Genomic DNA, 57,671 nt, shown 5'->3' with positions numbered 1-57,671 from the left:
TGTCACTGAGTTCTTTCACATTTTCATCATCTGAAAAATCAAACATTAAGCTGCGAAGAATTGTTGAATGGTTTTGGTGAACATCTGCTGCCAATGAATATATATAAGGAAGCAGCTGATATCTTAGATTTATAAACTTAAGTATTGTTTCATAATAAATATCTCCTGGTTTACCAAATCTCCATGGTTCCCTCGGTGTATCAGTTCCATGTGAGCGGAACATAGGTAAAAACGTACCAAATTGAAGCCATCTTACATAAAGCTCCCTATATCCCAAATCATCAACACCATCATTATAATCCCCGTCCCAAAACCATAGCTTGCTGGTATTTTCGCTGCAATTACAACCTCTGTTTTCCCATTTGTCCTTAACTGTAAAAAACGCCCCAATATCCAAAGTCCAATAGGGCATACCGCTCATTGAAAATTTAATTCCTTCTGTAATCTGCTTTTTTAAGACAGACCATTTTGCGCTAATATCTCCTGACCATGAAATTGTGCCATATCTTTGCCCTGATATGTAGGATGAGCGTGTAAGATTTACAACACGACTTTCATTTCTAACTTTACGCCAGTTTTCGTAAATACCTTTTGAATGTAAAAGACCATATGAATTAAGACGTGTCCAATCCATACACTTCTTAGACTGGTCTACAATCAATTTATATCGCAGTTCTTCCGGCCTTTTTTCCTCTCCATTCCAATCCACATCGGAAAATGGTTCAGCATTATCGCACCACCATGCATCTATCCCTGCTGAAAACCATTCTTCCTCACATTGTTTCCAGTAAGCAGTTCTCGCCTCTTCACTATATGCATCATATGTAGTTGTATTTGGCAATAAAAGCCCTTTTTCCTTGAACTCACGGAGATTACTTCCACCCTCTGCCATATTAGGCCAAATAGAAACCATAAGTTTTACATGATTTTCATGAAGTTTACTTACAAGACTATTAATATCCGGATATCTCTCTTTATCTGCATGTTTATCTCCCCATAAGCCCTCTTCCCAAGTAAGCCAATCCTGTACAATGCAATCTATTGGAATTCCAGAGTTTCTAAATTGTATTACGGTATTTAAAATATCTTCAGAGGATTTATATCGTTCTTTAGATTGAATATAGCCATAAGCCCATCTTGGCAGCATTGGTGTTCTTCCTGTCAAGCTTCTTAACCATTTTATAATTTCATCAAAATTATCCCCAGTAATTATATAGTAAGAAAGTTCATTGGTAGTATCAATTGTGAATGTTATTTCACCTTTTTTACTATCAAAAATCACAGCACTTTCAGTATCTATTAGTATTCCATAATTGCGGGATGACAACATAAATGGAATGGATATTTTCATATTTGCTTGAAATAAGTACTCCTTCTTTCCATTATAATTGTAAACTCCAGCTTCATGCTGACCCAAACCATAGATTCCCTCTTCTTCAGTTATTGAAAAAACAAGTTTTCCCTCATATGCAGTTCCTGAATACTTATGTATGAAATTTTCTATATAGGCTACTTCACCATTTGCTGTGTGTTTGCTCTTTATGACTGGTTCGCCGTCTGCATGATATGTAAAAACATCTTTTTCAGTCAAGCTATGTCCTATTTCCTTTAAAATTACTTCTCCTTGTTTGTTTTTAAATAAAATGCAGTCATCTAATGATAAATACTTATCTGTGTTCAAATTCCTCTCTGGTATGAAATCCTCCGCAATAAGAATACTATTCCTAGGTTTTTCTTTGCTTTTGGTATATACAACTCTTATTATGTTTTCAGTCAATGGCATTATATTAACAAATAAAGAAGATTTATTTTGAGTATCCATCTTTTCCACTCCCGTATTAGGCTGTTATGTATATAATTAACACTCTGTGCTAGTTAAGATTATTAACTTTTAATATAAAAAATTGTTATGCTTATACGGGTACTTCCATAATAACTTCAATCAATAGATTACACAAAGTGGTTGATTGAAGCAGTACGGTTCACAACAAGTATTTCATACCGTAACAGTCGCTAGACCATTCTAGTATCCCATGCCGCTTCATGGTGACATCCTGTCACTTTGCCGTCAAAAATACTTGTTTTTCACCTATAAATTTCAGCAATCACTTTTACTTGTGTCACATTGATTGAGGTTGTACTGGCGTGCCCGTAATCGCCATAACATATTATCCATAAGTTGAGAGCCAAATTAAACTAACACATCAGGTTAATTAATTTGCAAAAATTAATTCTCATTTAATCATTTTCAAATGTACAGCAACTGCTTCGAACTCTTCCTTCATTTTTACAAAAAGCTTTCCGTTAGTTAGTAAAACATCATTTTCGTTTGCACAGTAGATATAGTTAATTTCATAGTTGCTGCCAACAGGTATTTCCAGCATATCGGTGAATTCACCGTTGAAGGTATAAATTAAAGCAATTGCTTCCCTTTCATCCTCAGACTTTCTTAAAATACCCATCCATCCCTTAGGATTTCTGTAACTTTTAAGCTTTGAACCGAAGAAGTAAGTTGTGCCATTTAATATAATATTTGAAATGGAATTGTAAAAACTAATTCCCCTTTCAATTAACTTCCATTGTTCTTCATCTAAATCATAAACATCACCTGATAGGCACATTACCCCAAGGAAAGTATTAATAATAGAATAAACTATTCTTCTTTTACTGTCTTTTTTACGAAGGACAGCCCATATCTGTGATTGGCATGGATTTATAACCCTATGGAGATTAGCAGCTATAATTGGTATTTCATCACACTCATGTGCATCAGAAAAAGAAGCCATTTCACATAATTTCATCATAGATGGCTCAAGCCTATGACCTCCCGAAGAACAGTTTTCTATGATTATGTCAGGAATTTCCCTTCTTATCCGCCTGAAGAATTCCTGTGAAGCAAGAATCCTTTGTCTAAGCCCCTCTCCCAGTGACTCATATCCATCGCAACCTATACCAATTGTTTCATTGTAGTCAACCTTTAAATACTTGAAGCCGTATTTCTTAAGCATTGATATGACTTTTTCACTTAGGTAATCAATAACCCAAGGATCAGTCATATCCCAAAATCTCCTGAGCCCTGAAGTTATTACATTTCCATTTCTAGTTAGAAGGTGTTTTTCGTTTTTATATGATTTTGACAGATAGCCGCAGTTTTCAAATTCAAACCAAATTCCGGGAATCATCCCTGCCTCTCGAATTATCCTCACAGTCTCTTCCAGACCATAGGGAAAAACTTCTGAACTTACTATCCAATCCCCGTGTGTACCATCCCAACCATATTTTTCGTCTGCGAACCACCCTGAGTCTATAACAAAATAATCCACTCCTTTTCCTTTTATAATATCAACAATCTTTTTAATATTATCATGGGAAGGATTTCCCCAAGTAGTACAGAATTCATTAAATAAAACCGGCAGCCTGTAAAATTTATTTAGTTTATTAATATTGTTTTTTTGAATTGAAAGCAATCTTTGTGATACATTGTCTATATTTCCAATACCCACAGTTATATATGCGGTCGGTGTCTCAAATTCAGTCTCAGGTTCCACTACCTTCATCCAATGTCCAAAATCATAGTCTGCAAGTCCACCTGATATACATAGGGAATCATCTTTTCTATACAGTTCCATCTGCCATGATGAAGCACAGGCTAACTGCGCCGCCCATACTACTCCTGTAACGGTATCTTCCACTGCTAAAAATGGGAAGAATTTTCTTACAGGCATAGAACCAATCTGGCCAAACTTTTCTGTTCTTACACCGTGACCTGACCAAGATGGCTCAAGCTGCAAATCCTCAACAGATTCCGTTATAACTCTGCCTTCATTACTCCAGCAACTCCTAATCCTATGTATATTCATGCTTTCCGATGCTTCTCCTTCTATAAAAGGAGTCAACCCGCCAATAGAAAAACTTGAAAGCATCTCCAAACAAATATTTTTATCTGATTTATTGGCAAATACCGTCTTTACCTCAAAGGCATTAAGCCCATTGTGATAGGTAAGTATATGCTTTACAACATAACCACTTTTACTTTTTAGTATTGTTGTTATAACTTGTGATTCTTTTATGTTTTCAACTTTTTGAGATTGGTATTGAAGTGAGTTGGCCTGTTGACCGTTTCTCATAGTGTGTCCATTTGCAAACCCTCCTGAGAAGTCATCTCCTCTGATAAAAATTTGCACAAGCGGATCAATATTATACTTCTTTGAGGTAGTTATTTTATCTTTCAGACTAGCTGGTATAGTCTCAAAGCCTACATTCCCATCTTCATTTACTAAATATCTTACTATCATATCTGATAAAACGTATTCTGATAAAACTTTATGCATATTATGTCCATGTCCCACATTCTTAAGTAAAATCTCATGACTGTATTGACATGGACTGGGCACCTCCTTTTGTTTTATTTTTTATTTCTTTCAGCCTTATGTCCATGTCCCACATTTCTAAGTAAAATCACATGACTGTATTGACATGGACTGGGCACCTCCTTTTGTTTTATTTATTACTACTCTCAGCCTTATCTTAAACTCTATTTCAAAATTGCTCCTGCTGTAAGAGCATTTTCTATTTGCTCATTCCCAAATAAATACACTAAAACTGTAGGTATACTTGTTATAACCATAGCAGCACCAATCTGCCCCCAATGCGATACACCTATACTTACAAAGAAATTTAACAAACCTACTGGCAATGGTCTGATATTATCGTTAGCAGCCAAAATAAATGCTAAAAAGAACTCATTATATGTATTCATAAATATAAGCGCAAATTGTGTAGCAATTGCAGGCTTAATTGTAGGAAGTATTACCTTAAAAAATGTTTGATATATATTGCAGCCATCAATGCACGCTGCTTCTTCAAGTTCCTTAGGTAAAGTTCTGAAAAATGCATAAAGCATTAAAATACATGAGGATAATGCAAAAGCTGAATACGGAAGTATCAATCCCAAATGAGTATCCTTAAGTCCCATATTTTTAACCATTATAAGAAGGGGGATAATTACAACCTGAACTGGTATAATCAATCCCAGTGAAACATATGTCAAAGCAGTATTTTTAAATCTCCAGTTCATTCTGCTTACACAGTATGCAAACATACTTCCTAAAAGGATTGTAATAATAATAGTACCAATAGAATATATCACACTGTTTGATAAGTATCTAAGGAAGTTAAACTTTTCCAATGCATCACCATAGTTGCTAAAAACCCATTCCTTCGGAAGTCCAAATGGATTGTCATATACCTCACTTTTTGATTTGAAGGATAGATTCACCATCCAATATAGAGGAAAAAGAAAGGTTAATCCTATAATAACTAGTGTTATCTTAATTATACTGTTAATAACTTTTTGCTTCATGTTAATTCATCACCCCCATTAAAATTCTATTTTTTCTCTTGCAACAAATTTGTTAATTATTAATGTCAATATAAGACATTCAATTACAAATAAAATAGCAATTGCACATCCCTGTCCGTAATCAGATGCTGAAAAAGCTGTATAATACAATTGATAAATAACAGTTCTTGAAGCATCGCCAGGCCCTCCTGCTGTCATTATTCTTACATGTGCAAACTGGGACATACATCCAAGTACTGATAATACTAATAAATACTTAGTAACATCCTGCAAAAGAGGTATTGTTATTTTTATACTAGTTTTTAGGAAGGATGCTCCGTCTATAGTAGCTGCTTCATAATAAGTTTTGGGTATAGACTTTATACCTGTATAGAAAAGCAATGCATTCAGCCCTATGTACTGCCACAGGAAGGCTATAGCAATTGCAACTACAACTGTTCTTTTATCAGATAGCCATTCTAATGCAAGATTGTCTAATCCTATTGAGCGTAACAAACTATTAATTACTCCCCATTGTGGTTCATATATAGCTATCCACATCTGACCTATTACAGTAACTGAAAGCACTGCGGGAAATACACTGCTTAGTTTAAAAAATCTTCTTATTCCTTCAACTTGCCTATCCATTAATAAAGCAAGGAGTAATGAAATAGGAAGCCCTACAAACGTTGAAATTGCTACTATTATTAATGTATTAGCATTTGATTTCCAGAAGGTGGCTGATGTAAGAACACTTCGATAATTGTCAAATCCTACATATCCCATGTTTTTGAAACCATCATTATTTTGAAAACTAATAATTAATTCCGGGATAATTGGATACACAACAAAAGCTGTAAATAGAAGCAAAGTTGGAAAAGCAAAAATAAAAATTGCAAGTTTACTATTGTAGTTTTTATTCATATCATCACCCTAATTAATAAAGGAGCTGTTGCTAAACAAGAAATAACAACATTTTCTGTAACTATGCATTATTGCAAGAAATAGTACTATGTATCAATATATATCTAATTGCGAAGTTCGGTTAAAAATTTATGCTAAAAATAATAGGTGAAGAACAAGTATCGTAACCGACACAGCGAGAGTCGGTAGCTGTGAGTATTGACCCGAGAGAGGACGACTTGGTCATACAGTCGGCGGAAGTTCTTGTCCTTCACCATAATTTCAGCGTCAATTTTGTGAGCAAGCTATAAATATATATTACGGAAGTACTATTTAAGCAGTTAACTGTTGATATATGTTTTGCAACAACCCCATTATATTTATTTTTAGTTCAAGTACTATATAAATTACATTTTATTTATAATGATAAATTGCATTCTAAAATACATTACTCGAACTTCTCAGTTAAATATACATCCTAAAGTTTATTAGAATCAGGTGTGGCAGCATTTTCAAATGAAAAGTAAATAATATAATAAGATAAGTTAATTTTTAACCCAGCAATCCATTGGTAAACTTGAGCTTAACTATACTTTTCATCCGAAAGCTGTGCAGACAAACCATTGATAATGCTGCCACACCATTAGTTCATTATGTAGGAAGCTTGAATTATTTATCAAAATTTTTAGCCCATATAGGATTTATTGCCTTAATAAAATCATCAGGTGAATAATCGCCAGTTAAAAGATTACTGTCAAGAGTAGTTATTTCTGCAGACATCCTTGTATTGTACACAGCAGACCATAATGAAGGTATTTTTAGTTTCGCATTATTAAACTGTTCTAAATTCCTCTTTGCTAAGTCAGACATTCCTTCAATTTTTATACCTGTATCAAGAGCTGTCATAGACTTGTTTTCAGTGTTGTAGAATAGAGCGTCTTGAGTTGCACAGAACATTGCAAACTGAGCTGCTATTTCAGGGTTTTCTGTTTTTGAGGATACTAAATACCCGCTTAATGGTGCACCCCAGTACTGAATTGCTGCATTTGCATCAACACCTTCTTTTGCTGTCGGCCAAACCATAAAGTCAGTATCAGGACTAGCTTTTTCAAGATTTGGAAGTTCCCATGTGAACATTGCAAGCATAGCAGCTTTATTTGAGGTATACATTTCAACAGCTGGGCCATAATCTATGTTTGTAATACCCGGTGCAAATGCACCAACTTTTACAAGCTGCTGAATTCTTCCCAAAGCATTTTTAACAACAGGATTGCTGAAATCGGTTTTATTATTAGCAAGATCAACTGCAACCTGTGGGTCTTCAGCCATTATCATAGTCTGAATCAAGTGAAGATTAGGAGTCCATCCACCCTTACCAACGATAGAAATAGGGATAATTCCTTTTGATTTCAATGTTTCACAAACCTTTAACAATTCATCAAAGGTGGTAGGTACCTGGATGTTATACTTTGCAAATATATCCTTGTGGTACCATAATCTTGGAGTAAAGTATTGGTCTGCACCAGGCTGTACACAGTATATTTTTCCATCTGCATCCGGTGCTATTACTTCTTTCATAGTAAACTTCTTATCAAAGCCTGTTTTTTCAACATACGTAGCCAAATCCAATGCATTTCCTGCTGAGATAACTACAGACGAAAGATTCTGTTCTGAGAACCATACATCTGGCATGTCTCCTGAAGCGTTATAAGTTTTTAACTTATTGGCGTAATCATCTCCGCCTCCGCCTAAATCATATTCAATTTCTACATTTGGCATTTCTGTTACTATATTTTTCTTAATATAGTCTTCTCTGATTTTATTTCTGTTTTCATCTGCACTTAAAGAAAGGAATTTAAGCTTAATCTTTTCACCTGATTGAACAGATGTTTGTGAATTTGAAGCTTCTGATGATGTTGAACTATCTGATGCTGTATTGCCACCTCCACAAGCAGCTATTGAAACAATCATTGCTGCTGAGATAACAAATAACGCAACTTTTTTCAATTTAATCATATTATTGCCTCCTATAACATTTTAATGATTTACATATCTCTTTCTCTTCCGAAAGATTTTGAATTATATTCAAATGATATAATTTTCTCCCACCCTATTTAAGAGAAAATTATAGGGCAATAAGGAAATTTATCTGTTTATATCTAAATTATCAAAAAATAATATTAGTTCACATTTATTAACAAATATTTATCCCGGTGAATTATAGGTGTTTAAGCTTATCAAAGGAAAAGTTAAATAGCTTCATAAAATAAGTTGGTTCACTGAACAACAATCCATTTATAAACCTTAGAATGGCTGGGCTTTTCATGCGGAAGTAAAGTTAAAATAATTGCATAATAAACACCTATTCTTTTTATATAGAAATTTTGAGTTGATAATTTTTTCGCTTTAATTTCTTTTTTGACTTACATTTTCAATATATTTACTTGGAGTAAGCCCATAAAATTTCTTAAAACACTTACCAAAATAGTTGGCATCTGCATATCCAACCTTTTTTGCTACGCTAAAAACTAGCTGTTCTCCATTATCAATGAGTTCTTTAGCCTTTTTAATTCTGAATTCAGTAATATATTCATTTATAGTAATACCTGTATCCCTTTTGAATACAAAGCAAAGATGTCCATAATTCACAAAAAGGCTTTTCGCCACTATATTTATATCAAGTTCATCATTTTGATAATTGTCACTAATATATTTCTTAACTTTTTCAATCAACTGCGATGCCCTTTTATTTTTGTTTTTATTGATGTATTCAACTGCATCTGAAAATATCTCCTTAATCCAGCCTTCCATTTCATCTATAGATTGCTTTAGCTGTATTTCTTCAAAGATATTCATTTGACTATTGTGATAAATTTCCTTGAAGCTAATACCCATTTCTGCGAATATCTCCATGCATACTGACACAATTTCCACACAGACTACATATAGTATTTCACAGTGAATGTTCTTGCCGCGAACATCTCTAAAAATATTGGTTAGAATCATTTTAATTTCTTCACCATTTCCAGTACGCATACCCAATAAGAGTTGGCTTCTGTGTTCAGCAGTAAATAAATGGTGTTTTATATCTAAATCATCTACTGAGCTATATAATATTACTTTGTTACTGCCTATGGTAAGCTTATTCTTTAATGCAATAATAGCTTCTTTAAATGAACTGGCAACATCAAATATATCGCTCTTTCTATTTCCAATTCCTATTGATATAGTGAATTTCAAATATTTGTGGACTGATATTTTGACCCTCTCAAGAGTATTCTCGAACAAAAAATCTGCTTCATTTCCTTTTAAGCAAACTATTATACATAACCGGTCATCTCTGTCATAGCACATTTCAAATTCAAAATACTCCTGTAGTATCTCACTTGCAATGTTTTTAACAGAAAATAGCCACAGCTGCTTATCTTCATCAGTCCATTTCAGATTCTCATCATAGTCAACTTCTATTAATGCTACTTGATAATATCCAGTAGGTATATTCATTTTGAGATATTTTATTTTGCTGGCTACTTCCTCCGACTTTATTACTGAGTTTCCTTGTATTAAGTCATTTAAAAATTTTTCTTTTAATAATGGAATATTTTCTTTGACTTGTTCCTTTAACTTTTCTAACTCAATTTTTAAATTAGCTTCCTTTTGTATATCCATCTTCATTTCACATAAACAATTAGCTAGTTCTTCTTCATTTACTGGCTTTAGCAAATAGTTGTATACTCCTAACGAAACTGCTTGCTTAGCATAACTAAATTCACTGTGTCCAGTTAAAATCAGTATTTTAGTTTCAATCCCACTTTCTTTTAAATTCTTGGCAAACTCAAGCCCATCCATTATTGGCATATTTATGTCTACAATTGTTATATCCGGTTTTAATTCCTCTATTTTTTTTATTGCTTCCTTTCCATTTTTAGCCTCACCACATATTTCAAACCCCAATTTTTCCCATGGCAATGAGATTTTTAAAGCTTCTCTGAAATAAAACTCATCATCTACAATCATAACCTTGTACATATTTATTAACCCCTTTGTACCAATTTGCATTTAAAGTAATGAAGCAAAACCCACCATCCCTTGGTTTACTCAAAATATACAAAAAGCTTATCTTTTTGTATATGTGAAAAGTATAATGAATGCACTATTTTCATAATTTGCATTTATCAAACTATGAATATCTACTTACAGCGCACAACTCTATCGGTGATTTAAAAATAGCTTCCCTTATATTAAATACGAAATAGTATTACAATTTTGTTGCCGGTAGTTTGACAGTGACTTTGGTATATTCTCCAACTATACTTTCTATCTTTAAACCGTATTCTTCTCCATACAGTAGCTTTAATCTGGTGTCAACACTGCTAACTCCAAAATCTGTCAGCTTATTCTGAACTGCTGAACTGTGAAGTATGCTGTCAATTTTATCTGGACTTATTCCTATTCCGTTATCAAAAACTTCAATAAAAACACATTCTTCATTTTTATAGCCTTTAATTATCAATGTGCCTTTATCCTCTTTTTGCTTCAAGCCATGGTAAATGGAATTTTCCACAAGAGGCTGTAATGTCAACTTTGGAATTTGATATTTTAATATCTCCTCATCAAAATACAGTTCATAATCCATATATTCTATATACCTTAACTTTTGTATAGACAAATAATTCTTGATAAGAAGCATTTCGTCTTCTATGGTTATAATGTCATTTCCTTTACTTAATGAAATTCTATAAAATCCAGCAAGGTATTTTGCTGACATTATGGCATTTTCTTTTAAATCTAGTTTTATAAATGAAATAATAGTTTCAATGGTGTTATAGAGAAAATGCGGCTTAATCTGTGATTGAAGAAGTCTGAATTCGTTTTCGCGCTTTATCCTTTGTTCATTATAAATTTGTTCTAATAGTTTGTTGATTCTATCCATAAGGCTGTTAAAGCCATCCCCAAGCATACCAATCTCGTCATTAGCATTAAAATCTGCCCTCAGGCCTAAATTTCCTTGTTTTATTTCCTTCATAATTCTAACTAAATTTAATATAGGCTTTGATATTGTGTAAGATAATAGATAAGATGCTATAAATGCAAAAACTAGACATGCAACGCCAATAATAATTATCAGTCTTGTTATACCTTTATTTTCACTGGTTATTTCATTCATAGGAATAGTACTGATAATCTTCCAATTAAGCTTATCGAATTTATGTAAAGTAACTAACGTCTGTATACCATCAATATTGACTATTAAACTTTCATCATTTTGAATATTATCAAGTTTATATTTACCCAAATATTTCTCTTCATCAAATTTTTGATACAAGTCATCTTTATCTTGAGTTGATATTATGTTGTTTTCACTATCGAGTATAAAAAACTTATCATTTTCATTTATTATGTTATTTAAATATATTGATGCAACTTCTGTCTCTTTAAGATAAAGTATTGCTATTCCTAATCTAGCCCCTGTATTTTTTCCTATAATAGATTTTGCAATTGCAAAAACATTCTCCTCTTCACCATAACGATACTTTAGTTTGAATAAGCTGGTCCAAACAGGGCTTTTTATTTCAACTACTTTATCTATCAAAGCGTTATCAAACTGGGAATAAACACTTAAATTATCTGCATAACCTATGTCAAAAAGTATATTTTTCGATGACATAATACTAGCAGCCGACATCTTGGTATTAGGCTGTACTATATTACTAATTACTTCCTTTAATGTTTTTTCAACATCTATATTCTGAATTGAATTTAAATCATTGTTTCTCACTAATTCAAGTTGATTTTGCAATCTGTTCTCAGTAGATAGTATTCTTGCATAGTCCTCACAATTTCTGGTCAAGTTCATAAGACTCTTATCAATAAGTGTTAACTCACGTCCTGCATTTTTTTGAGCTTTTTCGATTATTGCCTTATTTGATATACTGATAGTGAGCAAAGTAAATATACTTAGTGAAATTCCTAAAATAACAATATAGAAAATAAAAATCTTATTCTTAATTGATATTTCTTTAAATAATTTAGTTATGTGATTAAAGTGTATTTTTCCCATTTCATCAATCCTTATAATTGAATTTTAAATACTCAAATTCCTGCTTAAACCCACATATTAACCCATTCCAGGTTAAAAGTAATTGCCATGCCTAAAATTATAACAATTACTTTTAACCGCCTATATTTAGTATAATACTATTTTCTAATAAATGAGTATCAAGCTGGAGTAGTGCGCTGTATTAATGGTACTCAATCTCTCATTTTTATTTGGGAAGTATCACTTTATAATTACTGCTCTATTACAACACCTTTTTTTAAAATGATATTTGCATACAACGCAGTTTCACTAGTGGCAATTACTGCATACGCATTTCTCGCTCTTTCATAGAAAGTAAATCTTTCAATATTTTCTACTTTGTTGTTTCTTGATTCGTGTTTATTAATTATGTTCTTGTAGATGTCCCATATTGGAGTTTCTACAGTATCCCCCTTCACCACCTGCATCAATGCTACAGGGCTTTCAACATATGAATCCAGCGGAAAAAATTTAAGTATTGCATCTAAAACCTCTGGTACACCATGTCCATCGAGTCTGATTACTTTTTTCCCAAAGGTGCTTGATGGAAAATTGCCATCTGCTATTACTAGTTCATCACCATGCCCCATCTCCATAAGTGTTTTTAGTAGTTCAGGAGTTAAAATAGACGGAATCCCTCTTAACATAAAGCCTCCAATTAGCAATTAGCGTTATCATTATTTTGTTATCTCTCCATTTATATCCCACAAATCAGTCCAATCCTTTGCTCCATCCCAAAGGAATACTTGACCTTTAATTAATCTGCAGTTTTTATCAACGCCTTCAATCTTCTTCATTTCTTCTTCAGTTAACGGGTCCTCCACTACACATCGGATATTACTAGCATATTCGTTTCTATATATTGAGAATGGAATTGGAGTTTGGCCCCTCTGTACAGCCCATTTTATACAAATAACTGCTGGATGAACATTATGAGCTTTAGCTATCTCAACAATTACAGGTTCCTGAATATCCACATAGTCCTCAGAAGTCTTATCACGATCAGGTCTAGTAGGCGACCCTATTGGACAGAAACCAATGGGCTGAATACCATGGTCTATAACAAATTTAAATTGCTCAGGCTGTTGGAAGCATGGATGAAGTTCCATTTCAATTGCCGCAGGCATAATTGTGCAGTACTTGAACAATTCCTTTAATTTAGGAATAGTCATATTTGATGTTCCTATGTGCTTAACATAGCCAGCCTTCTGTAATCTCTCCATCTGATACCATGTTTCCATATACTGCTCAATTGAAAATGGTCTTGCATCTTTATTATGGTAATCAGGAGCAGCTCCCTTTGGATGGAAGTTTCTAAAAGGCCAGTGTACAAAATATAAATCTATGTAATCAAGTTTTAAGTCCTTCAAGGATTTTGCACAAGAAAGCAATACATCCCCTTTTCCATGCATATCATTCCAAACCTTTGAAGTAATAAAGAGTTCTTCTCTCCTTATACCAGACTTCATAATATCTTCAAAAACCTCTCCAATTAAATGCTCATTTCCATATACAGATGCACAGTCAAACATTCTGAAACCCACCTCTGCTGCGCCTTTTACAGCAGCAGCAATATCTTCAGCTGAAAATCTATCCGAGCCAAAAGTACCCATACCAATACAAGGCATCTTGTCTCCTCCACGCAAGGTTCTCTGTGGTACTAAATTGGGATTAATAATATCATTACTCATAAGATACGTCTCCTTTTTTATTTAAAATAATTTATTTAATTTCTAGCTTAAACTTCGTACATAATCTAAGGTCGCAGAAAATGCAAAGAAGAGGTTATGCACAGTTAGACCTGAAGCAAAGTCTGTACCAACATAACGCATTTAAAAAAAATCACATGTGATGTTTGGTTTGCAGTGTAGTGAATGTTATATAAAAATAGGTGTGTAAGGTAAATATTTGAACAGCATTAGCAAGCTTTACTAAATGGCAGTAAATGTGACTAATAAATGTGATTCTGCAATTTTAATGCACTTAGTATACAACTGACTTGAAGCTATCATCTTGCTTAGTAGCATACAAATAGTCATCAATGCAGTTTACAACTCTGTCCTTTAAAAGACTTACAGGGTCATTATGTAATTTACCGCTTCTAACTTTACTATATTGAATAGGCATGTATTCGCTTAATAATGATAGTGGAATTGTAACTGTTCCAAGGTTCTGCAACAATCTTCTAATTGAATTCTGTACATTTGTATCTGGTAAATAGTATCTGCATCTATCAGAAAAGCTATATTTTCTGGCAAATCTAATCTTTACTCCATTTCCATGATAATGCTTATTCCAATTATCAGGATTTTGAAGCATAGCCTCATCAAATATACTAATAAGATTTGAAAGATGAATATCAGGATTATATCGGAATATTTCTTCTTCTATCATACAAAGTGAAAACAGACCTTCTCTCAGAGCAAAAGTCAATGCTGGACCCACCTTAAGTATAGCTATTCCATCCTGAACCATTTCTCTTAGCTTAGTTCTCGTTTGATAGTCGGTGGAATGACCTTCAAAAACAAGATTAGGATAACTTTTAAGTGCCTGGCTCAATTCCTTTGCTGCTTCTCGGTCATATTCGTGAATAGTTTCATCACCAAATTCAACACCGGGTTGAACTACAACAGCAATTACATTATCCCATGCCTTTTGAAGCCCTAGCTTATAAAATGCTTGCTTAAAGGTCTCAACTGTGGCTTCAAAATCACAAACCTTCGTAACCTGAATTCCCTCTTCCTCTTCCTGAATTCCTCCTGGAACAGGGACTTCACTTCCTACAACATATACTGGCTGCAATGCAGCTTTATCATTTTTTAAAAGTTCAGCATAAGCCTCTTCGGCAACCTTGCACAGCAAAGCTCCTCTTTCGGCAATAATACCAGTATCTAATTTCTCATTTATATTATCATCTGCAAGATGCATACTTGTATCAATATGTATTTTCGTAAATCCGGCCATGACGTATTGTTTTATTAATTCACATGATTTTTCCATTGCATCTTTGGATTTCTCATTTTTCCATGTAAGTGGTCCAAGGTGGTCTCCGCCAAGTATTATTTTTTCTTCTGGAAATTTAATTTTCTTAGCAATACCATATACAAACTCTTTAAAATCCAGCGGTTTCATATTAGTATAGCCGCCAAACTGATTTACTTGATTTGCAGTTGCTTCTATCAACACATAGTTATCTAGTTCTAATGCTCTCTCCATAACTGCCTCAATAACGAACTCATTTGCACTGCAGGCAGAGTATATTCCCACAGGTACGCCCAGCTTATGCAATGCAACTAACTCCTTTAATGGATGTAAATCTGCCAATCTTACAACCCCCTCTTTATTGAAGTGAACCTTTGAATTGAATAATGCTAATTAGTTGATTTTTATTAAACAGCTCAACTTTACCAACTGATATGTTGGTGTTTCAACTTAACAATGGAAAGTTGAGTAATTACGGTGTTTGTGTATCGGAGGACACACAAGAGTTGTTTAAACTTAACAATGGAAAGTTGAGTAAATTAAAAAGCTTTAGTCATTAACTATCAGTACTTTACCCTTAACAGTTTTAGGTACCTTAAACATATAAAAAGCATCCTTTATGTTTCTAAGGGGAACCTTTTTGAATATAAAACTGCTGTCAAACTTTAACGCTCCAGTTGAGAAATAATGTGCAGTTAGAGTCCATTCTTTGCCGGGAAAGGGTGCACTATATGACATCCATGAACCAGTAAGCTTAAATTCCTTTCTATTCATATTTTCAAAAAGCTTTGGTGTAAATATTAAATCTTTAGTGGGTGTTCCAATGAAACATATGGATGATTTATTTCCCGCTATTTCAAAAGCTAGCTTCATTGTTATATCAACACCAGAAGTTTCATATACAAACCCAAATCCTTTTTTATTGGTGAGTTCATCTACCTGTTGTCGAAAATCCTTATCCAGAGTATTAATAGTCTCATCAGCGCCCAATCTTCTAGCAAGAGATAATCTATCCTCATCAATATCAAACACAAATACTCTTTTTGCACCGAATATTTTTGCCCACTGTGCAGTAAACATACCCACTGTTCCACCGCCAAGAATTGCAACATCCTCTCCAGCACGATAATCAGCACAAAGCAAACCATGAAGTGCTACTGTAGCTGGCTCAAAAAATGCTCCCTGTTCAAAAGAAACGCTGTCATCAAATTTGACAACATTTCTTTCAGGTAACTTTACATACTCTGCAAAACTACCCTGCTCTCTTGAGCCAATAAAGCTGTAGTACTTACATAATGAATAATTACCCTTCTGACAGTCATCACATTTAAGACATGGAACCAATGGAACTCCTGCTACTCTATCACCTACCTTAACCGAGGTTACTCCCTCACCTATTTCCGCCACTTCCCCTGAAAATTCATGACCTAATACTATTGGATAAAAATGTGCTCCATCTCCAAGAACTCTTGGAATATCCGAACCACAAATACCAGTAGCCTTTACCTTTACCAAAACTTCTCCCTTTGATGCTACAGGTATAGGCATATCTTCATAACGAATATCATCTTTTGCATGTAATACTCCTGCTTTCATTGTTGCCTCCTTATAATTACTTTCATTTGCTCGTATTATCTTGCTTAATCATCATTATTGAATTCTCGCTATGACATATATTTTAATGTTTTAAGCTATATCAGAATTCTCAATTTATGTGTTTGTAATGTGATATATATTTGAGTATTTATAGCCATATCAGAATTCCTAATTTCTGTTTATACTGTGACAAACATTTTAGTATTTAAAGCTGATTGTCTATATGTACAATTCCTAATTATAAGTTTATACTTTTTGCATTGTGTCCTTTAGTTTTTCATATAGTTCAATATAAATATCATAATTGTTTTTATACCTTGTATGAGCTTGCATATCCGGCTGGTGTGTACGTGTAATTTCAATAGTATCCTCTACTGCCTGCTCAAAACTCTTATACAATCCTGTACCCACACCTGCTAAAATCGCGGCTCCTAGTGTGGTAGCTGTGTCTGAAGTTGGAACCTTGATAGTTTTACCTGTTATATCTGCTTTAATTTGTGTCCAAATTCTGCTATTAGCAGCGCCTCCTATTGCAACTAGTTCATTTATTCCTACACCAATTTTCTCTGCTGTCTTGATATTATGCTGTAATGCAAATGCACAGCCTTCCATAACAGCTCTGATCATATGAGCTCTTGTTTTTTCATAGCCCAGACCGAAAAATACTCCTTTAGCATTTTTGTCCCACAAAGGAGACCTTTCTCCAGCCATATATGGTAAAAATATTAACCCATCAGAGCCTACAGGTATTTTTTCAGCTTCTTCATCCATAATTTTAAAGGGACTTACACCTTTTTCCCTAGCTTCAAATTCCTCAAATGCTCCAAACTCCTGTTTGAACCACTTTATAGCTCCACCACCGCCAACAGTACCTCCTTGCAAAAGCCAAAGGTTGGGTACAACATGGAAACTTAAAATAAGCTTGGGATGGCCAATTGATGAATCTAAACAAATACTCATTCCGCCAGCTTGCCCGCCTTGCTCCTGCGTTTGACCAACTTTTAGAACTCCAGCACCAAGTGTTCCACAGCTTGCATCCAATCCACCAGCAACAACCGGAATACCCTTTATTAGTCCTGTTTGATCTGCAGCCTCACTAGTTACCTCTCCTATTATGTGGTGGCATTGATAAATATCAGGAAGTTTTTCTCTATCAAATCCTAGTTCTTCACAAAAGCTATCTTCCCATTTACCTTCCTTCATGTTAAAGGAATGTACACCATATCCCTGTGATAAATCCTGGGATGTATGTCTTGTCAGTTTATAAACTATAAAACTGTTACTTTGCAAAAACTTATATGTTGAATTGTATACATCGGGCATGTTTTTCTTAAACCACAGTATTTTAGGTGTTGAATATGTAGGCTCAAAGGAATTACCGCAAAGTCTAAAAATTCTGTCATTTCCAACTCTATTTACAGTTTCTTTACATATATCAGAAGCTCTTGTATCCATCCATATTGGTGTATTGCTAAGCACATCACCCTTTGCATTTATAGGAATGGCAGACCAACTCTGTCCATCAACACCTATTCCTGCTATTTGCTTTGCATTTATCTTAGAAGAAACAATAGTCTCCTTTATTGCTAAGCAAACACATTCCCACCACTCATTCGGGTTTTGTTCTACAAATCCTAAATGGGGATAGTATACCTTGTACTCCCTTGCAGCTTGTGATATTACTTTCCCCTGAAGGTCAAACATTGCTACTTTACAGGCAGATGTACCAATATCAATTCCTAATAAAAACTTTTCCATATCGTTTACCTCATTACGTTTTACTATTATTTTTAGCATTTTAGTCTAAACGTTTAACTTTGTTCTAAAATATTTGAGAAGTAAAACACTTCACTTCTCGTATAGTTTTTGATACCTATAATCAGTATGAAATTTTTCCATTGCAGATTAATTTCATCACAGTACAGATGTTACATCAAGCATATCATCTGTAGTGCATTGAGGATATAAATAAATAACTCACCCATCTTAAAACCAAAGCAGTACCCTCATACTTATGGAAGTACTGGAACTTTTTCATGCCTCATATCAATATATAAATTTAAATATAAATTTCTCCATTGCAAATTAATTTCATCACTTTTGCGATATTACATCAAGTATTTCACCGAGGCAAAATATATTTCAAGTCCTGAAAACTAAAGCAACACCCGCCACTTTGTTGTAGAAGAATGTAACTCTTTCTTACCTCGTTTTAATATCTAATTTAAATATATAAAATTAAATTTCTCCTTTGCAGATTAATTTCATCACTTTTGCGATATTACATCAAGTATTTCACCGAGGCTATAGAATCCTCACCACCTGAAAATAAAGACTATATCCATTCATTTAAAGAAGCATAGGACTTTCCCTTTCCTTGATATAACAAAATTATCACAACAATTAAATATCATACTACTTATCTATTTTTTTAATAGAATCCTTTAAAACCAACTCTGTTTTAAGCCGTATCATTGAAGGAAAATTCGAATTATCACCTTTTAGTCGCTTTAAAATGATATTTGCCGCTACTTCACCAATTTGCTTAACTGGCTGAATAACTATAGATAATGCAGGCTTTACCACCTTTGCAAGCTGCAAATTATCAAAGCCAATAAAAGATATATCATCAGGTACTTTTATGTCACTTTCGTTGATAGCCATTATGGCACCAAGAGTCATTTCATAGTTTGTAACTAGAACAGCAGTTGGAGGTTCCTTCATGTTTATCAACTCTAGTAATAACCGATAGCCACTCTCTACCTGATAGTCACCTTTCTTAATCAGCTCGTTATCAATAGCCATAGCATAATCTTCATGTACCCTTTCATAACCCTTCAAGCGTTCTTGAGCAGTATATATATCACTAGGTCCACAGATAATTCCAATTCTTTTATGGCCATGTATTATCAATTGCTCTACTGCATTGTAAGAAGCATTTAGATTATCTACTACAACTGTATCACACTCTACACCCTTCAGAGCTCTATCTATAAGTACAACTGGTATTTTCTTGTTAACAACTGATTTAATAGCCTCTAAATTACATCCCATTGGCATAGTTATAATACCATCGACCATTTTTCTTACTAAAAAATCAAGCTTTTGCTTTTCAAGCATTTCATCTTCTTTATAGTCACAAATTATCGTACTATAACCATTCTTTATTAAAATATTTTCTATATTTGAAACTATACTTGTAAAAAATATATTCTCAAGACTAGGAATCAATAACCCAATAGTCATTGTTTTATTTGTTTTTAGTCCTCTTGCAATCTCGTTAACTTCAAATCCCAGTTCTTTAATTGCTTTATCAATAGCAGCACGATTTTCCTCCAGGACATTACCGCCATTTATATATTTTGATATTGTCGCTATAGAAAGTCCTGATTTCTTAGCAACATCCTTCATTGTAGCAGAAATATAATCACCTTCATTCGTGAAACGTTTAACTGTATTTATAGTATCAAATCAATGTTTAAAAGTCAATAGATATTCGTATGCTAAATCAAAATCTCTAGTTAATTATAAAAATACTCATTAAAGGTTAATAATTAGCTTTTAACCCTTAATGAGTATTATCTTTTTCCCTACTCTGAATTTTTATATATTTATAAATCACTTCAATATAACTCACAAACTCTCAGAATTTGTGCAGGTATTAGTTTACTGGAAGTTCTTCAATTATTCCTAAAAGGAATTTTTTCATATTAGCAATGTCAATAGCGTCTATAGTGCCATCCTTGTTCAAATCTCCGGTTATTTGCCAGTCCTTGCTTTGCATAGCACTCTCATCTCCAAGGAGATATTTTTTCATTACTGCAAAATCAATTGCATCCACTTCACCATCGCCATTAACATCTCCATATATGTATATACCTTGCTTACTGTCAAATAATGCTTTCACTTCATCAGCATTTAAAGCCTTATTGAAAATTTTAAAATCATCAACAATACCATTCAGATATGGATCATGGTCAAACTGAGATTTTCCTATATAGTTTTGGGTTGTGCTTCCTATACTTGTAGGATTCAATGTCATTTTATCGTTCCTAGCAACTTCTACACCATCCACGTATAGAATACCTGTATTCCCTGAAAGTGTAACGGTTATATGCTTCCAGACACCTGTCTCTATTTCAGGTGCATTTATTTGTTCCTCATTATTATAGCTGTTTATACTAATTGCAAATTTTAGTTTATTTTGGTCGCTTTGAGGCGTTAAGAACATATATGAATTTGTATCTATTCCAAAATCCCATATCCTAGACCATTGAGTTAAACTATTCAATTTTACCCATGTAGAAATTGTAACTTCGTTTACATTGCTCAATATTCCAGTTGGAATGCTTACGTAGCCATTTTTTCCATCTAAAGAAACAGCATTTCCGTTTTGTCCCTCTGCCCACACTGCTCCTCCATTTAGTTTTGCAGTATAATTTAATCCGGAAGAGTCATTAACAGTTGTTCCGCTTGTTTCATCAAAATTATAATGTGCTATTAATGGAAGTGTACCTGCTGGATTTACTTTTATTGTAACTGTATCTGAGGATGACAATACTCCATCACTTGCTGTAAGCTTAAACACATAAGTACCTTCCACTGATACTGTAACATTAGTTTTTAGCGCTTTTGCATTCTCAAATGTAGCCGTGCCTGGTCCGCTTTCCAAACTCCATGTTGTAGTTAAACTAGAACCACCTGGCAACCCATCGTCGCTAGCCTTTCCGCTGAGTTTTATGCTGGAAGGTAACGTAAATGCACAATTGGCCCCTGCATCAACAACAGGTGCAGTATTTACAGCAGCTGTTCCGCTATCCAAAGTAAATGTCAAAGTTGTTCCTACAGGACCAATATTAGAAATTTTTAATCCTGAGGATGTTCCATTCCACCACTTTGAATTAGGTGTAGTTGTATCATCAAAAGCAGTCTTATATCCGGCACGGAATAAATCACCTGCCCTGCCCAAGTTTATATTTTTTTCTAATTGGAAAAGACCATCTGCCTGTTCTACCGATACTTGATAATGTCTTGAAGCTGTCATTTGGTTATAGTCGTTTATTCCTTTCTCGTCTATATGCCAAATTAGCAGACCTTCATCAGGCATATTGCTGTATCTTCCTGCCTTCTTGATATTTTCTATAAGAAAATATTCATTTGCATTACTGCCACTCCATTTATATACTGTATGTGTCGCCAAAGGATCTGACTCTGCATTAATAGTAGAACCTTTAGGATAACTATTCAAACTTACAGTACTATTCCATCCACTAATAATATTCCTGCAAAATGGGTCAGGAGGCGCAGGATTTTTGTAATTTACAGAACCGCTCATAAGTGAATAGTTTCCACACCCAGCCGAATCACCATCATAATCATATAAATCAGGATAGTCGCAAACTAAATGTCCATTTTCATGACAAATTGTATAAATTGACAAATCCCTTCCTATCTCTGACATTTGATACATTTGAACCTTTACTCCATCAGCATTGAACACATATGGAAGCCAGCCCTGATGCGGCCATATTCCTTTACCCCAATTCTGTGCAATATCACCTGCATATAAGAAATTTACAGCAAGTACATACTTTTGTGAATTAGTTGTTAATGTTGCAAAGTTAAAACCTGTAGAATCCAGCCATGACAAAGCTTCATATGCAAGTTCAAGAGCTCTGCTATAGTCTGCACCTGAATCGTAATAGGATTTAGGTTTCTTTGCCATATAAAAGCCTGTTATAGTATTTGTATAATTTAGCTTTCCACCAGAAACATCATAAAAGTAGTCTCTAATGGAGCCATTATTTCCATATCCAGTGTATCCAACCTTATTGAACATGTTATCAATATCTGTCTTAGAAATGCTGCTTGATACATCTGGGAAATTAATCAATATTGTAAGTCCGATAACATTTCCTTGCAGAGGAGCCGCTTGAAAAGAAGCTGACGATAAATTAGGACTGCTTCTTTGTGTTATATTGTTCTTTATATCTTCCTTTGGGAAAAGCTCGTTCCTTACTTTATTTCTTTTTTCAGCAATTAATTCAGGTTTTATTTCCAAATGTTTTTGGCGTCTGCCTTCATTTGAGTCTTGAATAGCTTCACTTTTTACTTCTTTAGGAGCACTTTGTTGGATTGCATTGTTTACTCCCCTATAGATTTCCCCTGACGAAACAAGTTCGGTTTGATCGCTATTTAAGTCTGCATAGCAAATCCATCCTGTTTCAGGATCACGACAAAGGGTATAGCCATCTGGACTTTCAACATGTTGATAGTATTCATCACCTGTTACCTTAACTTCAACTACAGAATTATCAGGCTGTTTAAATTCAATAATCCTATCAACGTAAGGTGCAGCATATACCCCTGAACCTAAAAACGAAATAATACAAGTAAAAATGGTTGACACTAAAGCCTTTTTAACTATTCCTTTCAAAATAACCCCCCCTTAAATATGCACTTTCCATAAAAGTAATAACTTATCCATATTATAGTAATGCGAAATGAATTTTTTTTTAGGGTTGGTTTATATGCATTGATACATAGTAATAGAGAGGGTTTTAGGGGTAGTCACTGCTAGTGCTACTACAAAACAAATTACTTTCGTCTAAATAAATTAACCTATCATGATTATTTATTAGTAAATAATTGGTTATGTACCTCAATTGTTTACATTAATTATGCTAATAATAAATAAATTTTAATGAGTCTTCGCAGCTGTTCTAGTTTTAAAAACAATCATTAAAAATCCGTACTTTTCGGGTTATATTATCTTAGTCAATGAGTGATAGAATGGCAGAAATCTTGAACCTGCTACTATTTCATGGTAGGATTTGGTTATGAAAAAGCCTATTTTATATGAAAGGAGGTATTATTTTTAGTAACAAATTGTAAATCCATATTTAAAATCAAATTTATTTTAAAGTATGGGGACCTGCATAAATTTTTTTAAAAATGAATCTATTTTAATTTCGGAGGTGCTATTATGAAGTCAATAAAAAAGCTGCTCGCAATGTTAATGGTAGTTACATTAATTAGCAGCCTATTTGCAATTCCAACCTTTGCCGCTAGTTCGGTTATAACAGAGTCTCATTTCAGTACAGTATTAAATCGTAACATGAATTACAATGTTTATCTTCCCCCTTCCTATTCCACAGATACCACAAAAAAATACCCTGTAATGTATCTTCTTCATGGTATGGGAGGAGCATATAGCAATTGGAAGGATATGGGCATGCAATCCATCGTAGACAGAGCTGGTGGAAAAGAAATGGTAATTATTATGCCTGATGGATTGAACGATTCATTCTACGTTGATACATACAAAGCCGGCATAAAATGGGATACATATTTTGAACAAGAGTTTATACCATATGTTGAAGCAAAGTTTAGAATAGACACTGCAAATGGTAAAAACCGTGCCATCGCAGGACTTTCAATGGGTGGCTTTGGAGCGGCATATCACGGATTTAAATACCCTGATAAGTTCAGCTCAGCTTATTCCATGAGTGGAGCTCTAGGAGTTACTGGAAATTTAATCTCTGTCGTAAATAAAAACAAATATCCTGCTTTTGCTATGGAATGTGGAACAGAGGATTCATTGGTTTGGCAAATGAATGTAAATTTCCATAATCAATTACAGCAAGCAGGAGTACCTCATGAATATATCACTAGACCAGGCTCTCACAGTGTAGAGTTCTGGAATGCGTGCTTGCCAAAGGCAGTAGTATTTGCAAGCAAATATTTTGTAGATGTAAGCACTGGCCCAAAGAAAGGAGATGCTAATAAAGACGGTAATGTAGATGCATTGGATTTTGCAGCGTTAAAAACTGCTCTTTTAAGGCAATCTTTCTCTGAAATAGATATCACTGCAGCTGACATGAATAATGACAATTCCATTGACGCTTTAGATTTGGCACTATTAAAAGCAGAACTGTTGAAATAAGTGGACTGAATTAATATGATTCAGATATAATTCAGTAACAAACTTACTACTATCTACCCTGAAAACCAAAGCAGTAATCAGGTAGTGATTGTCGGAAACCTTTGTTTTATGACTCACATTGGTTAGGGTTATTAAAGGATTAGGCTATTGGAGATTCTCCAGTAGCCTTTTTTGTGCTCAAATACTCCACACTTTGTATATGAAATTTATGAAATTGAAGCAATTGTCTCGCATCATTACTCTATTTTTTGCTAATTCTTATGTTTTATTCTACAAGTACACAACAATAAAATGTTCCACAATTAATATTTCCTCTAAATAATTGGTAAAGTGAAAGACTCATCATCGTGATTCTTTCCCTTTTGGTTAATATATTTAATCCTGACTAAACTTATTTTGCAATTGCCTGCATAACCCCAAATAGCCCTCTTATTACTAGTGCTATTTTTTTATGTTAAAGGTATATTGGCATTTGAACTCTATTTTAGCTATTTGCAGGATAATTTGTATTGTTAAGTATCTCCATTACTATTATACATAAGTCGTAATCATCAATTACACCATTTCCATCTTGGTCAGCATCATATTTTGATGTATCTGTGGAGGAAGCCACATCACCATAGTACCAAGCATCAATTCCTAAATCAAGTAGGGTATATTCTCCCGAACGGTTAACATCTATTGTTGCTGGTTCTATAATTATAAGCTTTTCACCGCAATATTCTTCTTTTACATCTTCTTCTAGTGTTGCATTGTCTGCGATACGCCCTGTTAATATATCAATCTTTGCTTCACCCTTAGCAATAGTCTTGAATTTTAGCTTTAGCAGCACTTTATCTCCATTTGCGGCATTTTCTTTTCCAAGGCTTGCTGTTATGAATCTTTTAATTCCAGCTTCTATATCTGCTTCCTTATATATCTTTATACCATCAGCGCCCTCAGCACTAATGAACTGTAGCTTTGTAGTATCAAAATATATTTTTAAATCTTCTGCACATATCTTGTCCGCATTATGTATTACAATGTTGGCTGTTATTTCCTCTCCTAGTTTTGCTTTATCGACAGATGTAACCTCAAGAGTTACAGCAGGATTTTTTGGAGTTGCTGATACTTCGTTTGAGTTTTCACTTTCGCCACCATCATTTATAGCAGACACAACATAGTAATATGTTATTCCGTTTGTTACATTGTTATCAATGTATATAGCTGCTGAAGTTGTTGCTATCGTTGTATAATCCCCGTCAGGAGTAGTAGCTCGTTTTACATTGTAGCTTGTAGCTCCTTCAACATTATTCCATGATAAAGTTACTTTAGAATCTCTACTATTAGCAATTAAACTTGTTGGTGCTTCGGGTTTAGCTACTTGTGGAATGGCAGAAGCTTCGTTTGAGTTTTTACTCTCTCCCACTGAATTTACTGCAGAGACTACATAATAGTAGCAGTTACCATTTGTTACATTATTATCTACGTAGGATGTCGAAGTAACAGTCGCAAGTGTTGTGTATAGTCCACCTGCAGTCATAGAGCGCTTAACGACATAACTTGTTGCATTGTCAACAGTATCCCATGCTAAACATATTTTTAATTTATCGTCTGTAGCTCTAAGATTGGTTGGTGCATTACAAGAAATATCCTTATCATATACCTTAATATTATCTAAGTCCCCAAGAAAAAAATGTTCATCAGCAGAATAGTGACAACCTATTTCCAAATTGTTATCTACAGTACTTGATAAGCGTTTATTTCTTGCTTCACCCATTAATATTCCATCTATATATAGTTTCATTCCATTTTCATCGGTAGTACCATCATAGGTATAAACTATATAGTGCCATTTATCATCACAAATAGAAATAGGAGAAATAATCCTACCACTAGATTCAACTACCATTAAGCGTCCATATGCATCACCACTACCAGGTATCAAAATACCTGTTCCATTTGGGCGTGTACTATTACCGTCTAAGGTATGCATTATCCAAACATTACCTTTGCTTGGTAGTGAAGGAACTTTTATACTAAAGCAGATGGTTTTCTCACCTGTAGGAATAATAGGACTTGTAAACTTTATTACATCACTTTTTCCATTAAAACTTCTATATGTTTGACCATTTTCAGTTATTATGTTATTTCTCGAACAAGTACCATTTATTCCTCCGCTAACCGCCGTATCCAAAACCGTTGTTCCACTGTCATTATCAAAATTATACTCGTGAATAGGTGTGAAAGTTGTAGCTTCTTCTGCAAAAACAGTTGCTTGTGTACAAGAAAAGATGCTAAAAATAAGAAGAGTTAAAACTAGAAACTTGAAAAAACTTGTTTTCATTACAAAACCTCCAATAACTTAATTTAATTTGATTTAAACGTCATTATTATACAATTTTGTATAAAGAAACTACAGTCTGATATTTAAAAGAATAGTGAAGTACAATAAAAGGTTAAGTAATTAAAATAAAATATAATCTAATAAATTTATTTTATACTGTAATCATCCACTATTTGTGCTTAAATTATGACAATTCCTGTTTGATTTAAATAAACTATCGGAAACTTACTTTTTTATTAAAGTAAAATATATACAATTATCAAACTATTTTCTCGAATATGTTGAATAGCATTGTCTTACAAAAAATATTTATGAAATTATTCTATTAAAACAAATTCATCTTCGTATTTCTGAAAATATTTCTCAAGCAAATCTGATATTGTTGGTTTACAACTATAATATTTAGAATCTATATCACAATATTTGCCCTCAAGGGCTTCTGCTATATAATCGTCTATACCCTCAATTGGGGATATTCCTAAAGAACAGAGAACATTTATTGCTTCTGATAATATTGAAATTTGTTGTAATGCTCCTAGTTCTACAAGGGAAAGTTCTGTTTCTTTTAGTAATGAAGTTCCTCTATTCACAAAATACTGTAAATGTCCTCCGTTTTGAACCTCAGAATCATACCAAAAACAAAGATATGCAACCCTTTGAATTTCAGTTAAATCCTTATAATCTTCCATAGCGAGTAAATCAATGAATTGATTCCACTTTTCAAATGGGTTATCTTCTAGTATTTTCTTTAAAATTATACGCCTTTTCATAATATACAACCAACTTTCATTTACATTATATTCATACATTGATTTACAATTTATTATTGAGGTTCAAAGAAAATCTTAATAATATAAACGTTACTGTATAGGTTATAAGGTTTGATATTAGCATAGGAGCAAAAATATATCTTAACCCTAAGGCAGCTCCTTTTAAAAGATTTCCTTCATGTGGTATTTTGTACAAATAATCTTCAATCGTCGGAATAGTAATAAAAGCTACCAAAAAGACTATAAATGTTAAAATAGCCCCTAATCCCAATCCTCGAACAAAATGTTTAAATGTTAATGTAGATAGTAATGCAGTTGCTACTCCTATTGACAATAGATATATACAGATAAAAAAAGCATCGTCATTTAGCAGTTCACTCTTACTCAAAAGTACATAAGCTACTATTAATATCAGACTTACAATTTTTATATTCTTAAGCTTTGACATAAACACTCCCCTTTACTGTTATGAACTCTGTCTTAAGTTCATTTTAAGTTGCTAGTTTAATATCATCGCTTATTTGCCTTGAATGAAACTATTATAGCAGCTATAGAAAGTGAAAGCACCGGAATATGTATTATGCCAACCCACCAATTAGTTTTGCTATTTATCACTAAATGTAACACAACTTGTATAAACCCAATTGTCGCCCCCGTTATTCCAGTAACCCTTAGTGCGGCTGTATTTATATTGGGATATATAAAAAACAGTACAGCTATAATCATCGGTGTCATTGTACAAAACATACTGTTGCCCCCATTTGTCAGAAAATAAGCTGGATTGAAATCAGGCATTAGAGTTTTTGAATCTATAGGATTCCAAAAAGCAAATAGAGCAAGTAAAAAAGCACCTACTGTCCATATGTTCAGTTTTTTTGCCTTGCTAAAATCATTTTTACAAACAAAAACTTCCCATATCCATATTCCTGATAGTATGGGAAGTACTATATATGAGCATGTGATGATTCCGAGACCATTTTGTTCAGTATATGATGTGTTTTGTGTAATGCCAAAAAAAGCCATCATTATCGCTATATATATTGAAAACACACGGGTGAATTTACTTTTTAGCACAAATGCCAGAATTACAACTGCTATAGCTACTAAATTCATTATTATAGAATATTTAGCAAAAAAGCCCGTAAAGTTATTAGAGCTTATTTCTCCAATTGTTAAGTACCATTTGAAAAAATCACTTATAGGATAGCCATTTCTTTGCAAGTATGGAGGGCAAAAGAAAAACACTATAGGGATAAGTGCTAAAAACCACCATTTAGCTGTTATTGTCTCAATAAAACAATCTTTTTTATTAATCTTCATATTTGGTACCCCACAATGTATATTTTTGTAGTAATTATATTACAGAATATGGTATTAATCAACAAATGAAGATGTAAAAAGATGATTAATTTAGTAAAAGCTAACGTTTATTTTTTACTTTATCGTTTACCTATAATTTCTCTCCCTCTCTCTTATTTGAGATGGCAAAATCTTTATTAGTTTCAGCGTGCCACTTTGTTCTCGCTAAATCCCTGCATAAAACAAAAAGTTCCACAAAGTTTTAAACTCTGTGAAACTCTTTATTTCGTGGTGCGGATGAAGAGACTTGAACTCCCACGGTCGCCCACTGGAACCTAAATCCAGCGCGTCTGCCAATTCCGCCACATCCGCTAAAATAAAGCGTTTCACCAATTATTAATACTTTTTTATACTTTTCACGCACTGGACTCATATGATTTTTGAATATAAATTTTAAAGAATCCAGTGGGTTAATTCTAACACCATTTTTGAACTATTTCAATTATTTTTTATATTTAGTACGAGTCACTACGTCTATTACCTTTTCTATTTCATATACATTTTCCTTCAAAAGTTCTACAAGTATTTTTGCCTTATTTACACGTATTCTGTTTGCTCCATCCCAATATTCTTTTTTATGTCCTTATACTCCATCATTAGTAGAATTACTTCTCGATACATAAACATTCACATAATTCGCATTAAAATTAATAGTTACATTATTTTTTAATTCCACAAAAAAGTTGGTGAGGGAACCATTAACACGATAAATGTCTTTTATAGAAAAATAGATATGCCCATTAAATTTTATTTTATTATAAAAAAGAAATTTGTTAACTGTAAATAATGAAATAGTATAGTGGTCTGAATCTATATTAAATACTCGTGTGTAGATATTACTTAAACCATATCTATGATTGTCTTTATTAAAATACTCGTTATAGCAAGCTTTTTTAACTTTATAAGCATATCCCCGTAAATAGTAAATTAACATATTTTGTGCATACTCATCATAATATTCATTATTGTAATACTTATCCACAAAGACATCCTTATCTTTTTTGTACATAGATACTAAATAGTTTTGTATTTCTCTTTCAATTTCATGTAATCCTGGCAAAGCATGAAAATATGTAATTTGCTTTTCAGGGGATACTTTCATTTCTTGAAGTACCGATGTAATTCTATCATTGTCAAGAAGGCAATAAATATCTTTATACTCAAAAAAATACTCTCCGCCATATCTCATAAAATCACCACCTAATACACATTATTGCTATTCTCTTTCTGCCATTTTAATTGGCAAATCCTATAGGTTCGAATGCAATGTACTTAATTGTTTATAACTTACTGCTCTTGAATATTTATATATTCTTTATAAAGAACAGCATCTAAACTAATTGATTCTCATCAAAGTTCTCACATTCGAGAATATATTCAGTAAGAATCTCCTTTTTTAGCAAGTCCATTTAAAATGGAAGTTACAAATTCATTCTACAACTAACAATTATGTACCTCACAAAGTTCCCATTTGTTTCTATCACAAAAATTAATTTGATAGAGCTACATCTTTTGAATGAAGTATATCAGCATAGAAATATTGTAGCATATTTGGTTATAAATAGTAAAACTCAAAAAACATTTAGGTTGTTCTACTACATTGCCCTATCATAAAGTTCTAGATAACTTTGGCATAATTCTCGCTGTCGTCTACATTGTGGCTTGGGGAACCACGCCCATGTGCTTGGTTCGTATGCCAAAATACAAGACATTTGCTAATTGTAAAATACCGCCCACCCTTATTGATGCTAAAAAGCAGGGTTTTATCCCTGCTCAAATAGATTTATATATTTATACAGTGTTGCTCTGCCAATTCCCAGATACTTTGCAAATCCTGTTGCTGTCATATCTCCATACTTGCCATCCTTAAACCTTTTATACTCTTTAATAAAGTTATCTGGTAATTCTACTTGTGGTCTGCCTAATTTAGTTCCCTTGGCTCTTGCTGCATCTAATCCTTGGTTTATTCTTGCTACTGTTTTTTCCCTCTCCTGTTGGCTCATATGTGCTTTTAAAGTTATTACTATATCAACAACCATATTATATATGCTACTATCCTGAGCCTTATTATATTCATTCATATATGGAATATCTAAGGCTATTACTCTTATCCCTTTAATTTTTAAATCTTTTAATTCAGCAATTACATCATCTGCATCTCTGCCTAGTCTATCCAAATCCGTAATTATTAAAATATCATCTTTTCTTAATGTCTTATTTTTTAAGTCTCGATATACTTCTCTGTTCTCTGCTCTTACTGTTCCGCTTATTCGTTCCTCTACAATGTTATCAAAAGTAAATCTATTATCATTTGCATATTGTTCTAGTGTTATTTTCTGCCTATCAGTGGTCTGCTTTTCTTTCTGTGTACTAATTCTCATATATCCATATATCATAGTATCAATTCCTTTCATTTGCTTATGATACTATGATAACTGTCCACGAAATCATATCCAAATATCACAGACAGTTATATAGGAAATTTATGCCCATTTATTAGCAATTATCTGCTATTTTCTTGTAAAACCAAACGTCTATGAAAACAATATGGTTTGTATACAAATAAAAGTATAACAATTCAATAAATCTTTGGTTATTTATAGATACGGGTATATCACAGAATTTTTACTGTTCTATATCAACTATGTACCTATAGTGCATCTACTCCGACACAATGAGTTATATACGAACGAATATCTATAAAAGTAAAATATAATTATGTTTATATATAGATAGTTGGCTTGATAAAACATCATATAATTCAAGCGTTTTTGAAAATGATGAACAAGTAATGTTAAATAGCTTTGAGTGTAGCGAAAAACAACAGTACATAAAGATTTCGTTTAGCAGGAGCAGGAGAAATAACCCTGCTTGTCTTTTTTTAGGTATATATAAATCCAATAAAAATAACTTCCTGAAATTGAACGGCGTAGCAGTTGCATTTACACAGAATGGAAAAACACGATACAAAAGTAATTATTTAAACAGAGATAAAATTAATGGGACAGTCTTCAACCGCCCCACAATTATACAAATTGACCTAATTATTTGATACGCTTTACTTTAACTTTGGAATTGGCTCACCTTCTGTTTTTTCTACAACACTTTCAAATAAAGTATCTTCTGAATTAACAGCATTTAATTTAATCGAATCTGACTTAATAGTCTTCTTTTCAGCTTTTTTGAATGAGCTTAAAGTGTTTGTTCCATCACTTTCTTTATACGCCAAAACAATCTCTTTTGCATTTTTGTTAAGTAAAATTTTCGGTTTCGTTGAGCCTACTGGCACTTTAAAATAATTATTTCTTAAAATTTTTTTCATTTCGACAACTAATTCTTTGTCTGTAAATCCTTCTAACTGACCATTTATAAATTGGTTTAGTTTATCAATATCCAATTCTATATATTCATCTTCATTTATACTGTGGGTTTTCTTAATGTCCTGCCAGACTGTGTTAAGCCTTTCATCTACTTTTTTGTGATTCTCAGCTCTAACACTCTCAGATGTTGAATCTTTGGATTCTACGTTTTCATTAGCAACAGTTGAAGCATAAATTACACCAGAAAGGCACAAAGATACTACCAGTATAATACTTAATACTAAATTTTTTTTCATTTTCATAATTTATATTCCACCTTTCATAATTAATAAGTTACATTTGATATTACATTTAAATCACCATAATCAGTATCATATGATGAATGATATGACATATTCTCAAATGTTGTAAAATAGGCTTTATTCCATGTTTGTGAATTATAACTTATAAGATTGGTATTAGTTGATGATTTATCTTCTTCATGAAGTACAATACCATCTACATAAATTGCTGTTTCTAAAAAAATGTAATCAACATTTTTTGTTGTGGACGAAGATGATGATGCAGTCCATGTTGAAGAACCTATATTCAAATTAGATGCCCCAGTTAATCTATAATTACTGTTACTAACAGAATTAGTGAGGGCGAATACCATATTAGCACTTAAAGTAACAATAATTAGTGCTATTAAAATAGTAGTTGTTTGTTTTTTTCTCAATTTCAATTTCTCCGTTTTCAAGTTACTAATACAAATACACTTAACATTAGTTATGTAGTTCATTTAACAGGCGCACGAATAGATTTCAACCTTTATCCCTCCCTCTTAATCATACGTTTTCTGATTAATAATTATTAGATACATTAATTAAATATATATCAACCCATTTAACATATACTAACAATTTTAACATAATATGATTTAGCATTCTATCTTTTTATAGTGTCGTTATTTGTATATATTTGAGTATATATGTCGACTATGGTAACGCAAGAGATTTCCCACTAATATTTTTTACAACATTGTATAAGTCTCGATTCAAGGTACTGCAAAAAGGTTAATATGAAAAGTTAGTGGAGTAGTCTTTAGACTACTGATTATGATTAATTTATTTGATAATTATATGCCCTTTAATAATTGTTTATAAGGACTAAGGAAAAAGAATAAACAGAATAGCACTAGACAAAGCAATTATATAAAATATAGAGATATAAGTGGCAAATTGATAAATGTTAATTATAAATATCTTGCAAAAACTTCCTACAATGATATAATCTTTGTAGGGAAAATTAAATAAAGTTGCCGTGATTTCTAAGTGCTCGAACACTTAGAAACTCATGCAGGTGCGTTACCACCCACACGTATGGACATTGTCCACCACAGCAACCAGTTATAATTATACTTGGTTTATTTTGTTTTTGCAAATACAAGTGCGTGTAGGGTTAATACCTTATGTGTACTTTTTAATTTTCCCTCCATTTTAACTTTTGGAGGGAACTATATATGAGCTGTAGCAGTAAATTTGAAAGTTTTATTTTATCAAGTATGGATAATAGGATTAAAGAATTGAGTAACGAATATAGTAATTCGGCTGAATATTTAGAGTTCTATTATCTGTACAATGATATTTTCAATCAGATAAGAGAAGCGTTACCCTCTGAATCCTCTGATTTAATTGACAGGCTTGACAGTTTACATGGAAGTTACTTAGTAGGTCATCAAAAATTTTTCTATGAACAGGGATTTTCGGATTGCCGTATGCTTTTTAATTTACTGCACAAATAGTTTGGTAAAACTATTAATAGAATATGAATACCTTTCGTATAATGCATCGACCAAATGCTTTAATATCATGGATTAGAGGCATACCTAAACAATTTATCTATTTTAGCACCCTCTACAAAGCAGTAATAGCAATAGTTTCACATTATGCAAAAAGTTGAATGTATGTTCGTTGGATAACATTGATATGTGTATAGATGTGATAATTTATAATTATAAAGAGTTTAACATCAATTAGTCCTGCTTACATCAAAACCCTTAACTTACAATTTAAATAGATAGGGCAAAAACCGCCCTACTATTTAAATCGAAGTTTTGCGTTACTTTGCTTTTTATTTTCATTTCGCTACGCTACATGAAAAATAAAAATTCAAAGATAACGCAATATAATTTATTTACTTTTTTGATTAATTGATTTACATAATTTTTATAAGAAATCCTAAATTAAAAATATTGATAAAACGCAAAAACATATTGACATATGTTTTTAACTAGCGTATAATATATAACCACAAATTTGTCAATTTATTAATATACTAGATTTATTGACATATTTGTGGTATTCTTTATAATCTGTATATAATCCAATACCGATAGCTTTTCTTTATCTTATTAATAGTTTTACTAGAATTTTTACTATCAATAGTAAATGGAATATCTAACAAAAGAAACAATTGTTTAATTTTATTCATTGTTAGTCCTCTATCTTTATGACCACCATTTAAATTAGTAATCATAGCATTTAGTTCTGGTGTAATTAATAAACTAATTAGTTCTTCTTGTTGTTCCTCTAATAGTTTTATTTTATTATCTGCTAACTCTCCTAAGTATTTTCTTAGGTCTTCAGCTTTTTTATTAATGCTTTTAGCATCAGGAACATCTAAAAGCCAATTATCACTATCATATTGTAAATCCAATAAATTTAGTTGTTCAAAAATATATGCAAACTTACTATTTTGGAATCTCTGTATCATATATTTACAATACTCAATTTGCTTGACTAGATTATTGTAACCAATTTCATTAACACACCATCCACCTTCAGGAGACTGATAAAATAAATACTCTGGTAACTTTCTATGGTCATTATTATATTTTATTTTAAACTTAACAGGGTCTAGCCTGTATAACTCTACTTTTTCCATTTGCTTATTAAGACTTTTATCTAATAATGTTTTAAAAGTCTTTTTACCTCTGCTATGTATGTAGAGATTAACATTCTGAGCATCATTTATATTTATTCTCTTTCTGCCTAGCATTTGGATGAAATCAATTTTATTTAATGTGATTATAACTATATTGGTTAACAATTCATCTTTAACATTAACCCCGTTATCCAGTGCTTTGGTGGCTATTACACATTTACAAGAAAACTTTTGTGTTAAAATAATCTCTTGTAAAATTTCTTCATCCATTTCTCTTCCATTGTTTTGGCTACATATAAATTTACAGTCATCTATTTTTTTTTGAATTTCTTTTGCCTTATCAATAGAGTTAATATATATCATCCACTTATTTCCACTATCATCATTATTGATTGTATTAATTAGATTTTCATAGTCATTGAAATAGTAAGCATTAACATATGAATAATCTCTACCAGTAGAATAATCAAAAAAATTGGAATTATTATTTTTGGCATATACTTTTTTAATATCACCAGAGACAGTATCCATGTTAGCTGATAAATATATCATTATGCTCTGATTAATAACCCTAGGAAAATAGTTATTATAAAAGTATTGTATCTTGCCAACAAATGATGAATCGTGATTTATGTACTGAACTTCATCCATGACAATGTAATCATAATAAGAATCAATCAATTCACTCTGAGCATCAGCACTATATATTTCTCTAATTTTGTAATTCTGTATTTTATGATAAGTCATAATAGTACATTTTCCTATTTGTTCTAATTTATTTAATGCTTCCATATCATAACCAGATAAATCTATTCCCTGAGCTTCTGCAATGTCTAATTTTACTTGCCTCTTCATATTTATACGATTGCATATATATAACATTGTTTTCTTATTTTCTATACAATAGCTTAATAATGTATGTTCCACAAAATATGATTTTCCCGTTCCAGTTTGACAATCAATAAATATTCCTGTTCCTGACTTCCATTTTTTAAATTCGTCTCCAATAACATCAGATACCCATTCTAATTTTAGTTGCATAAATGTTCTCTCCTGTTTAATATGTTGTATTATTCTATATCTTATACCATTATAATACAACTTGTGCGATTTCTTAAGAATGATATATCAACTCAAAAATGCATCTCGATACAATCACTCTGTAATTGAACATCATTGACAATATCAGAGTATTAAGAAAGACAAACAAAAAACGCCCTCCGTTGTGTGAAAGCGTTTTGTTCTCAGATTAAATATGAGTTGTTTACAATGAACTTATAATTTTTGAAATTAATTTAACATTCAACATACTCCAACCTACACATTAGTATTCTTAAAGTTTAATACCACCCATATTTTTTCCAAGCTCTTCCTTACGTGAATCTTCTCCATACTCAATTTTGTAAAGCAAATCGGCAATCATTTCTTTTAGTTGACCAATATTTGTTGAAAGATAGCCATCCATTTGCGCATTTGTTAAGTCATAAATCCTACCATCTTCTAATTGCTGAAGTTTATTATTAATATTCTGTATCTCAATTGAATACCTTTTCGAAATATCTAACTTTTTTTCTTCTGCCATATAATCAACCTCCACATTAGTAATATTTACCTTAATTATATCCTTATTACTCATTAATTACAAGAAAATGTAAAACTATATTCACAAATTATCTTGGTTTAAGGAGGATAACAGGTTTTACTTCTATTGGTCAAAATCTTTTATAATTTAATTGATATAGACACTTTAAGCCATTCATTTAAAGTTTAGGTATAAGTTATAGGGTAGATTATTTGAACTGTTTAAAGTACCTTTTTCGATTAAATTTACAAAGAAAAAGAACCCTGTCACCAAGGCTCTTGATTGAATATATTTACTTCTTTATCTTGCCTACCCTCTTCTTATTGTCTATTAGCCTATTTAATGGACTTGCTAAATTATGAGCTTCTTGTAAATCTCGTCCTGACAAATTAACATATTTTTTACTCATGTTCATATCTGTATGTCCAAGTGATGCTTGGAGTCCAAAAGCGTTGCCACCGCTTCTCAAATATAATAATGCAAATGAATGTCTGAGGTCATATGGGCTTACCTTAAACCCAAGTTGTTTACTGTATAGTTCTAATCTATCACCCCATGAACTTGTATTCATTTTTGTACCTTCATTACTACAAAAAACTGGTACATTATCTTTCCAACTTGAATGACGTACTTCAATTAAATGATTAATTGCATTTACTGTAGATTGTAGCAACGGTAATGTCCTTGCTATTCTTGTTTTGGCTTCTGTTGCTGGAATAGTTACTATAAGTCTTTTTAAATCAAAATCTGATATAGTTAATGAAAGTGCTTCTTTAGGTCTTATACCGCAATCAAGTGTAAAAATAATCAACGATTTGTCCCTTACCCCTGTAAAAGATGTTTGGTCTGGAAGTTTTATTAATTTGGCTAGAATTTCTTCAGGTACATCTACTATTCTCTCCTGTGCTTTTCTCTTTTTTAAACCCTCTAGCGGATTAACATCAAGATATCCCTCATTTACTGACCATTCAAAAAATGTCTTTAAATATGCTCGTCTTATATTATAAGTTGCTGGTTTAATATCATCAGACATATACTGCAATACACAATTTTTTAATGTATTATCAGTCCATGAAGTAGGATACCTGTTAAAAAAGTAATAGACATGTCTTTCATAGTCACTTAATGTTGTTTCACTTCTGCCCTCTGCTCTCTTTAAAAGTAGGAATTCATTTAGTGCATCTTCAAATGATTTTTTACTTTTTGATTGGCTGATTTTTGTTACTCGTTTACCTATAATTTCTCTCCCTCTCTCTTATTTGAGATGGCAAAATCTTTATTAGTTTCAGCGTGCCACTTTGTTCTCGCTAAATCCCTGCATAAAACAAAAAGTTCCACAAAGTTTTAAACTCTGTGAAACTCTTTATTTCGTGGTGCGGATGAAGAGACTTGAACTCCCACGGTCGCCCACTGGAACCTAAATCCAGCGCGTCTGCCAATTCCGCCACATCCGCACGAGCAAGATTAATTATAAATACATATATATGTTTTGTCAACACCAAATTAATAAAAATTTTAAATTTAAATAAATATTTCTCTCATTTACTATCCTTATCTCAGTTTTTTGCAACATTGCAAATTAAACTTTTCTTATATTATTAACAAAGTTAACAAGTTCAACTTCCCTGCTCAAAATCAGAAGTGAGCCTTCTATTATTTCGTTAATTCAACCGTTGATTTGATAAAATACTCGTTTTCCTTAGCTAAATCTATCTCCACAAAATTTAATTTTTTACTGCCATCTGCATTAAAAACTAATCTTACAATTGGTCTTGTTGGTAAATATTTATTAGTATCAACAACTATCCCTTTTTCACCATTATTAAGGATTACACCAGTACCAACAGGAAATGGCGGTATTATCTTTGTAAAGCAGCGTAATACTTCTGAATCAAGAGATGAAGCCGCTATCACAGTCAAGTAATCTATGGCTTGAATTGTACTTATTTTTTTTCTGTATATTCTATCTGAAGTTAAGGCATCAAATATGTCAGCAACCGCAACAATCCTCGAATAAAGGTGTATTTCATTTTGCTTCAGTCCTTTATTATATCCATTTCCATCAAATCGTTCATGATGGCATAATGCAACCATAGCGGATTTATCACTAATTTGGGGCATTGTTTTCAAAATGTTGTATCCAAATATAGAATGCTGTTTTATAACTTCATACTCTTCGTCTGTAAGAGCAGAATTTTTTTGAAGAATTTCTGGTGGTATTAAGACCTTTCCAATGTCATGTAAAAGTGCGCCAATTCCTAATTCTATCAATTCGTCATAGTTTAATTTTAACTCAATGCCTGTAGCAATTGACAATACACATACATTAACACTATGTAAAAAGGTATAATTATCACAAGACTTTATATCCATTAAATTAATAATAATATCATCTAAAGACAAAATTTCATTTACTATTTTATTAACAACTTCAAATACTTTATCTGAATTAAGCTTATCACCAAAATAATAAGCATCCATCGTGCTCTTTACAATTTCAATAGCTTCTAATCTAGTTTGTTCTTCGATTATATCTCTTACAACAATATCTTTTGATATGTCATCTTCAATATATATCTCTGTAATACCTAAACCAATTAGTCTATTAATATAAGAAGCTGTAAGCCGAGCACCAGCCTCAAGTAAAATTTTTGAATCATTATATATGATTGCTTTTCCAACAACCATTCCAGCCTTGCAATTTAAAATATTAATTTTTCTCATTATTTCCTCTTAAATTTATTATGCCGTTTTATACATTCGGTGTGCTACTATACATAATTATTTTACAGAATAAGCTTCTTAGTATAATACATGAGCATAATAAATAATATATCGATTAAATAAATACATTTTCATCATAATTATACTTATTATCCTAAACACTAGCAACATAATTTTACTATTTTCAAACTTTTTTAATATTTTACAAATGTATTTTTTTTATGTATACTTTTAACTATAAATTATTTTAAAATATTAACCATATATATTCTTACCATATTTTATTATTTTTATAGGAGCAATTTTATATATGATAATTCCTATTGTTGTGACCTTAGCAATCTTGCTGCTTGTATATATGCGAATAGAAGCATCTTTACTGAATAAAAGTTTTATTAATTTCAGTTCAGCCCGCAAGGGACTCAAAATTGCTCATATTTCAGATTTGCACGTAAGAAAGCTATATATCTCATCAAAAAGAATTAAAGCTTCTTTAGCCCAAATTAGCCCTGATATAATAATTATGAGCGGGGATTACATTGAGAGCAAAAAAGATATTCCAAAGTTTATTTCCCTATTAAAGGAAATTAATAGTGTCTGTCAGGTTTACCTATCCCTTGGAAATCATGACCATAAGGCTTTTAATCATGACATGACAAAGATAACTTCTTTTATTGATACGATACAAGAAACTGGTACAATAGTTCTGCTTAATTCCAGTATTAGCCTAGAAAAAAATAGTACTATATACAACCTTATTGGAATTGATGACCTGCGACATGGCAAACCAGATATAGAAAAAGCCTTCAAATCAATTGCTCCTTCTTTTGGCAGCAATTGTATAAATATAGCTTTCTCCCATAATCCTGATATGCTTTTTAATCTTCCGAAAGATAAAGTAGATTACTTTCTATGCGGGCATTTTCATGGCGGCCAAATATGGATGCCCTTTGGTTTAGAATTCAAAATAATGAGGAATGAAAAACTCTGTAAAATGGGATATAAAAGAGGAGCACACAAAATTAACGGAATAAATATATATATAAACCGTGGATTAGGAAACGTTGTGTTCCCATTTAGATTCCTTTCAAAGCCTGAAATTGCAGTAATACAACTGCCATAAGAATAACTTTTACTATTTTGAAAGCATAGCTTATACTAACTAGCAAATTAATTCAATAAATTAGTATAACCATTCTTATATAACTAAATTTTCTTAGCAATCCACTAATAATCGCAACTCGCAAATATATCAAGTAAAGGCATATCAAAATTATTGCAAAGAAAATCACAATATTTTTTGCTATACCTTTACCTGTTGTGTAAACATCATTAGAATCAGTGCTATTTCATTGAGGCAAAAGATATCCTCATTGCCTTAAGTCCATGGCAGCACCTGCCCCACACTTATAGAATTTGAGACATCTATTTGCCTCACAACAATACATAGAATAAATACAAAATTTTTCGATGCAGAAAAATATGCACCTTCAAAAAACTACTTGTGACCTTTTGGCTCGAAAATGCACCTAGTTGGTACATACTTTGTTTCGAACTATTACATTGAGCGCCATTTCATTGAGGCAAAAAATATCCTAAACTTCTTAAATTCAAAGCAGTGCCTGCCACTCACTTATAGAAATAATAGAAATCTTCTTGCCTCAATATAGTGAATTCAACCAACTGAATTTTAAAGTAATGGCTTTATAACATCTAATACATTACTCTTTAATGTATCCAGTCTTGCTTGTGACAATTCCAATGTTTTGTCAGATACACCATAGTATATCTTAATCTTAGGTTCAGTTCCTGATGGTCTTACGCAGAACCAAGAACCATCTTCCATTTCGTAATAAAGAACATCAGAAACAGGTAAATTAATTTTTTCAGTAGTTCCATCTGCTATAATATATCTTTCGGACTTTTCATAATCTCTGATAGCCTTTACATTTAATGCACCAAACTTCTTATATTTTGCTTCGCGCATAGTTGCCATTGCTGCTTTGATTTTCATTAAGCCATCTTTACCCTCAAGAGTAAATGAGTTAACTCCTTCAAGTGAATATCCATATTTCTCAAATAAGTTTATTAAAGCCTCATATAGAGTTATTCCCTTAGCCTTGTAATATGCAGCCATTTCAGCTATTAACATTGAAGCTACAACCGCATCCTTGTCTCGAACATCTGTACCTGCTAAGTAGCCATAGCTTTCCTCAAAGCCAAACAAATATTTCTGATTGCCTTGCTCATCTCTCAGCTTTATTTGCTCGCCAATAAATTTGAAGCCTGTAAGAACTTCCACAAGTTCTACATTATAATACTTTGCAATAGCCCTTGTAAGTTCTGTTGTAACAATAGTTTTAACAACAAAACCATTGCTAGGCAGCTTACCTGTTTCTTTCATGGCAGATAACATATACTCTAACAATAAGCAGCCTGTCTGATTGCCTGTTAATGTAGCATATTCTCCATCATTCTTTCTTACTACCACACCAACTCTGTCACTATCAGGGTCAGTACCCACTATTAAATCAACATTGTTCTCTGAAGCAAGCTTGATAGCTAGTTCAAAAGCAGACCTTTCTTCGGGATTAGGTGATTTAACTGTTGAGAATTCAGAGTCAGGAAGTTCCTGTTCCTTAACAACTAACACGTTTTTAAAACCATTTTCAGAAAGAATTCTTCTAACTGGTTTATTTCCAGATCCATGTAACGGTGTGTAAACTATTTTGAAGCTGTCGCCTACTTTTTCTGCTGCATCACTATTAATACAAAGAGTTTTAAGCATAGCAATATATGCATCATCTACTTTGCTTCCTATAATCTCCAGCAGACCCTTTTCTATTGCTTCTTCCTTTGAAATTATGTTAACCATTGTTATATCAGCAATTGAATTGATTTCTGATATTACTGCATTTGAGCCATCTATTGATAATTGCCCTCCATCCTCGCCATATACCTTATAGCCATTATATTGCTTTGGATTATGACTTGCAGTAACAACAACACCAGCTGCTGCTTTTAAGTATCTTACAGCAAAGGATAACTGAGGAGTAGGTCTTAATTCATCAAATAAATAAGCTTTAATTCCATTTGCACAGAAAACCTTGGCTGCTTCTAAAGAAAACTCAGGAGACATAAATCTTGAGTCATACGCTATAACAATACCTTTGTCTTGTTTTCCAAGCTTGTTAATATAGTTTGCAAGACCTTGTGACGCAACTCTTACAGTGTATATATTCATTCTGTTTGTACCAGCACCTATAATCCCTCTTAGACCGCCAGTTCCAAACTCTAAGCTTTTGTAGAATCTATCTTCTACTTCTTTAGGATCGTTTTTTATTGATAAAAGTTCATCTTTCGTGTCCTGATCAAAATAATCATTTTCTAACCAAAAATTTAGTTTTGCAAAACTATCCATAATTCTTTAGCACCCTCCTAAAATATCTTTTACATAAATTAACATTTTCCCCGAGCCTCTGCTCATCAACAGACCACCACAATGTGAACATTATTTTAACCACAAAACTACTGTGGTGGGTACTCAAAAATAAAACAATTTTTACCGCTTAGAATATACTATAGATTTCTAGTATATCATAAAACTTTACAATTTCAATTATTCAATCTACATAATATAATATATTATTTAATATTTAAAAATATATATTATTAACACCTGTGCTATAATCTACAGACCCATTGCTTTATTCAGTGCAGATTTAAAGTATTTTGTCAGTATCTTGACCACATTGCCCACTAGTATTGCTGAGATGATTGTTCCGATACCAATGCTACCGAAAGCATGCAAGACAATCAGGCAGGTACCCAGAGATATTATAACCATTGTGACATCACCAATGACCTTCAGAGTGGCAAACCTTAAACTCGTGACTTGTGTAATTGCTATCAAAACTCCTTCTGTCGGAAGAGGTATTAATTCGGATGAGACATATAGGAATACTCCAATTGCAACGATGACCGTACTTATAAGTGCCAAAATGAGTTTTATGACAAAGCTTGAAGGATCGGGAATTTGTTGAACCAGCTTGACACAGAATGTCATGAATAACCCGAATACTATACTGACCGGAATTTGAAAAAGGTTTATTGCTTTATATTTCTTTCGCAAAATGGGGATTTCAAGCAATGCTGCAACAATGGAAAAGATTGTTGTCGTAAGTCCTAGTTCCATGCCAGATACAACTGTTATAGTATATGGAACAGAACTGATTGGGGATACTCCAAGCACTGATTTAACAGATACTGCCACCCCTAGAGTCATTATTAGCATTCCACCAAAATAGCATAACAATCGTATACTCATTTTGCCTTTGGTCTTCATTATTTTTCACCTTAATTCCACAAATTTTATTGTTCACTTAACCAACCATTTGTACATGTTGCCACATCAGATAACAGTTACTACTAATAGCTAAAACAAACCTATTTTTGATAGTATAGTTGCAGCTATAACAGTAACTAAACCTGCGAGCCCAATAGCTAATCCACTCATAGCACCTTCAGTTTCACCCATTTCAACTGCCTTGGTTGTACCCAAGGCATGTGCTGAAGTCCCAATAGCTAACCCCTTTGCAGTTTTGTCAGTTATTCTGCATACCTTTAAAACCCACTGTGCAAACACAGCTCCCACAATGCCTGTAATTATAATGGCTGCAACTGTCACAGAGGGTATTCCTTCTAGCTGATTTGAGAGTTCTATCCCTAAGGGTGTAGTTATGGACTTTGGAATAAGGGAAGCTAATAATTCCTTTGGCATTTGGAATACCTTTGCAAGCCCCCAAACACTAAAGATAGCCGTAATGCTGCCCACAAAAACCCCGCATAAAATAGCAATATAATCCTTTTTAAGAGAATTAATATTCTTGTATAAAGGCACAGCCAATATAACAGTGGCTGGTGTTAAAAACATAGATATAAAATCCCCGCCGCTTTTATAATCCTCAAGAGGAATATCCAGTACAATCAATGTACAAATTACCAATGCTATAGCTATCATAAGAGGATTTAGGAAAGCTATCTTGGTTTTTTTATTAATAAAAATGCCTATTTCATAAGCAAGTATAGATATAAGCAATGCAAAAATTGGTGTAGCAAATATCTCCTTCATAAACATGCCTCACCCAGTCTTTTTATAAAAATAACAAGGAACTAAGGATTCCTTGAAAGTACTGGAATTAGCTACCACTCCTTTTCTATTGTTTTATTTGCCTTCTAAAATAAAAGTTCAGCAAACTTAGCTTATACCAAAAAACACCATCAGTAAGTGATTGGTACTAGCACAATTCACGCTAAGTTTTTTGCTGTATCACACATTCAACATCGATGGTTCATATTGTGCTATGAACTGTTTCAAAACAAGAAATATATAATCAACAGTAAAATGCTAAATAGAGTACTCCCGTGCAATATATATCTATTGCTCGCTCGCGTACTATTTCATGTAATAAGACATCAGTATAAAGAAAATATTTTTTGCAACAGCCCATTCATCAAAAAATTTAGAACTTGCTGACTAGCTCTAATCATACATGAATACTGTTTTCATGACTTAATAATACAAAAATTATGCATCCTGCACATAAGCTTTTCTATTTAGCCAACTCATGAAATTATTTGTTAATTTTTCCTTTAATAGCCTGCACAGTCCACCCTGTTATAACCATTACAAGAAATGTAGTGGCAAAGCAAATAACTAATATGGGCAGCAAATTTTCCTTTATGATACCAGCGTATGCTATTAATCCTACCCCAGCAGGAATGAAAAAGAATGCTAAATGATCTAATAGGAATTTGCTAATCTCCTCTATCATTTCCAGCTTTATTAGTCCAAATAGCAAGCAAATAAAAAGCAATATCATACCAATGATACTGCCTGGAAGCGGTATATGCACCACTCTATTCAAAACTTCTCCAACCACACATATAATCAGTATAATCAAAAACTGTCTAAGAAATTTCATTCCATTTTCTCCTTAAGTTCAGCAATCTTATCCCTCAAAGCTGCTGCCTTCTCAAATTGTAAATCTCTCGCAGCCTGTTTCATTTCCTTTTGAAGCTTTGCTATTAGTTCTTCTATCTGTTCTGCAGACATAATTTCATTATTATCATCAACAGTATAATTCCCTTGCTCCTCTGCAGCCTTTGTTGCTTCAATAAGGTCACGTACAGACTTTTTAACAGTAGTAGGAACAATTCCATACTTTTTGTTATAATCCATCTGAATCTGACGTCTTCTATTAGTTTCGCTTATTGCTCTTTGCATTGAACCAGTTATACTGTCGGCATACATAATAACCTTACCCTCAGAATTTCTGGCAGCCCTTCCTATTGTTTGAATTAGTGAGGTTTCAGAACGCAAAAAGCCCTCCTTGTCAGCATCTAATATTGCAACAAGCGTAACTTCTGGTAAATCTAAGCCCTCTCTTAATAAATTAATACCTACTAAAACATCAAACTCCCCAAGACGTAAGTCTCTAATTATCTCCATTCTTTCAAATGTAGCAACATCTGAATGCATATACTTTACTCTTATATCAAGCCCCTTCATGTACTCAGTTAAATCCTCAGCCATTTTTTTGGTAAGAGTTGTAACAAGAACTCGTTGATTTTTCTCTACTCTTAAGTTAATTTCACCAATCAAATCGTCAATCTGTCCTTTAACTGGTCTAACAATAACCTCGGGATCTATTAGTCCCGTTGGTCTTATAATCTGCTCAACTATTTGTGTAGAATGTTCTTTTTCGTAAGTAGCCGGAGTTGCACTTACATATATAACTTGATTTATCTTTTGTTCCCACTCAGAAAATTTAAGTGGTCTGTTATCAAATGCAGATGGCAATCTAAAACCATAATTGACTAGAGATTCTTTTCTGGAACGGTCACCATTATACATTGCCCCAACCTGCGGAACTGTAACATGGGATTCATCAATAAAAAGCAAATAATCATCAGGAAAGTAATCCATCAGCGTAAACGGAGGACTTCCAGGTTCTCTTCCGCTAATATGTCTTGAATAATTCTCTATTCCTTGACAAAAGCCCAATTCAGACATCATCTCTAAATCATATCTTGTTCTTTGTTCAATTCTTTGCGCCTCAAGGAGTTTTCCCTCCATTTTAAACTGCTCAATTCTCTCTTCTAATTCCTTTTCTATTGTAACAATAGCTCTATCCATTTTTGGCTTGGTGGTTGCATAGTGAGATGCAGGAAAAATAGCAATATGATTCCTTGTTCCAATAATTTCACCAGTTAAATAATCCACCTCTGTTATTCTCTCTATTTCATCACCAAAAAACTCCACTCTAAGCACCATTTCAGAACTATTAGCTGGAAAAATCTCTAAAACATCTCCTCTTGCCCTAAAACGTCCTCTTCTAAAATCAATCTCATTTCTTTCATACTGTATGTCAATAAGCTTTCTTAAAACTTCATCCCTGTCCTTTTGCATACCAACTCTAAGAGATATCATCAAATCTGTGTAATCTTCCGGATCACCCAAGCCATATATGCAAGAAACACTGGCAACGATAATAACATCCCTTCGTTCAAATAATGCAGCAGTTGCAGAGTGACGCAATTTATCTATCTCTTCATTAACAGATGAATCCTTTTCAATATACGTGTCAGTGGCTGCAATATAAGCCTCTGGTTGATAGTAGTCATAATAGCTTACAAAGTACTCCACTACATTGTTAGGAAAAAATTCTCTAAATTCACTGCAAAGCTGTGCAGCAAGAGTCTTGTTATGAGCCATAATCAAAGTAGGCTTTTGAACCTTCTCAATGACCTTTGCCATAGTATAGGTTTTTCCTGAACCAGTTACTCCAAGCAGTGTTTGGTGCTTTATACCATCAAGTATCCCCTTGCTAAGCCTTTCAATTGCTTGCGGCTGATCGCCCTTTGGACTATAATCAGAAATAACTTCAAATTTATTCATAAAAACCTCGTTCTACTTTTACAATTTTATTTTACATTTTATTTAAAAAAACATATGCTCAAGGAATATTTTAATGCCTATAGCAATTAATATTATTCCACCAACAACTCCCGCTCTTTTACCCAATAAACTTCCAAACCTTTTGGCAATTAAAACAGCAGTACAGCAAATAATAAATGTAATAGCACCTATAATGCTTATTGAGTAAAAAATATTTACATTGAGTGCAGATAAGCTGACGCCAACGGCCAATGCATCTATACTTGTGGCAATTGCCTGTACCACTAAAAGCTTTAATGTCATTGTTATTAAGTCACAATTCAGTTTATCATCAGAAGTTATTGCTTCGTACAGCATTTTTCCTCCAATAATTGATAACAGTATCAAAGCTATCCAATGATCAAATTGATTAATTACATCTGAAAATGCACTTGCCGCAAAATATCCTGCTAATGGCATAATTGCTTGAAACAATGCAAACATCACTGCCATCTGCAAAATATTTTTAATTGATATTTTTTTTATACATAATGAATTGGATATAGACACCGCTGCCGCATCCATCGAAAGTCCAACTGCTAATAGTATTAGTTCTAAGGTTCCCATATTTTAATTATCCCTCTAATCAAGCACTCTATGCCTGTTTTTTATATATTAGCAAACTCAAACTACTCAAATCCTGTTTACATACTAACGATTTCAAACTATTCGAATTTGGAAGTTAAATATTCTGCGTAATTCCTAGATATATCACTTTAGTAACAATATCAAATGAAAAACAAAATAACTTCATCAAAACAAGTTAGTTTTATGACTTACAAGTTATTTGTAATGTTTAGTATCATTGTAATCTTAAGTATGTCATCATGATTTTTTGATTAAACCATCACTAAAAAATTTATAATATTATAATTAAATGTAAAAATTATAAAAATATTACACAAAAACGGGAACTACTTCACCAAATTGAAATGAGTTCCCACTGTTAAAACACCAAGAATCAATAAATTTCCGGTTGCAGAAAAACTTTATTATATTAGCGGTGCTTCATAGAGGCAAACATATTCTAACAGCCATAAAGCCAAGCAGTACCTGCCACTTTTAGAAACGTATGCCTCTTTTAGGCCTCGTTATATTGCTTGAATTCAATAAAAGATTTCTATTCCAGAAAAATTTGTTACATTGGCAGTGCTTCATAAAGTCAAAAATAATTTAGCAGCCTTAATGCCAAATGTTACCTGCCACTTATAGAAATAAAATCCTCTTTTTTGCCTCTATATAAAGCCCAAGTTATCTACTACTTCCTCTATAACCACTTTTATCCTCTAGGTACAAGCCCTACTTTCCTATAAACCTTTGAAAGAGTTTTTCTTGCAATATAGGCTGCTTTATCAGCATTTTCTTTCAATATTGCGTTTAAGTAATCTTTATTAGCAGAGTATTCATTATATTTTTGTTGAACTGGCTTTAATGTTTCTACAACAGATTGACCAACAACTTCCTTTAAATCACCATATGATTTTCCTTCAAATTCCTTTTCAATTTCACTAATGCTTTTATTTGTTGTTGCTGAATAAATACTTATTAAATTACTTATTCCAGGCTTCTTTTCTACATCATATCTTATTTCACGCTCTGAATCTGTAACCGCCCTCTTAAACTTACGCATAATTGCATCTTCAGAATCCAGCAAAAATACATACGCATTTTCATTCTCATCGGACTTTGACATCTTCTTTTCCGGCTCCTGCAAACTCATTATTTTAGCACCTATCTTAGGAATATATGCTTCTGGAACAACAAAAGTATCACCATAAATACCATTAAACCTTTCAGCAATATCTCTTGTTATTTCAAGATGCTGCTTTTGATCCTGTCCGATTGGTACAAGGTCTGTCTGATATAAAAGAATATCAGCAGCCATAAGTACTGGATATGTGTACAAGCCTGCATTTATATTATCACTATGTTTCTGTGACTTGTCTTTAAATTGAGTCATTCTGTTTAATTCACCAATATATGTGTAGCAATTTAAAATCCACGCCAACTCTGCATGTGCACTAACATGTGACTGAATAAACAAAGTACTCTTTTTAGGGTCTAGTCCACAAGCCATATAAAGTGCTAAAAGATTCAAGCTTCTTTGCCTTAACTCTGCAGGCTTCTGTCTTACAGTAAGTGTATGTAGATCAACTACACAATATAAGCACTCAAATTCATCCTGCATTGGAATCCAATTTTTTATTGCTCCCAAATAATTACCTATAGTAAGATTTCCTGATGGCTGAACACCACTAAAAATCCTCTTTTTCTGTTCTGCTTGCTCCATAAAAACACATCCTTAACCTGAAATTTAGCATAAATATATACTATATAATTACTCTTAACAAATTAATTTGTTAAAAATTCTCATATCAATGATTTTAACATTAATTTATTAGTCTTAACAAGGTATTTTCAATAATTAACGGTTTTTTTCTTTATTCTTATATGAAATAAAAACAATAAAAAATCCAAGCCCACCTATAAGATAATAAATCCCTACTCTTGTTTCACCTGCTGAATATTTTAACATTCCAAAGCAAATCAATACAATAGTAAAAAACGCACTGCCAAAACTCATCATTCTATTAGCATTCATAAAGACAATACCTCAAGTTTAGTTTGTACTCAATTTAAACCTCGCAGTTAGTAACACTGATTAGAGAATTAATCAAGCATTGTAAAAGTTACCATTCATTACGTTGGTCTTCATTTTTTATATCGAAAAGTTCTCTTAATCTTTTATTTTTCTCAATTAACAACATCAAAGGATATCCAAGCAAATAGCAGGCAACAATTTGTCCCCCGCCTACAGAAAGCATTGTCACAAACAGTGGCAATTCATAAAGTATGCTAAGCATAGCCCCAACAATAACTGCATTAATAATTACTGGAGGCAGCGGTGCCAACAGCTTTCTCTTTGGCTTATTATAAGATATTTTATACGTAACATATGCTGCAATCAAAGTTGCTAAGCTGCCAATAACTATGTCCCATATCCCATTTCCTCCAATTATATTTGCTACTACACAACCCACAAACAGACCCGGAATTGCTAAAGGAGTAAAATACGGCAATACAGTAAGTGCTTCAGCAAATCGAATCTGATAAGGTAAAAAGCTAGTAATATAAAATACCAATGTGAGTACTAAATATACTGCGGATATCATAGCTGAAATAGTAAGTAATCTTATTTTTCTATTATTCATAATTTGTTGTTTCATGCCTTTATTAATCACAAGCCCCATAACGCTTCGGCATGAACTATGCCCCCTTTGCTTTTTTGATTTTTAGACATAAGCTGTGACTAAAATCCATAAACAAAAACAAGTTATTATTGGCTGCAACCTAAATGCTTCCCTTATGTATGAGCCAAAAAGGACTTAAATTGGCATGTAACAAATCATTGCTAACAAATGTTAACAAAAAATACTGCCCTGCAAAATGCAGGCAGCCCGCCGTAGTTTTGTTTTAAACGCCTAGATTAAAATAAAATTATTCCAATAAACTTTTCCAATAGATTTTTCTATTAGATTTATTTCCATTGGATTTATTTCCATTGGATTTATTCCATTGGATTTTTCTATTGGATTATTCCATTATAGAAAAATTTATTATTTAATCGGCGTTTATCAAGGTAAAGGATATTCTCACTGTCTTAAAATTAAAACAGTACCCGTCAATTATTGAAGTGATCGATATTTTCTTGCCTCGTTTTAACGCCTAGAATAAAATAAACCCATTTTAGAAAATTTTATTACTTCAGCAGCGTTTATCGAAGCAATAGATATTCTCACCTTTTTAATAACAAAACGGTCCCACAGTGTGAGATATTTTTCTTTCCTCGATAAGACAGGATGGTCACGAACTGTCTAATTATTTTTTGTCAATTATATCATTAATATTTATATAATACAAATAATTATTATAGCATAAACACATCATATCATAGTAATTTACTTAAATTTCAGATATAATTAAAATATGTGAGTAAATTTTTTTACAAAAATAAACATTTATATTTTTATTTTACGGCGCATGCAGGTTAAAATTTGAAGAAATTACACATCATTATAAAGGAGGTGCCCAGTCCATGTCAGTTCTTGATTGTTTTATAAACTTTTATACATGGACGTATATATGAAGATTTTAAATTACGACGTTGCTATTATTGGTTGTGGTATCTCAGGAATATTTGCAGGCTACGAGTTAACAAAGCTAAACCCTCAGCTAAAGGTGTTGATGATCGAGCAAGGAAATACTATATTTGACAGAAATTGTCCTATTGTTGCTAATAAAATAAAAGATTGCGTTAGATGTAAAAGCTGTGACATAATGCGTGGGTTTGGTGGCGCAGGTGCTTTTTCTGATGGCAAATTTAATTTTACAACAGCGTTTGGCGGCTGGTTAAATGATTATCTGGATGATGCCGACGTTATGAAGTTAATCAATTATGTTGATAGTGTCAATGTTGAATTTGGAGCAACTAAAGAAAAGTATTCCACATACACTGATGCAGCTAAAATAATTGAAAAAAAAGCCATTGAAAATGATCTTCATTTATTGCAAGCTGCTGTAAAACATCTTGGAACAGAAAATAATGTAGAGATACTTAAAGGCATGTACAATCATCTTACAAAGCTATTAGAAATCAAGTGCAATACTCAAGTTATAAACATCATGCCTTCACAAGACGGTTATCAATTAGACTTGTATAACGGTGAAAGTATTAATTGTAATTATTTGATTGCTGCACCAGGCAGATCTGGTGCTGAATGGTTCTCTAAGCAATGCAAACAGCTGAAGCTAAATTTGATAAACAATCAGGTTGATATCGGTGTACGTGTTGAGCTTCCTGCAAAAGTATTTGAACATATAACAGATGTAGTTTATGAATCAAAACTAATTTATAGGACAAAGCAATATGGTGATTTGGTGCGTACTTTTTGCATGAATCCTTATGGACATGTTGTATCTGAAAATGTTGACGATATAATCACTGTTAATGGGCACAGCTATACTGACCCTCAGCTTCGAAGTGAAAACACAAACTTTGCCCTGTTAGTAAGCAATAGATTCACCCAACCATTTAATGAACCCTATCAGTATGGCAAGAGGATTGCGTCCCTATCTAACATGCTTGGGGGTGGTGTTCTTGTTCAGAGATTTGGTGACTTGATAAAAGGAAACAGAACAAATGCCCACCGACTTAGCCAGAGCTTTACGCATCCTACATTGAATGCTACTCCAGGAGATTTAAGTCTTGTATTAACTAAAAGGCATCTTGACAATATAATAGAAATGATATACGCATTGGATAAAATAGCACCAGGCACTGCAAACTACGATACTCTTTTATATGGTGTTGAAGTTAAGTTTTATAGTTCAAGACTTGAATTAACTAATGAACTTGAAACACAACTACCTAATATGTTTGCCATCGGTGATGGTGCTGGAGTTACGAGAGGTCTTTCTCAGGCAAGTGCAAGTGGTGTGCATGTTGCAAGAACTATAGCTAATAGAATTAGTAAAAAACCTTTACCAAAATTGAAAAACAGATATTAAATAGTATAATATATATAATTGCCAGGCTCGGTTATAAATTAATGCTAGAAATAGTAGGTTAAGAACTAGTATTTTAGCCGACACAGCAGAAGTAAAGTAGCTGTGATTATAGACCCGAGACAGGATTCCCTTGTCATATGGTCATCGGAAGTGCTTGCTGCACCGAAGCTAATTCAACGTCAATTTCGTGAGTGAACTATAGATATATATTATTAGGGCGTGCTATTTAATGAATTTAACTGTTCTGTACAACATAATATAGCACCTTGTAACAATGTAGACCCAAGCTTTTTCGGCTTTGTATATAATTGTTATAAGGTGCTATTTATTTTTAGCTATATTAAATTTTGGTTAGCCATTCACAAAGCAATATTTATCATAGCATGCTTTGATATGCTCATACACTTATGTATCAAAGGTGTTGCTGCTTCTCGAAATAACCATTATTGTTCTGTATAACTGGTATTTGTATTAATAATGATTTGCTTCTTAACACCATCCCATACTAAGCTAAAATCCAGTGCATTCGCAAGATCCTTGAGTTTAAAATAATTATTTCCATTTATATTGTAAGCTTCTAGATAAATTTCTTCCCCATCAAGATACATTCTAGACCTATTAGTAACGCCCTTTGCATCACCCTTTGTAGTAGGTGGTACAAGTTCCTTACCATCAGAAGTGTAAGTCTTTCCAGGTAAAAGGTCTATTGTCTTTTTAACACTGTCCCAGTATACTTCAAATTCCTTTTTTGAACCTGAAAATGCCTTAGCTAAATCACGTAGCTTGAAATAATTATACCCGTCAATATTATATGAATAAAAAGCAATTTGCTTTCCATTTATAATAACCGTTGGAGTAGCAGGCTTTGCTATAACTTCTCTAACCTCAATAGGTAATAGCGTTGATTCACTTGTTGAAGATGAACTCTCTTTATTTTCAAGTTCATTTACATCTACATATTCATATTCATCTAAAAGATCATCTTTAAATTCATCTAAAAAATCAGGTACATCTTCGAATTCACCTTCAAAGATAACCCAAAGCGGGAAATCATATATTACTTCAGAATTTTTATCAAGGAAAGAAAAGCCTAAATATAAAGGTTCTCTTCCTAATATTTCAAAATACTCGTACAAGTAAGGATTGTATGTAACCCTGCCGTCTTCCAGCTCAGCCTCGAAATCGCCCATCTGGTTAAATGTAGACGTTAACACACTTGAAGTAATGGTGACAGCCTTAGGATCAGTTGTAACAATCTCAAAAAAATCATATGTACCTCTACTATTTGGCTCTGGTTTTTCAACAACAATAGCATATACTGTCCCACCATCTACAGTTATGTCTCTGCCTTCAATAAACCCTGGCACGTATATTTTATACGCTGGATCTAGCCAAAAACTTCCTCATAGTTTGCACTTACAGGAACTACACTAAGACTAGTAATCAAAAAAGTAATTACTAGCATTCTTAACATTGCTCTAAAATTCATAATTTTCCTCCTTATTCTATTATGAAGGTATTCTAACACAGCAGGCTATTTGTTGCAATATGTAGAATTTTATTTTATTTTATCATTTTATGAGTTTTTCTAGTTCTTTAATATAATTGAATTTATTATTTATTTTATCAATTTATCTGTACTAATCCATTTTTAGAATTCTTCATGTACTGCTTAAGGTTTACATATAATTTTTTTAAAATAAAAACACCTTGATACACATAGGAATCAGCTGTACAAGCTCTGTCTCCTATTTAACAAGGTGTTTTTGCATTAAACTTGGATCTTGAATTTTAAACCTTTTCTGGTTCAGGATATTCTACTCCAAAGGTTTCTACTGTAACCTTTTTCATAACCTGTGCTTCTATTGGTTTGTCGTTATAATCTCTCTTTACGCTAACAATTCTGTCGGCCTCTTCAATTCCTTCAATTACTTTTCCAAAGGCTGCGTACTGTCCATCTAGATGAGGAGCTTTTGCAACCATTATAAAGAATTGTGAACCAGCAGAGTTTGGCGCCATAGTTCTTGCCATAGATAAAACGCCCTTATCATGCTTTAAATCGTTTTTGAAACCATTTGCAGTAAATTCACCCTTGATACTGTAGCCTGGTCCGCCCATACCTGATCCTTGTGGATCTCCTCCTTGAATCATGAAACCAGGTATAACTCTGTGAAAAATAACTCCATCATAAAAACCTTTGTTTATAAGTGAAATAAAATTATTCACAGTATTTGGTGCTACATCTGGATAAAGTTCTGCTTTCATTATGTTTCCATTTTCCATTTCAATTGTTACAATAGGATTTTTGCTCATAACTCTGTCTCCTTTTTAATTATATCAATTATAGCTTTACAGCAATAATATTTAACCTAAATACAATACATTAAAAATACTTAGCCCATCTCAACATGAGACATATCACCTTCAAGTATGACCTTGAAATGGTCTTCGCAAGCTTCAACAATGCTTAAACCTGTTCCATAAATAAACGGTTGATTCCATAGCTGTTCTACGGGAAGGGACTTAAATATAATTAAAGTCTACATTATTCAAACTCCTTCCGAGTGCTATAGCACCATCTATACCCTTTTGTGTCAGGTCTGAATCCTTTTGTCCCTGAATTCTCTTTCAACATTCCATTGTGTCTGTCCATGCCGGACAATATATAATCTTAACACATCATTCTCCATTCATACAATTTTATTCTAAATCTAAACTCAATTGGGAATCTCCCTTATCCTCTTCTTTCAAGTAGCATCCAATTGCAGGTATATTCTTTGTCCTATAATAATCCGGATTAGAAAGCTTTCTTTCCTCTAAAGTCTGTACACTCACTAGTGTACTGCCCTTTTTAGAAGTAAGAACCTGTACCCCTTGTGATGCCCTTGTGGTTTTTGAGTTAATTTCTTCAGTATTAAAAACTAGAACCTTTTTAATACTGCTTTGTGCTACTAAGTCTATATCACCTTTTATATACATCATTCTAACTAATGGTGACTCACTGTAATAAGCATTTGCCAGCTTCTTTCTATTTGTCTTAGTAGCGTAGCTTGACATATCAATTTTTGCTCCTTTTCCATTTTCATAGAAAAACAGCATATAACCTTCATAATTATCTGTAGCTGCAATATATACTATCTTTTCATCATTATCCAGACCTAACAGATTTGTAATATATTCTCCTAAACTGCTGGCTTTACAATCAGGTATATCATATATTTTCATTTTGTACACATTGCATTTATTTGAAAACAATAATAAATCTGACTTATTATGAGTTTCCACCTCTTGAATTATTGTGTCATCATCCTTAAGCTTTTGCTCAGAGCTTGATCTAAGAGAAACAAGAGTAATTTTTTTAAGGTAATTATGCTCTGTAAGGAACAGCTTCAAATTGTAGTCCTCAATAAGATGTTCAGTTGTTATCTCTTCAATATGCTCTTCACTGATTATCTCTGTGCGTCTTGGCTGCCCATACTTTTTAGCTACTTCCTTCAGCTGCTTTTGAATAATCTTTTTTATTCTGGCTTCACTTTTGTAAATATCCTCTAAATCTGCTATTTCCTTGATTAAATCTTCAATTTCACTTACCTTGTTTAAAATATATTCTTTGTTTAAATTTCTAAGCTTAATTTCAGCAATAAACTCAGCTTGAATTTGATCTATTTCAAAGCCCTTCATCAAGTTTGGTACAACCAACGCGTCCTGCTCTGTTCCTCTAATTATTGCAATTGCCTTATCAATATCAAGTAATATTTTCTTCAGACCCAGTAATAGATGAAGCTTATCCTTCTTCTTTCCAATATCATAAAAAGTCTGACGTTTTATACATTCTATTCTGAATTTAAGCCACTCATTTAGAATGGTCTTAATTCCCATAACTCTTGGTCTTCCATTTATTAGAATATTAAAATTGCAATTGAAGCTATCTTGTAATGTAGTAAACCTGTAAAGCTTGTTCATTAGAGCATCAGCATCGGTATTTTTCTTGATATCAATTGTAAGCTTCAGCCCACTTAAATCTGTTTCATCTCTAACATCAGTAATTTCCTTAATCTTACCGCTTTTAACCAAATCTATTATCTGGTCCATTATTGCCTCAACTGTAGTTGAATAAGGTATCTCAATTATTTCTATACAGTTGTTGGCTTTGTCAAAATTATACTTTGCACGAACTTTGACGCTACCTCTTCCATTATCATATATTTCCTTGATATCTTTTTCAGAATATATTAATTGACCTCCAGATGAG

At 32.7% G+C, this 57,671-nt stretch carries 43 protein-coding genes and 2 tRNA genes (2 of these 45 running past the window's edge); 4 read left to right on the top strand and 41 right to left on the bottom strand.

Going from position 1 to position 57,671, the window contains the following annotated elements; translation table 11 throughout:
• The 14 genes from EHE19_RS07210 to EHE19_RS07145 all read right to left on the bottom strand — a co-directional run.
• Window positions 1–1,822, bottom strand: the 5' portion of a protein-coding gene (locus tag EHE19_RS07210; RefSeq protein WP_137696576.1) for a glycoside hydrolase family 31 protein. The gene continues 542 nt to the left of window position 1, outside the view; 1,822 of the gene's 2,364 nt are visible here — the first part of the coding sequence; it begins with the start codon at window positions 1,820–1,822; its stop codon lies off the left edge, out of view.
• 412 nt (window positions 1,823–2,234) lie between these two features.
• Complete coding sequence (locus EHE19_RS07205; RefSeq protein WP_137696577.1) at window positions 2,235–4,331, bottom strand: glycoside hydrolase family 36 protein; 2,097 nt, start codon at window positions 4,329–4,331, stop codon at window positions 2,235–2,237.
• Between the two features lie 203 nt (window positions 4,332–4,534).
• Complete coding sequence (locus tag EHE19_RS07200; protein WP_137696578.1) at window positions 4,535–5,362, bottom strand: carbohydrate ABC transporter permease; 828 nt, start codon at window positions 5,360–5,362, stop codon at window positions 4,535–4,537.
• Between the two features lie 18 nt (window positions 5,363–5,380).
• Window positions 5,381–6,265 (bottom strand): carbohydrate ABC transporter permease, encoded by an 885-nt coding sequence (locus EHE19_RS07195; protein WP_137696579.1) that lies wholly within the window; start codon window positions 6,263–6,265, stop codon window positions 5,381–5,383.
• A 648-nt stretch (window positions 6,266–6,913) separates the two neighbouring features.
• Complete coding sequence (locus tag EHE19_RS07190) at window positions 6,914–8,260, bottom strand: ABC transporter substrate-binding protein (protein WP_137696580.1); 1,347 nt, start codon at window positions 8,258–8,260, stop codon at window positions 6,914–6,916.
• Window positions 8,261–8,650: 390 nt separating this feature from the next.
• The gene (locus EHE19_RS07185; RefSeq protein WP_137696581.1) at window positions 8,651–10,273 is read right to left on the bottom strand and encodes a response regulator; all 1,623 of its coding nucleotides are present in this window, start codon (window positions 10,271–10,273) and stop codon (window positions 8,651–8,653) included.
• Window positions 10,274–10,502: 229 nt separating this feature from the next.
• Window positions 10,503–12,305: a sensor histidine kinase gene (locus tag EHE19_RS07180; RefSeq protein ID WP_137696582.1), complete on the bottom strand. Its 1,803-nt coding sequence runs from the start codon at window positions 12,303–12,305 to the stop codon at window positions 10,503–10,505.
• 230 nt (window positions 12,306–12,535) lie between these two features.
• Entirely contained in the window at window positions 12,536–12,970 is a 435-nt protein-coding gene (locus tag EHE19_RS07175) for an RbsD/FucU family protein (RefSeq protein ID WP_137696583.1), read from the bottom strand.
• 30 nt (window positions 12,971–13,000) lie between these two features.
• Window positions 13,001–14,014, bottom strand: a complete 1,014-nt coding sequence (locus tag EHE19_RS07170; RefSeq protein ID WP_137696584.1) for an aldo/keto reductase — start codon at window positions 14,012–14,014, stop codon at window positions 13,001–13,003.
• 292 nt (window positions 14,015–14,306) lie between these two features.
• A complete protein-coding gene (locus EHE19_RS07165; RefSeq protein WP_137696585.1) occupies window positions 14,307–15,647 on the bottom strand; it encodes a class II D-tagatose-bisphosphate aldolase, non-catalytic subunit in 1,341 nt (446 codons plus the stop codon).
• Between the two features lie 207 nt (window positions 15,648–15,854).
• Window positions 15,855–16,901: a galactitol-1-phosphate 5-dehydrogenase gene (locus tag EHE19_RS07160; protein WP_137696586.1), complete on the bottom strand. Its 1,047-nt coding sequence runs from the start codon at window positions 16,899–16,901 to the stop codon at window positions 15,855–15,857.
• Window positions 16,902–17,147: 246 nt separating this feature from the next.
• Window positions 17,148–18,659, bottom strand: coding sequence for a xylulokinase (locus tag EHE19_RS07155; protein WP_137696587.1), 1,512 nt, complete (start codon window positions 18,657–18,659; stop codon window positions 17,148–17,150).
• 657 nt (window positions 18,660–19,316) lie between these two features.
• On the bottom strand, window positions 19,317–20,312 hold the full coding sequence (locus EHE19_RS07150) for a LacI family DNA-binding transcriptional regulator (RefSeq protein ID WP_137696588.1): 996 nt from the start codon (window positions 20,310–20,312) through the stop codon (window positions 19,317–19,319).
• A gap of 250 nt (window positions 20,313–20,562) precedes the next feature.
• Window positions 20,563–23,337: a M6 family metalloprotease domain-containing protein gene (locus EHE19_RS07145; RefSeq protein WP_137696589.1), complete on the bottom strand. Its 2,775-nt coding sequence runs from the start codon at window positions 23,335–23,337 to the stop codon at window positions 20,563–20,565.
• A 549-nt stretch (window positions 23,338–23,886) separates the two neighbouring features.
• Here EHE19_RS07145 and EHE19_RS19720 point away from each other — a divergent pair.
• A complete protein-coding gene (locus EHE19_RS19720; RefSeq protein ID WP_137696590.1) occupies window positions 23,887–24,846 on the top strand; it encodes an alpha/beta hydrolase-fold protein in 960 nt (319 codons plus the stop codon).
• 484 nt (window positions 24,847–25,330) lie between these two features.
• On the opposite strand, the gene EHE19_RS07135 is transcribed toward EHE19_RS19720, so the two are convergent.
• From EHE19_RS07135 to EHE19_RS07095, 9 genes are all read right to left on the bottom strand, one after another.
• On the bottom strand, window positions 25,331–27,172 hold the full coding sequence (locus tag EHE19_RS07135) for a LamG-like jellyroll fold domain-containing protein (protein WP_137696591.1): 1,842 nt from the start codon (window positions 27,170–27,172) through the stop codon (window positions 25,331–25,333).
• A gap of 317 nt (window positions 27,173–27,489) precedes the next feature.
• A complete protein-coding gene (locus EHE19_RS07130) occupies window positions 27,490–27,942 on the bottom strand; it encodes a DMP19 family protein (protein WP_171003502.1) in 453 nt (150 codons plus the stop codon).
• Window positions 27,943–27,985: 43 nt separating this feature from the next.
• Window positions 27,986–28,390, bottom strand: a complete 405-nt coding sequence (locus EHE19_RS07125; RefSeq protein WP_137696593.1) for a hypothetical protein — start codon at window positions 28,388–28,390, stop codon at window positions 27,986–27,988.
• Between the two features lie 62 nt (window positions 28,391–28,452).
• Window positions 28,453–29,262 carry a hypothetical protein gene (locus EHE19_RS07120; RefSeq protein WP_137696594.1) on the bottom strand — a complete coding sequence of 270 codons (810 nt, stop codon included), beginning with the start codon at window positions 29,260–29,262 and terminating at the stop codon, window positions 28,453–28,455.
• 268 nt (window positions 29,263–29,530) lie between these two features.
• Window positions 29,531–29,613, bottom strand: a tRNA-Leu gene (locus EHE19_RS07115).
• Window positions 29,614–29,884: 271 nt separating this feature from the next.
• Window positions 29,885–30,490, bottom strand: coding sequence for a hypothetical protein (locus EHE19_RS07110; RefSeq protein ID WP_137696595.1), 606 nt, complete (start codon window positions 30,488–30,490; stop codon window positions 29,885–29,887).
• Between the two features lie 574 nt (window positions 30,491–31,064).
• Window positions 31,065–31,697 (bottom strand): recombinase family protein, encoded by a 633-nt coding sequence (locus EHE19_RS07105; RefSeq protein WP_137696596.1) that lies wholly within the window; start codon window positions 31,695–31,697, stop codon window positions 31,065–31,067.
• Between the two features lie 662 nt (window positions 31,698–32,359).
• A complete protein-coding gene (locus EHE19_RS07100; protein WP_137696597.1) occupies window positions 32,360–32,923 on the bottom strand; it encodes a hypothetical protein in 564 nt (187 codons plus the stop codon).
• A gap of 23 nt (window positions 32,924–32,946) precedes the next feature.
• Window positions 32,947–33,339: a hypothetical protein gene (locus tag EHE19_RS07095; protein WP_137696598.1), complete on the bottom strand. Its 393-nt coding sequence runs from the start codon at window positions 33,337–33,339 to the stop codon at window positions 32,947–32,949.
• A gap of 783 nt (window positions 33,340–34,122) precedes the next feature.
• Between EHE19_RS07095 and EHE19_RS07090 the strand changes: the two genes are divergently transcribed.
• Window positions 34,123–34,404 carry a hypothetical protein gene (locus tag EHE19_RS07090; RefSeq protein ID WP_137696599.1) on the top strand — a complete coding sequence of 94 codons (282 nt, stop codon included), beginning with the start codon at window positions 34,123–34,125 and terminating at the stop codon, window positions 34,402–34,404.
• 563 nt (window positions 34,405–34,967) lie between these two features.
• Here EHE19_RS07090 and EHE19_RS07085 read toward each other — a convergent pair.
• The 5 genes from EHE19_RS07085 to EHE19_RS07065 all read right to left on the bottom strand — a co-directional run bounded on the left by EHE19_RS07085 (window position 34,968) and on the right by EHE19_RS07065 (window position 39,852).
• Window positions 34,968–36,587: a DEAD/DEAH box helicase family protein gene (locus tag EHE19_RS07085; RefSeq protein WP_137696600.1), complete on the bottom strand. Its 1,620-nt coding sequence runs from the start codon at window positions 36,585–36,587 to the stop codon at window positions 34,968–34,970.
• 292 nt (window positions 36,588–36,879) lie between these two features.
• The gene (locus EHE19_RS07080; protein WP_137696601.1) at window positions 36,880–37,128 is read right to left on the bottom strand and encodes a hypothetical protein; all 249 of its coding nucleotides are present in this window, start codon (window positions 37,126–37,128) and stop codon (window positions 36,880–36,882) included.
• Window positions 37,129–37,420: 292 nt separating this feature from the next.
• Window positions 37,421–38,161 (bottom strand): tyrosine-type recombinase/integrase, encoded by a 741-nt coding sequence (locus tag EHE19_RS07075; RefSeq protein ID WP_244648354.1) that lies wholly within the window; start codon window positions 38,159–38,161, stop codon window positions 37,421–37,423.
• Between the two features lie 338 nt (window positions 38,162–38,499).
• A tRNA-Leu gene (locus tag EHE19_RS07070) sits at window positions 38,500–38,582 on the bottom strand.
• Between the two features lie 199 nt (window positions 38,583–38,781).
• Complete coding sequence (locus tag EHE19_RS07065; RefSeq protein WP_137696603.1) at window positions 38,782–39,852, bottom strand: HD-GYP domain-containing protein; 1,071 nt, start codon at window positions 39,850–39,852, stop codon at window positions 38,782–38,784.
• 310 nt (window positions 39,853–40,162) lie between these two features.
• On the opposite strand from EHE19_RS07065, the gene EHE19_RS07060 reads away from it, so the two are divergent.
• Complete coding sequence (locus EHE19_RS07060; protein WP_137696604.1) at window positions 40,163–40,975, top strand: metallophosphoesterase; 813 nt, start codon at window positions 40,163–40,165, stop codon at window positions 40,973–40,975.
• A 567-nt stretch (window positions 40,976–41,542) separates the two neighbouring features.
• Here the strand turns inward: EHE19_RS07060 and EHE19_RS07055 are convergent.
• The 9 genes from EHE19_RS07055 to EHE19_RS07015 form a co-directional block, all read right to left on the bottom strand.
• Entirely contained in the window at window positions 41,543–43,273 is a 1,731-nt protein-coding gene (locus tag EHE19_RS07055; RefSeq protein WP_137696605.1) for a phospho-sugar mutase, read from the bottom strand.
• A 270-nt stretch (window positions 43,274–43,543) separates the two neighbouring features.
• Complete coding sequence (locus EHE19_RS07050; RefSeq protein ID WP_137696606.1) at window positions 43,544–44,197, bottom strand: YczE/YyaS/YitT family protein; 654 nt, start codon at window positions 44,195–44,197, stop codon at window positions 43,544–43,546.
• Between the two features lie 90 nt (window positions 44,198–44,287).
• On the bottom strand, window positions 44,288–44,983 hold the full coding sequence (locus tag EHE19_RS07045) for an LrgB family protein (RefSeq protein ID WP_137696607.1): 696 nt from the start codon (window positions 44,981–44,983) through the stop codon (window positions 44,288–44,290).
• Window positions 44,984–45,485: 502 nt separating this feature from the next.
• On the bottom strand, window positions 45,486–45,836 hold the full coding sequence (locus tag EHE19_RS07040) for a CidA/LrgA family protein (protein ID WP_137696608.1): 351 nt from the start codon (window positions 45,834–45,836) through the stop codon (window positions 45,486–45,488).
• On the bottom strand, window positions 45,833–47,812 hold the full coding sequence (uvrB, locus tag EHE19_RS07035) for an excinuclease ABC subunit UvrB (protein WP_137696609.1): 1,980 nt from the start codon (window positions 47,810–47,812) through the stop codon (window positions 45,833–45,835). Before uvrB ends, EHE19_RS07040 begins: the two co-directional genes overlap by 4 nt.
• 42 nt (window positions 47,813–47,854) lie before the next feature.
• Window positions 47,855–48,418, bottom strand: a complete 564-nt coding sequence (locus EHE19_RS07030; RefSeq protein ID WP_137696610.1) for a manganese efflux pump MntP — start codon at window positions 48,416–48,418, stop codon at window positions 47,855–47,857.
• Between the two features lie 712 nt (window positions 48,419–49,130).
• Window positions 49,131–50,141 (bottom strand): tryptophan--tRNA ligase, encoded by a 1,011-nt coding sequence (gene trpS / locus EHE19_RS07025; RefSeq protein WP_137696611.1) that lies wholly within the window; start codon window positions 50,139–50,141, stop codon window positions 49,131–49,133.
• Between the two features lie 135 nt (window positions 50,142–50,276).
• Window positions 50,277–50,453, bottom strand: a complete 177-nt coding sequence (locus EHE19_RS07020) for a hypothetical protein (protein ID WP_171003503.1) — start codon at window positions 50,451–50,453, stop codon at window positions 50,277–50,279.
• Window positions 50,454–50,541: 88 nt separating this feature from the next.
• Entirely contained in the window at window positions 50,542–51,063 is a 522-nt protein-coding gene (locus EHE19_RS07015) for a QueT transporter family protein (RefSeq protein ID WP_137696612.1), read from the bottom strand.
• 931 nt (window positions 51,064–51,994) lie between these two features.
• Here EHE19_RS07015 and EHE19_RS07010 point away from each other — a divergent pair.
• Window positions 51,995–53,419, top strand: a complete 1,425-nt coding sequence (locus tag EHE19_RS07010; protein WP_137696613.1) for an NAD(P)/FAD-dependent oxidoreductase — start codon at window positions 51,995–51,997, stop codon at window positions 53,417–53,419.
• A gap of 443 nt (window positions 53,420–53,862) precedes the next feature.
• Here the strand turns inward: EHE19_RS07010 and EHE19_RS07005 are convergent, their stop codons facing one another.
• From EHE19_RS07005 to EHE19_RS06990, 4 genes are all read right to left on the bottom strand, one after another.
• Window positions 53,863–54,786: a stalk domain-containing protein gene (locus tag EHE19_RS07005; RefSeq protein ID WP_137696614.1), complete on the bottom strand. Its 924-nt coding sequence runs from the start codon at window positions 54,784–54,786 to the stop codon at window positions 53,863–53,865.
• Window positions 54,787–55,210: 424 nt separating this feature from the next.
• Window positions 55,211–55,732 carry a peptidylprolyl isomerase gene (locus EHE19_RS07000; RefSeq protein ID WP_137696615.1) on the bottom strand — a complete coding sequence of 174 codons (522 nt, stop codon included), beginning with the start codon at window positions 55,730–55,732 and terminating at the stop codon, window positions 55,211–55,213.
• Between the two features lie 210 nt (window positions 55,733–55,942).
• Window positions 55,943–56,041 (bottom strand): histidine phosphatase family protein, encoded by a 99-nt coding sequence (locus tag EHE19_RS20130; RefSeq protein WP_190530515.1) that lies wholly within the window; start codon window positions 56,039–56,041, stop codon window positions 55,943–55,945.
• Between the two features lie 78 nt (window positions 56,042–56,119).
• Window positions 56,120–57,671: the 3' portion of a DNA gyrase subunit A gene (locus EHE19_RS06990; protein WP_137696675.1), read on the bottom strand. The gene runs 641 nt beyond the window's last position; only the last 1,552 of its 2,193 coding nucleotides appear in the window; its start codon lies off the right edge, out of view; its stop codon occupies window positions 56,120–56,122.

It is taken from the genome of Ruminiclostridium herbifermentans (assembly GCF_005473905.2).
Taxonomy (GTDB): domain Bacteria; phylum Bacillota; class Clostridia; order Acetivibrionales; family DSM-1351; genus Ruminiclostridium; species Ruminiclostridium herbifermentans.
This window is presented reverse-complemented; position numbering and strand designations above follow the sequence as displayed.

Coding starts and splice junctions, on each gene's coding strand:
- EHE19_RS07020 (WP_171003503.1), bottom strand. CDS start 50,453: ATGAATGCTAATAGAATGATGAGTTTTGGCAGTGCGTTTTTTACTATT.
- EHE19_RS07060 (WP_137696604.1), top strand. CDS start 40,163: ATGATAATTCCTATTGTTGTGACCTTAGCAATCTTGCTGCTTGTATAT.
- trpS (WP_137696611.1), bottom strand. CDS start 50,141: ATGGAGCAAGCAGAACAGAAAAAGAGGATTTTTAGTGGTGTTCAGCCA.
- EHE19_RS07200 (WP_137696578.1), bottom strand. CDS start 5,362: ATGAAGCAAAAAGTTATTAACAGTATAATTAAGATAACACTAGTTATT.
- EHE19_RS07195 (WP_137696579.1), bottom strand. CDS start 6,265: ATGAATAAAAACTACAATAGTAAACTTGCAATTTTTATTTTTGCTTTT.
- EHE19_RS07190 (WP_137696580.1), bottom strand. CDS start 8,260: ATGATTAAATTGAAAAAAGTTGCGTTATTTGTTATCTCAGCAGCAATG.
- EHE19_RS07150 (WP_137696588.1), bottom strand. CDS start 20,312: ATGAAGGATGTTGCTAAGAAATCAGGACTTTCTATAGCGACAATATCA.
- EHE19_RS07175 (WP_137696583.1), bottom strand. CDS start 12,970: ATGTTAAGAGGGATTCCGTCTATTTTAACTCCTGAACTACTAAAAACA.
- EHE19_RS07080 (WP_137696601.1), bottom strand. CDS start 37,128: ATGGCAGAAGAAAAAAAGTTAGATATTTCGAAAAGGTATTCAATTGAG.
- EHE19_RS07100 (WP_137696597.1), bottom strand. CDS start 32,923: ATGAAAATGAAAAAAAATTTAGTATTAAGTATTATACTGGTAGTATCT.
- EHE19_RS07030 (WP_137696610.1), bottom strand. CDS start 48,418: ATGGGAACCTTAGAACTAATACTATTAGCAGTTGGACTTTCGATGGAT.
- EHE19_RS07085 (WP_137696600.1), bottom strand. CDS start 36,587: ATGCAACTAAAATTAGAATGGGTATCTGATGTTATTGGAGACGAATTT.
- EHE19_RS07205 (WP_137696577.1), bottom strand. CDS start 4,331: ATGCATAAAGTTTTATCAGAATACGTTTTATCAGATATGATAGTAAGA.
- EHE19_RS07185 (WP_137696581.1), bottom strand. CDS start 10,273: ATGTACAAGGTTATGATTGTAGATGATGAGTTTTATTTCAGAGAAGCT.
- EHE19_RS07010 (WP_137696613.1), top strand. CDS start 51,995: ATGAAGATTTTAAATTACGACGTTGCTATTATTGGTTGTGGTATCTCA.
- EHE19_RS07040 (WP_137696608.1), bottom strand. CDS start 45,836: ATGAAATTTCTTAGACAGTTTTTGATTATACTGATTATATGTGTGGTT.
- EHE19_RS07015 (WP_137696612.1), bottom strand. CDS start 51,063: ATGAATAATAGAAAAATAAGATTACTTACTATTTCAGCTATGATATCC.
- EHE19_RS07170 (WP_137696584.1), bottom strand. CDS start 14,014: ATGAGTAATGATATTATTAATCCCAATTTAGTACCACAGAGAACCTTG.
- uvrB (WP_137696609.1), bottom strand. CDS start 47,812: ATGAATAAATTTGAAGTTATTTCTGATTATAGTCCAAAGGGCGATCAG.
- EHE19_RS07065 (WP_137696603.1), bottom strand. CDS start 39,852: ATGAGAAAAATTAATATTTTAAATTGCAAGGCTGGAATGGTTGTTGGA.
- EHE19_RS07120 (WP_137696594.1), bottom strand. CDS start 29,262: ATGAAGATTAATAAAAAAGATTGTTTTATTGAGACAATAACAGCTAAA.
- EHE19_RS07000 (WP_137696615.1), bottom strand. CDS start 55,732: ATGAGCAAAAATCCTATTGTAACAATTGAAATGGAAAATGGAAACATA.
- EHE19_RS19720 (WP_137696590.1), top strand. CDS start 23,887: ATGAAGTCAATAAAAAAGCTGCTCGCAATGTTAATGGTAGTTACATTA.
- EHE19_RS07045 (WP_137696607.1), bottom strand. CDS start 44,983: ATGAAGGAGATATTTGCTACACCAATTTTTGCATTGCTTATATCTATA.
- EHE19_RS07135 (WP_137696591.1), bottom strand. CDS start 27,172: ATGAAAACAAGTTTTTTCAAGTTTCTAGTTTTAACTCTTCTTATTTTT.
- EHE19_RS07055 (WP_137696605.1), bottom strand. CDS start 43,273: ATGGATAGTTTTGCAAAACTAAATTTTTGGTTAGAAAATGATTATTTT.
- EHE19_RS07075 (WP_244648354.1), bottom strand. CDS start 38,161: ATGTCTGATGATATTAAACCAGCAACTTATAATATAAGACGAGCATAT.
- EHE19_RS07125 (WP_137696593.1), bottom strand. CDS start 28,390: ATGTCAAAGCTTAAGAATATAAAAATTGTAAGTCTGATATTAATAGTA.
- EHE19_RS07110 (WP_137696595.1), bottom strand. CDS start 30,490: ATGAGATATGGCGGAGAGTATTTTTTTGAGTATAAAGATATTTATTGC.
- EHE19_RS07155 (WP_137696587.1), bottom strand. CDS start 18,659: ATGGAAAAGTTTTTATTAGGAATTGATATTGGTACATCTGCCTGTAAA.
- EHE19_RS07050 (WP_137696606.1), bottom strand. CDS start 44,197: ATGAAGACCAAAGGCAAAATGAGTATACGATTGTTATGCTATTTTGGT.
- EHE19_RS07160 (WP_137696586.1), bottom strand. CDS start 16,901: ATGAAAGCAGGAGTATTACATGCAAAAGATGATATTCGTTATGAAGAT.
- EHE19_RS07105 (WP_137696596.1), bottom strand. CDS start 31,697: ATGATATATGGATATATGAGAATTAGTACACAGAAAGAAAAGCAGACC.
- EHE19_RS07180 (WP_137696582.1), bottom strand. CDS start 12,305: ATGGGAAAAATACACTTTAATCACATAACTAAATTATTTAAAGAAATA.
- EHE19_RS07090 (WP_137696599.1), top strand. CDS start 34,123: ATGAGCTGTAGCAGTAAATTTGAAAGTTTTATTTTATCAAGTATGGAT.
- EHE19_RS07130 (WP_171003502.1), bottom strand. CDS start 27,942: ATGAAAAGGCGTATAATTTTAAAGAAAATACTAGAAGATAACCCATTT.